Origin of the sequence: Brevundimonas goettingensis (genome assembly GCF_017487405.1) — a bacterium.
In the GTDB taxonomy this organism is placed as follows: domain Bacteria; phylum Pseudomonadota; class Alphaproteobacteria; order Caulobacterales; family Caulobacteraceae; genus Brevundimonas; species Brevundimonas goettingensis.
The window spans coordinates 605,001-662,671 of the sequence record NZ_CP062222.1 but is presented as its reverse complement, the minus strand read 5'-3'; the positions used below and the strand labels follow the sequence as shown (position 1 = coordinate 662,671).

Below are 57,671 nucleotides of genomic sequence, written 5' to 3'. Positions count from 1 at the left end.
ACCGGACCGCGGACGTCGACGGGAAGATTCAGGCCGACCAGATCCAGCGCGGCTTCTCGGCGATCATCGATTACGATTTCGGCTTCGCCACCCTGACCTCGATCTCGGCCTGGCGGGCCTGGGACTGGCGTCCGGCCAATGACCGCGACTACACGGCGCTCGACATCACGCGCCAGTCGGCCAATCCGTCGGATCAGGACCAATGGAGCCAGGAACTGCGGCTGTCCTCCAACGGCCAGAACCGGATCGACTGGACCACCGGCCTGTACGCCTTCCACCAGGCGGTGGAGACGCATGGGATCACCGAGTACGGCCGCGACGCCTCCTACTGGCTGACCACGGTGCGTGATCTCGTCACCAACGCCCTCATCCCCGGCACCAACCCCGGTCTGCTGGATGGCTATACGGTGTTCAACAATTCCCGCATCGAGACAGACTCGGTCGCCGTCTTCGGTCAGCTGACGTGGAACATCACCGACCGCCTGCATCTGACGCCTGGCCTGCGCTATACCCACGAGGAAAAGAACGGCGTCTATGCCTCGACCGTCAGCGGCGGCGGCCCGGGCACTGCCGCCGACATAACGCGCCGCCTCGGCGTCTCGCGGCCGCAGGCCTATTCGGCCGAGATTTCCGACGGCGATCTGTCGGGCCAGGTCGCCCTGTCGTACGACGTGAGCGACAACGTTCTGGCCTACGGCTCCTTCGCGCGCGGCTACAAGTCCGGCGGGATCAACATGGCCGGCATTCCGAACCTGCCGGACGGCACGCCATCCCTGACAAACGCCACTGTCGAGCCCGAGGCTGTCACGACCTGGGAACTCGGCCTCAAGACCCAGTTGTTCGACAAGCGGGTCACCGCCAACCTCGCCGCCTATCGCACCGACGTCGATGACTATCAGGCCAATGTCGTCGACACCGGACCCGGCGCCCTGCGCGGCTATCTGGCCAATGCCAAGAAGGTCGAAATCCAGGGGATCGAGCTGGACGCATTCGCCCGGCCGACGCCCTGGCTGGACGCCTACGCCAACCTCGCCTGGACCGATGCGAAGTATGCCGACTTCACCAACGGCCCCTGCCCGCTGGAACTGATCGGAACGACCACCGTGGCCTGCGACCTATCGGGCAAGGATCTGCCGGGCGTCTCGCCCTGGGCGGCGTCAATCGGCGGCGAACTGCACAGCGACGTGAACGGTCTCGGCTATGCCGGCGAGGCCTATTTCGGCGCCGACGCCAACTATCGCTCGACCTACAATGCCGACGCTTCCGTCTCGAAATATACGGAGATCGAGGGCTATACGGTGCTCAATCTGCGGGCCGGCTTCCGGGCGGACAACGGCTGGGAGGCCTTCGTCTGGGTCCGCAATGCGCTCGACGAGGACTATCTGCAGCTGCTGACCGTTCAGGCCGGCAACTCGGGTCTGGTGCTGGGCACGCCCGGCGATCCCCGGACCTTCGGCCTTACGCTGCGGGCGAAATACTGAGGTCAGGCCCGATGGCGGCGGAGCCCACGAGGTCCTGGAGCGTGCGCCGTTCCAGGACCTCGGCCAGGGCGTCGCGGCCTTCCAGCAGGACGAAGCGGATGCTGCAGGTCGCGACATCGATACAGTTCTCGCAGGCCTCGAACCGGGTGCGCGAGGCGCAGGGCGTCAGGGCCAGGGGTCCGTCCATGACGCGGATGATATCGGCGACCGAAATCTCCGTCGCCGGCCTGGCCAAGGCATAGCCGCCCAGACGACCGCGCGAGCTGACCAGCAGTCCCTCGCGCTTCAGCCGCAGCATCACGGCTTCCAGATATTTTCGGGGCGCGGAGATGGCCTCGGCGACCTCGCCGATGGCGGCGGGCGTCGGGTGGCGTTCGGCGAGCGTCATCATCGCCCGCATGGCATATCGGGCCGTGTCAGACAGCATTGACGCCGTCCCCCATCACGAGAGTGTCGTCACGCCGCGTCCTGCCAGTTCAGCACGACCTTGCCCGACTGGCCCGACTTCATCGCCTCGAAGCCGTCGCGGTACTGCGAATAGCCCATGCGGTGGGTGATCAGGGGCTCCAGATCCAGACCGGCCTTGAGCAGGCCCAGCATCTTGCGCCAGGTCGTGAACATCTCGCGCCCGTAGACGCCCTTGATGGTCAGGGCCTTGAGGATGATCGTGCCCCAGTCCGTTTCCATCGGCTTCGAAGGAATGCCCAGCATGGCCATGCCGCCGCCCATGATCAGGGTGTCGACGCATTGCTTGAAAGCGATGGGCGAGCCGGACATTTCCAGCGCCACGTCGAAGCCGACCTTCAGGCCCAGCTCCTTCATCACATCGCGCAGATCCTCGCGCGAGGTGTTCACGGTGCGCACGCCGGGCGCAACCTTGTTCCCCAGATCGAGGCGATAGTCGTTGATGTCCGTCAGCACGACCGTGCGGGCGCCGGCGTGGCGCGCGACGGCGGCGGCCATGATGCCGATCGGGCCGGCGCCGGTGACCAGCACGTCCTCGCCCAGCAGGTCGAACTGCTGGGCCGTGTGCACGGCGTTGCCGAACGGATCGAGCATGGAGGCGATCTCGTCGGACACGTCGTCGGGCAGTTCGATGACGTTGAAGGCCGGGGCCACCACGAACTCGGCGAAGGCGCCCTGACGGTTCACGCCGATGCCGCGGGTGTGGGGGTCGAGGTGGAAGTGGCCCGCGCGGGCGGCTTCCGAGTTCAGGTCAATGACGTGACCCTCGGCCGAGACGCGCTGGCCGATCTTCAGCGGCCGGTTCACGTCCTTGCCGATGGCGACGATCTCGCCGGAGAACTCATGACCCGTGATCATCGGGGTCGGGACGTTCTTCTGGGACCACTCGTCCCAGTTCCAGATGTGGATGTCGGTGCCGCAGACGGCGGTGCGATGCACCCGGATCAGCACGTCCTCGGGACCCGCCTCGGGAATGGGCGCGTCGATCAGCTCCAGGCCGATCTCGGGCTTCATCTTGGCCAGGGCTTTCATCGTATCGGTCATCAGATCACTCCCAACTCTTTACCGGCCTGTTTGAAGGCTTCGACCGTCTGGTCGATGTGTTCGAACGTATGCGCCGCCGACATCTGCGTCCGGATGCGGGCCGCGCCGCGCGGCACCACCGGGAAGCTGAAGCCGATGACGTAGACGCCCAGCTCCAGCATCCGCGCCGCCAGGGTCTGGGCCAGTTTCGCGTCGCCCAGCATGACCGGGATGATCGGGTGCTCGCCGGGCAGAAGGTCGAAACCGGCGTCGGTCATGGCCATGCGATAGCGGTGGGCGTTGGCGCTGAGGCGGGTGCGCAGGGCGTCGCCTTCTGACCCCTGGGCGATGCGGATCGCCTCCATCGAGGCGCCGCAGACGGCCGGGGCCAGGGCGTTGGAGAAGAGGTAAGGCCGGGCGCGCTGCTTGAGCAGTTGGACCACGGGTGCGCTGGCGCAGATGAATCCGCCCATGGCGCCGCCAAGAGCCTTGCCGAAGGTGCCTGACAGGAAGTCGATCTTCACCCCGTGGTGGGCGAAGGAGCCCCTGCCCTGCGGCCCGAGGAAGCCGGTCGCGTGGCAGTCGTCGACCATGATCAGGGCGTCGTATCTGTCGGCTAGGACGCGGATCTCGTCGAGCTTGGCGATATAGCCGTCCATCGAGAAGGCGCCGTCGGTGGCGATGACGATGTTGCGCGCCCCGGCCTCGCGGGCTTCCTTCAAACGGCTTTCCAGCTCGTCCATATCGGAGTTGGCGAAGCGGTAGCGTTTGGCCTTGCACAGCCGCACGCCGTCGATGATCGAGGCGTGGTTCAGGCTGTCGGAGACGATGGCGTCCTCCTCCCCGAACAGGGGCTCGAACAGGCCGCCGTTGGCGTCGAAGGCGGCGGCGAACAGGATGGCGTCCTCGAAGCCGAGATAGCCCGCGATGGCGGCCTCCAGCTCCTTGTGGATGTCCTGGGTGCCGCAGATGAAACGGACCGAGGCCGTGCCCGCGCCGCGCCGGTCGGCGGCGGCTTTCGCGGCGTCGACGATGCGCTGGTCGCCGGCCAGGCCGAGGTAGTTGTTGGCGCAGAAATTGAGCACCTGACGCCCGCCGACCTCGATCACCGGCCCCTGTCGGGAGGCGATGACCCGCTCGGGCTTGGTCAGCCCCTGGGCGTCGATGTCGGCCAGTTCGGCGGCGATACGGGCGTGAAAGTCTGTCGGCATGGAGCCTCGGCAAGCGACTGCGAAGAGGCCCGCCGGTTACGCCGATTTCACCGTCATGACCAGCCGCGCCCCTCAGACCGTCGGCGCGACGTCCTCCGTCGTCGGCCGGATCGGGCTGACGTCTATGCGGCCGCCGCAGGGGGTGAAGGCCTGGGCGAAGGTGATGAAGTTGCTGTCGCCGGGCGCCGTGAAGCGCACCGTCGACGCGCTGGGGCAGACTCGCTCGCCCGCGCCCTCATTGGGCACGACGGTCCAGGCGATGTCGAAATACCCCTTGGCCTGGGGCGCCAGATTGACAGGACGCGGGGCCATGCCTCCGCTCAGATAGCTGCCCGGATGCTGGTCGACCTTGATCGCGGTCAGGCTGCGGCCACGGCCGTCCAGCAGGGTCACCGTCGGATAGCCGGTCAGGCTGCAGGCCTGGGTTCCGATGTTCTGCACGCCCAGGGTCGCCAGGCGATGGCCCATGCCGGCGTCGCCGCCGTCGGCCGACAGCTTCAGCTGATTGGTCTTGCACGGCAGGGCGGCGGGCAGGACGCCGCCGGGCGCGGGCACGGGCGGCTGGGTCGGGCCGACCGGTGTGTCGACACCCGAGGCCGGACGGCTGCAGCGCTCCAGAATGGCGACCCCGACATCCTGATTGGGCCCGAGGCGGCTGAGGGTCGCGGTCTCCTGACCGTCGCGGGTCGCAGTCCACCACTCGACGCCCGAGCCGGCGTAGCGGGCGCCGCTGGCCGCCTGGACGGTGCGAAGGGTATAGGTCTGGCCATTGTAGCCGAGCTGCGCCGTGGAAGTGTCGGGATACTGGACCACCACCGTCTTGCCGCTCTCGCAGGCATAGCCGATCGGCGGGGCGGGCGGCGCCTGGGGCGTCGTCGGGGCCTGGGCGGTCTGGGGCTGGGCCGGAGGCGCGGCCGCCTCGCGCGAGCAAGCCGCCATCAGGGCGGCGACGGCGACGAGAGCAGTAGCGGTCTTGGCGGCGCGGTGGGTCATGACGGTCCTCGGTTCGGCGAGGTTAACGTCGTTCTCTCTCAAAGGCTCCGCTTGAGGTTCACAGCAGCGTCCGCACCGATATGGGCCACGCCCTGCCCCGACGCGATCCCGACCTGCCGGTGACGCTCGGCATAGGCGGCGCGCTGTTCCTCCGTGCGATCCTGATGACAGGCCTCGCAGGAGACGCCCTCGACATAGAGGGGCGACAGCCGGCCTTCGGGGCTGACCGGCATGCGGCAACCGCGGCACAGGCTGTGGGTCCCCTCCTCCAGCCCGTGACCGACCGCGACCCGCTCGTCGAAGACGAAACACTCGCCGCGCCACAGGCTCTCGGCCTCGGGGATGTCCTCCAGATAACGCAGGATGCCGCCCTCCAGATGGTGGACGTCGTCGATCCCTTCGGCCTTGAGGAAGGCCGTCGCCTTCTCGCAGCGGATGCCGCCGGTGCAGTACATGGCGACCTTCGGCGGCCCCCCGGTCTTGAGTCGGCCCCCCTCGAACAGCGCCCTGCCCTCGCCCCGAACCCAGTCGGGGAAGTCGCGGAAGCTCTTCGTATTGGGCTGGATCGCGCCCTGGAAGGCGCCGACCGCGGCCTCATAGTCGTTGCGGGTGTCGATTACGATCGTCGCCGGATCGGCGATCAGGGCGTTCCAGTCCTGAGCGGAGACATAGGTCCCGGCGTCGGTGGCGGGATCGAGGTCCGGCTCGCCCATGGTCACGATCTCGGCCTTGATCCGCACCTTCAGCCGAAGGAAGGGCGGCTCGCTCGCCGTCGAGTATTTCAGCTCCAGGCGGTCGAAGCCCGGCAGGGCGTGGATGGCGGCAATGACCTCGGCGATCCCGGCCTCGGTGCCCGCGATAGTGCCGTTCAGCCCCTCATGCGCCACCAGCAGCGTGCCGCGCACGCCGTTGGCCGCGCAGACCGCCTCCAGCCCATCGCGCACGGCTTCGCGGTCCTCGATTCTGGCGAAGCGATAGAGGGCGGCGACCTGAAAGGGAGCGGGCGGGGAAATCATCGCGGGCTTATAGTCCGCACCCGCCGCCGGCGCCAAAACATCCCGTCGCCGCTAACGGCCCGCGATCGGGAGCGTGACTTCGAAGGTCGCACCCTCGGTCGTGGGCCTCAACCGGATCGAGGCCCGGCTGGCGGCCAGCAGCGAGACGGCGATGGACAGGCCCAGGCCCGCCCCACCCTCGCTGCGTTTCGAGGTGAAAAAGGGCTCGAACACCCGGTCGGCGTCGCCCGGCGGCACCCCCGGCCCGTCGTCGGCGACGGTCAGGATCAGGTCGCGGTCCTTACCCCGCGCGCTGATGACGACCCGCGTCGCCCCGGCCTGACGGCTGTTTTCGAGCAGGGTCGAGATAACCATCTCCAGCGTCGCGGGCGGCACGGCGACGGGCGGCGGGTCGTTCAGATCGACCGTGATCTCCAGCTCCCCGGCGCGGGCGTCCACCGCCTTGGATACCGCCGGGACCACATCAATGGCCAGATTGGCATCCGGCCGCGCCATATCGGCCCGGGCCAGATCCAGCAGCCGCGTCACCAGCCCGGCCAGCCGGCGCGCATCGGCGGCGATGTTGTCGAGGAAGCGCTTTCGCTGCCCCGTCTCCATGGTCTCGCCGTGGTCCTGCAGCAGTTCAACGGCCCCCTGAATCCCGGCCAGCGGCGTCTTGAACTCGTGACTGACGGCGGCGGCGAAGTCCCTCAGATAGCGGGAGCGCCGGTCCACCGCCTCGGCCATCAGGCTGAAGTCTTCATAGAGGGTGCGGATTTCGACCGCCGAGGTCGCGGGCGCGGGCGGCAGGGTCCCGCCCCCGGTCGTCACCTCGCGCGCCGCCTCGCTGAGCTTCTCGATCGGCCGGGCGATGCCCCGCGCGACCAGCACCGCCAGCACGGCGATCACGCTGAGCGTGCCGAGGATGCCGAGCGCGATCTTGATCCGGTCCTGATAGACTCCCTTGAACAGGGCGCGCGGCGACCGCGAGGTCAGGATCACCCCCCTCACCTGCCCGTCCACGACGATGGGCCGGGCGTGGTGGATGCGCAGGCCCGAGGCCCGGCTCAGCCACTCCATCGAATATCGCGGGTGATAGTCGGCGTTGCGGCGCAGCACAGTGTAAGGCCGCCCCGCCAGGGCGGACCGCACCTCCGGCAAATCGGCCAGGCTTCCGCCCTTGCCGTAGCCGTCGATGACCGTGCCCCGCCCGTCGAGCAGGACGATCGAGGCCAAGGTCGTCCGCGCCGTCTCGTCGGCGATGGGCTGCAGCCGTTCGTTCAGGAGAACCGCGTCCGGGTCGGGCGCCGGGGCCGGCCGCACGTCCGGCCGCGCCGGCAGAACCGGCGTCGAGCCTAGGTCAATCGTGGCCCCCTCAGGCTGATAGTACCCGGGCTCGAGCCTCGCCTCCGGCGTCACCACGCGCGGGACGGCCCCGGGCCACAGGGCCTCCGCCGTCGCCGAAAGCGCCGCCGTCTGGGCGATCAGCTCCGACTCCGTCTGGCGAACCAGCGTGTTCTCATAGACCCGCAGGAACACGCCCACGAGCCCCGGCAGGATGGCCGCGAACATCAGGACCGACAGCAGGATGGTCCGCAGCCTCAGCGCCGGCCAGTGCGACCGGATCCATTGACGTCCCTGCTGGTAGGCTGTCCGGATCACGCCGCTCCGCCCGCGCACGGCCCGATCTGATAGCCGATGCCCGCCCGCGTCTCGATCAAGTCGCCACCCCCGATCGCGTCGAACTTGGCGCGCAGATTGCGGACGTGGCTGTCGATGGTCCGGTCGGTCATGGCGAAGCCCGGTCCATGCACCCGGTCGATGATCGCGTCGCGGCTGAAGACCATCCGCGGCGCCTCTGCCAGAACCCTCAAGATGGCGAACTCGGTCACCGTCAGCGACACCTCCGTCCCGTTCCAGGCCGCACGCCAGCCCTCGCCGTCCAGCGTCAGCCGCCCGTGCGCCACGGCGTTCGTCGGCAGCGGCGGCGGGGTCCGCGAGACCCGGCGCAGGATGGCCGCGACCCGGGCCACGACCTCGCGCGGGCTGAACGGCTTGGTCACATAGTCGTCGGCGCCCAGTTCGATACCCAGGATGCGGTCGATCTCCTCGTCGCGCGAAGACAGGAACAGCACCGGCAGATCGCCCTCCGCCCGGATGCGGCGGCAGGTCTCGATCCCGTCCATGCGCGGCATGTTGATGTCGAGGATGACCAGATCGGACGGATGCGCCTGAAGGTCGACGAGCGCGGCCTCGCCGTCGGCGGCCTGACGCGTGGCCAGACCCGCCTTCTGCAGGGCGAAGACCAGAAGATCGCGGATGTGGGGGTCGTCGTCGACCACCAGGACGGTACGCTGCATGATCCCCATGTTCAGTGTCCTGCGTTCGAGGTCAACGGGGCGGTCGTTGGCGACTGCGTCCGTGCCGGGGTCGTCGTGATGACCGGCGGTGCTTGATAGGCCACCGGCGGCGGGGCGACCGGAGGCGGCGGAAGGATCGGCCGACCGTCGCAATCCCTGGGCAACGGCCCGAGGTCCGGCTTCTCCCATCCGACCAGAGACTGGGCTTTCGCCAGTCGCCGAGCGTCGCGCCAGGTCCAGCCGCGCCAGTGCGACTGCCGCGCCATCGTCGTCTGCTGCGCGCGCCAGCGCACCGCCGCGACGCGGGTCCGGAAGGCCGACGACGGGTTCGCCCGTTCCAGTTCGGCAAGGGACACCAGCGCCGCGGGTCCGAGCCGGTCGAGGTAGCAGAGGTCCAGCGCCGCCCCCTTGCCGTCGACCTCGGCCGCATGGCGCACGTTCCAGACCGCCGTCGCGGGCCCCAGATTGACCACCCCGACCGCCGCCAGCACGCCCAGCGCCGTCGCCAGATTGGCCTTCACCAGCCAGTCGGCGCTGCGGTTCCGTATCAGCCGCCAGCAGATCAGCAGCAGGCCGACCGCGACCAGAACCATCCAGATCATCGCCGCCAGCCGGACCCGGGTCAGGGAGAAGACCTCGACATAGTCAAAGGTCCTGAGCAGACTGGAGGCGACCAGCAGCATGTTCTGGGCGACCCAGACCATGACCAGTCTGCGCACCAGCGGCCGCGTCGCCGTCTCCGACCCCGGCCTCAGCGCCGTCAGGACGAAGGCGCCCGCCAGCAGGGCGGTCAGGATCAGCGGATAGGCGCCGCGATGGGCGTAGTCGGCCAGGGTCACGCCCTCCGGCAACGGCGCCCCGCTCCACAGGAAGGCGAGGTCCAGCCCGTTCTGCAGGGCGAACAGCAGGTTGAACACGATCAGCGACAGGGTCACCGAGGCCGTGCTGATCCCGGGGATGGGGCGCTGGTCCATCGGCAGGGCCGGCAGCAGCTTGCGGCGCCAGCGCGGTCTCAGGCTCGACCAGGCCGCGACGCCGACCAGACTCGAGAACAGGACCCTCACGACGGTTTCGGGCGACAGGGCCGGCGGCCTGAAGCGCGCCAGGGCGTCGGAGATCAGGGGGTTGGCCGCCGCGAACAGGCCGAGAAAGGCAAGACCGCCAAACAGGGGTACCGCGATCAGGGCGACCACGCGCATGAGAGACCCCGCCCGCGCCAGTCTGCGCTTCGCCCGTATCTGCGAGCGCCGCACCAGATCCAGCAGGGGCCCGAACAGCGAAACCGCCCCGTGGACGACCAGCTTCTGAACCCAGCGCCAGGCCGTCTCCCCTCGCGCCACCCGCGCCGACAGAACCGCCACGGTCATTGTGAGTGCGTACAGCCCCCAGAGCAGCAGGCTCGGCCGGTCGATCATGCCGAGCGCCAGCAAGGCCGCTGCGCCCATGGCGAGGACCGCCCGCACCTCCCTGAATAGCCCCGGCCGCGTCAATCCCAGCCCGACCAGCCAGATCAGGGCGAAGACCCCGACCGTCGTCCCGGGTCGATGGGCGAAGAACAGTCTGTCGGCGAGGACGATCAGGGCGCCGGCGAACGCCGCCTTGATGGCCAGTGTGGCGCGAATGGACGTCATCGAAGGCTCTCCGTGTGAGGAGGCCCCAGACTGCGCTCCGGCCGTCAGCCGCCGGTGGCGCGGATCGGGAGATGCCGAGGAAGAGCGGTGCAGAAGCCGTGCAGGCCGCGGCCGATCACCGTCGCGTCAGCGTAGCGATTGCGCCAAGGGCCGTTCAGGGTAATGTCCCACCGCCTCAGGAAAAGGACTGTCTGCCTATGCGTCTTCGCTCCGTCTCCCTCGCCGCCCTTCTCGCCGTGATCGCGCCCGCCGCGCCGGTTTTGGCCCAAACCGCCATCGCCCCCGCCGCCGCGGCCCTGGCCACCGCCGCCCAGGCCCCCGAGCTGCAGGCCGCGCCCGTCTCGGCCCTGGTGTCCGAGGTCAACATCCCGTGGAAGCGCTTCACCCTCGACAACGGCCTGACGGTCATCGTGCATGAGGATCACAAGGCGCCGGTCGTCGCCGTGTCCGTCTGGTACAATGTCGGCTCCAAGGACGAGCCCGCCGGCTCGACCGGCTTCGCCCACCTGTTCGAACACCTGATGTTCGGCGGCTCGGAAAACGCCCCGGGCTCCTACCTCGGCCGGATGCGCAACCTCGGCCCGTCGAACCTGAACGGCACGACCTGGTTCGACCGCACCAACTATTTCGAGACGGTCCCCACGCCGGCGCTGGAACAGGCCCTGTTCCTGGAAAGCGACCGCATGGGCTATCTGCTCGGCGCCCTGGGTCAGGACACGCTCGATCTGCAGCGCGGCGTCGTCCAGAACGAGAAGCGCCAGGGAGACAACCAGCCCTATGGCCTGTTCGAATACGCCCAGCTGGAAGCCCTCTTCCCCGAAGGCCACCCCTATCGCCACTCGACCATCGGCTCGATGGCCGATCTGGACGCCGCCAGCCTCGAGACCGTGCGCAACTGGTTCCGCGACAACTACGGCCCGAACAACGCCATCGTCGTCCTGTCGGGCGACATCGACGAGGCCAAGGCCCGCACCCTGACCCAGAAGTATTTCGGCGCCATTCCGCGCGGTCCGGTCAACACCCCGGCGGAGGCTCCGGTGCCGACCCTGGCCGCCCCGATCGTGGCCACCATGCATGACCGGGTCGCCAACACCCGCCTGACGCGCAGCTGGGCCGTTCCCGGCCTGACCAGCGACGACTCCGTGCCCCTGTCTGTCGCGGCCCAGGTTCTGGGCGGCCTCGCCTCCTCGCGCCTCGACAATCAGCTGGTGCGTGGCGAACAGACCGCCGTCTCGGTCTCGGCCGGCCTGCAGGACTTCCACCGCATCGGCATCTTCGAGATTTCGGTCGATGTGAAGCCGGGTCAGGACGCCGCCGCTGTCGGCCGCCAGCTGGACGCCATCGTCGCCGACTACATCGCCAAGGGCCCGACCGAGGAAGAGGTCGCCCGCGTCGCCACCCAATATGTCTCGCGCGTCGTCCAGAGCCTGGAACAGGTCAACGGCAAGGCCAACGTCCTGGCCGAAGGCCAGCTCTATTCGGGCGATCCGGATCACTACAAGAAGGAGCTGGCCGAGTACGCCTCGGTCACTCCGGCCCAGGTGACCGCGGTCATGCAGCGCTGGCTGACCCGTCCGGTCTTCGACATGACCATCGCCCCCGGCGAGCGTGAGCCTTACGCCGAAGCCTCGGCCGACAAGCCCGCCGCCATCCCGGCCCCCGAAATCCAGCGCGTCGCCCGCGACCCGATGCCGGCCATCGGCCAGGTGCCGGATCTGGTCTTCCCCGCCGTCGAGCGCGCCACCCTGTCGAACGGCATCAAGGTGGTCTACGCCCACGTCGACACCGTGCCGGCGACCAAGGTCGCCATCGATTTCGACGCCGGCTATGCCGCCGACGCCGCCGATCACCTCGGCGCCCAGGCCATGATGCTGGATCTGCTGGACGAGGGCACCACCACCCGCGACGCCAACCAGCTGGCCGAGGAGAAGGAACGGCTGGGCGCGTCGATCAACGTCGGCGCCTCCATGGACCGCACCTCGGCCGACCTGTCGACCGTGACCGCCAATCTGACGCCCTCCCTGACCCTTCTGGCGGACGTGGTGCGCAACCCGGCTTTCGCCCCGGCGGAGATCGAGCGCGTCCGCGCCCAGCGTCTGTCCGGTCTGGCCAGCGAGCGCACCAACCCGGGCTCCATCGCCGCCCGCGCCCTGCCGCCGCTGCTCTACGGCGCCGACAGTCCCTATGGCCGCTCCTTCACCGGCACGGGCGACGACAAGACCATCACGGCGCTCAGCCGCGCCGATCTGGTCGCCACCCACGACGCCTGGATCCGTCCGGACAATGCGACCATCTTCGTGGTGTCCGACCTGCCGCTGGCCCAGGTCACGCCGCAGCTGGAAGCCGCCTTCGGCGACTGGCGCGACCCGGCGGTCGCCAAGGGGACGAAGACCTTCTCCAACACCGTCCCCGCTCCGACCAACCGCATCGTTCTGATCGACCGTCCGCAGTCGCCGCAGTCGCTGATCTACGGCGGTGCGGTCCTGCCGCTGTCGGGCACCGACGACCTGCTGGCCCTGAACGCCGCCAACGTCACCCTGGGCTCGGACTTCCTGTCGCGGATCAACTCGGACCTGCGCGAGACCAAGGGCTGGTCCTATGGCGTGCGCGGCGGGATCAACCAGCTCGAGCACCGCGTGCCCTACATCGTCAACGCCCCGGTCCAGTCGAACCGGACCGGCGAGTCGGTCGCGGCCCTGATCGCCCAGTACGACCGCTTCCTGAAGACCGACGGCGTCACGCCGCAGGAGCTGGAGCGGACCATCAACGGCAACACCCGCCAACTGGCCGGCAGCTATGAGACCTCGGGCCAGATCCTCGGCGCCCTGCGGTCCAACGCCCTGTACGGCCGCCCGGACGACTACCAGACCACCCTGTCCAGCCGCACCCGCGCCCTCACCGCGGCCCAGCTGGACGCCTCGGCCCGGCAGGTCATCCACCCCGACCAGTTCGTCTGGGTCGTGGTTGGTGACGCCTCTGTCGTGAAGCCCCAACTCGACGCCCTGGGCCTGCCGGTCGAGGTCCGTTCGGCGCAGTAACCTGGCGTCCTGCCGTCGTTTCCGGGTCCGCCCGGGAACGGCACGGGGCCTTTCCAAAAGCAAACGGGCCCGGGCGCATCGCACCCGGGCCCGCCTTGTTTGGGAGCAGACCGCCGTCAGAACTTATAGCGGGCCCCGATGAACACCTGACGACCCGTGTGGTGATAGACATAGGTCGAGTTGCGTTCGCCGCCGAGGTCGCCGTGGTACTGGCGGTTCGGCTCGTCGGTCAGGTTGATGGCTTCCAGCGTCACCGTGACGTGGTCGGTCAGGGCATAGGAAGCCGAGCCGTCGATCGACAGGGTCTCGGTCTTGCCGGTGACCGCGATCCCGCGCGTGCCGCCGTTCGCCGCCGGAACCTGCTGGTAGTAGTCGTCCCGGTAGGCGGCCGAGATGCGGGCGTTCAGCGTGCCGTCGTCGTAATAGAGGGTGGCGTTCCAGGCGTTGGGCGACAGGTTCACCAGGTCCTCGGTCACATAGACGGAGCAGGCCGCGGTCGTGCAGTAGTCGATCTCGGACTCGACGTGGGTATAGTTCAGCTGGGTCCCGAGGTTGGAGAACAGGCCCGGCAGGAAGCGGAACGGCTGCTGATAGCTGATCTCGAAGCCCTTCAGCGGCCCGCCGGGCGTATTGGCCTGGGTCGAGAAGACGTGGTTCAGGTTCGGATCGCGCGCCCCGGCCGGGAAGGCCACCGGGTCGATCGCCGTCAGCTGGGAGTAAGGCAGGGTCGTCTGGGTGGTCTGAACGAAGGTCGAGATGTCCTTGTAGAAATAGGCGAAGGACAGCAGGGACTCCGGCGCGAAATACCATTCGACCGACACGTCGTAGGTCTTGGCGCGATAGGGCTCCAGATCGACATTGCCGATCGAGGCCGAAGGGTTCGGCGCGGTGGCGGCGCTGAGCGTATAGACCGGCACCAGGTTGGTGATCGGCGGACGCGCCATCACCTTGGCCGCGGCGAAGCGGATCTGCAGGTTCTCGATCGGCTCGAACGCCACGTTCAGGGACGGCAGGGTGTCGTCATACGCGTTGGAGCCCACCGTCAGCACCGGCAGGTTGTTGATGTTCGAATAGCCTGTGGCTTCCAGCTCGGTCTTGACCTGCCGCACCCCGAGGTTGCCGCGGAAGGGCACGCCGAACAGGGTGGTGTCCCAGTCCGCCTGGACCCAGTAGCCGGTGTCGGTCTCGGTGACCTGGCGGAAGCTGGCGAAGGAGCCGGGATTGTCCAGACCCAGCAGGCGGAAGTCGCCGCCGGCGACGCCGGTGTTGCAGTTGCAGTCCCACTTCCAGAGGTTCCGCAGGGCGTCCAGGTCTGGGATGATCCAGGAGGTCGCCGAACCCGCCGGCAGGTCCAGGTTCCGGCCAAAGCCGGTCAGCAGCTGGGTCACCGAGGCCATGGTCGTGCCCGCGGGCAAGGCCGGGGCGTCGTTGACGTTGTTCAGGCGGCTGTAGCCGGTGCTGATCGAGCTGTACTTCTTGCGGCTGGCCCCCGCCTTGAAGGTCAGGACGTCGGTGGCGTTCCACTCGAACGCGCCCTCGGCGGTGTCATAGATGTTGGTCTGGTAGCTGGTGTTCAGACGCAGTTCCGACTTCAGCAGGCCGGTCGGGCCGGTGACGCTCCAGGCGTTCGGGTCGGTGACGTCAAAGCCATAGTTGATCAGCGGCAGATCGTGGTTCGGGCGGAAGTCCCAGCTGTAGCCCGCGCCATTGATGTGATCGATGATGGCGTCGACCTGAAGCGGATTGCCGAAGTCGGATTTGGACCGACCGATGGTCCCGGTGAACTTCAAGGTGTCGGTGAACGACTGTTCCAGGGCCAGGGTGTTCTGGGTGTAGGACGTCTCCAGGATGTCGAAGCGGTTCTCGGTGCGCATGTCGACGTCGTTGAACCGGGCGTAGATCATCTCGCCGGTGTCCGGATCGATCACGGTATCGACGATGTCGACCTCGGGCTTGCCGCCCTGCGAGGCGTTGCGGCTGAAGGACCAGGCCTCAAGGAAATTTTCGCGCCGGGTCGAATCCAGCTGCGACCACAGACTGTCGAAGGTCAGCAGGGTCTTGCCGTTGTTGGGCCGGAACTGCGCCGAGAAGGTGAAGCCGGTGCGTTCCTGCTCGTGCGTCAGGCGGCCGTACCGCGGGATGCGCGGGTGGTAGAGGCCGCCGGCCGCCGCCGAACCGCCCGGCAGGGCCGTCGGGTTCTGGAAGCCGTTGTCGCCGTTGGCCGGCCCCCAGCGGACCGAGGAGAAGCCTTCCTCGATCGAGTCCTTCTTGCTGTAGGCCAGCGAGGCCAGGGCGCCGAGTTGCCCATCGAACCAGGTGCTGGAGGCCAGGACCGCGTAGCGCGGGCTCCAGGTCTGGGACAGGTCATTGTAGCCGCCCTGGACCGAGGCCGCGGCGGTAAAGCCGGGATAGTCGAACGGATGGCTGGTGCGCAGGTCGACCGTGGCTCCCAGCGAGCCTTCCTCGACCTCGGCCGAGGCGGTCTTGCGCACCGTGATGTTGTTGAAGAGCTCGGAAGCGAAGACGTTGAAATCGAAGCCCCGCCCGCGGTTGGTGCCGCCCGAGGAATCGGTCGCCCCCGTCGTGGCCTGGGCCTCGATGCCGTTGATGCGGGTGCGGGTGAAGTCAGGGCCGAGGCCGCGAACGGTGATGGTGCGCCCCTCCCCGGCGTCGCGGTCGATCGACACGCCCGGGATCCGCTGGATGGATTCGGCCAGGTTGGTGTCAGGGAAGTCGGCGATGTCCTCGGCCGAGATAGCGTCGACGACGCCGGCCTCGCGCCGCTTGATGTTGAGGGCGTTGGCCAGGCTGGCGCGGAAGCCGGTGACGACGATCTCGTCCACCGAGGTGGCGTCATCGTCCGGGGCCTGTGGCGGTGTTTGAGTTTGGGCGCGGGCGTCAACCGCCAGCGCCAGGGTCAGGGCGCCGAGCGAAACGCCGGCCAGGCGTGCGAACTTCCGGGTGGTCATCCTTGGGGTTCCTCTTCCCATGTCCCCGGCGGCGACTCTGTCGGCCCCCGTCCGGAGTTTGCCCGCGTGAACGGGCGTTGCGGCATTGAGAGCTTTCCCTCTGATACCGGTGTCATTGGAGACTACGCCCGACGTTTCATTATGGCAACATTGCGGCTTGGCCGGCCCGGCTCGCCCGGCCATCAGGCTCCGGGTCGGCAGCGCAGTTCCCGCGACACATGGGTTCGCGGCGTGACCGACCAAGCAGGCTGTGGTCTCGCCCGGAGCCCAAATCCCCTGACATTTTACGTGTCAGCTTGACCAGCTCAGTCGCCTGGCTTTCACCGGGTTCACAAACGCCCGATCCTCGCCTCGGCTGGCCAGCCATTCCCGCTTCAACTGAACGTACCACCGCGCCTGTTGATCGGCGTCCCCCACCCACAGGAACGGCGGGCTGTCCTTCAGATCCCTGCTCTGGGCGGTGATCACCACCTCGTCTTCCTGAAGGAAGCGGTGAACCGCAAACCGCACCAGCGGCGCCAGGAAGCGCAAAGCTCCGAAATCCGACCAGACGATCTGGGTCATTCGGGTCTCATGATCCGTCACGGGCGTCATGGCCGACAGGGCGAGGACTGACCGGGCGCCCAGACGCAGATGCTCCCACCGCAGCCCGGGCAGGCGGAAGACGATTTCAGTGACCGGCGAGGCTCCCAGAAGCCGATAGAGCCGCCCGCTTTCGGACGGCGCATGGCCGACCATAGTGAAACCCAGAGGCGAAGCGACGAAGGCTTTCGATTTCACCCGCGCGCGCGTCGGCTTTCGCCACCACCACTGACGATGGACGTAGGGGCCGTGGGCGGGGTCGACGAGGCCCAGGATGGCGTGGTCGACATGGACCGGATAGGCGATCGTCGCCACGGCCAGAGGCTTGCGACCGACGATCCCGGGAATGACCGGCGGCGGATGGTCGGGCTCCGCGCGGTCCTGGGTCATCCAGATCCAGATCAGCCCATGGGTCTCCACGACCCGGAAAGCCGACACGCGGATCGTCTCAACGGTGAAGTCCGGGTCAGCGTTGGCGGGAACCGAGGCGCAGACCCCGTCCGTGCGGAAACGCCACCCATGGTAGGGGCATTCAATCAGGTCTTCGCCTCGTGCGCCACGAACCGTCCGTCCCGCCGACAGGGGAACCGCCCTGTGGGGGCACCGGTCGTTGAGCGCCCAGACCTCGCCGGTCGGGGTCCGCCCCAACAACACCCGAAGGCCCAGAATCTGGCGCGGCAGCAGCTCTCCCGCCGCCAGTTGGCCGCTCACGGCCGCGACATACCAGCTGTTCCACAGAAAGCCCTGGCCGAGCCGTGCGCTTCCTTCCCGTCTGGCGTCGCTTCGGGAGGCCGGAATCTCGATGACGACGGTCAAGGCCGGTTCTCCTCCCGGCCCCAGTTGCCGAAGGGTTCGGCCTCGAGAACAGCCCGGGGACGCCGTGCCGGTCTCAGAGCCGCCGATGACGTCGGCGGGCTCGACGCGTCGAAGACCATCCGGCCGCCGCCGAGGGTCGCCCAGGCCGCGTGGAGCGACGCCTCGCCGGTTCCGTCGACAGCGCCGGAGCCGTCAAAGGCCCTGACCCAGCCGCCTTGATCCCAGATGTCCTGAACCAGCCGGTTCACCGACCGGCGATGGGCGGTGAAGTGGATCACAACCCCGACACCGAGCTCAGCCAGACGCCGGACGATGTCGAGCCCGTGGGCGTCGGCGACGTTGATCACCAGAGCCTGAGGCGCGGCGGTCTGAGGCGCGGCAAGCACCCCGGGCCGGGAAAGAAGCGCGCGCTCCATGTCAGTCCCCTTGAGACGACGACTGCGGATCAGCCGACCCTTGCCCCGCCGCGCTCGGATGGGCCCGGACGCCGGCAACCTCGATTTCCGGGTGATAGAGGCCGGTGACCTGGCCCACGGCGAAGCCGGCGGCCATGCGACCGATGTTGCGGCGCGGACCATAGGCGGCGCAGGGGTCGGGACGCGGAATGTCATGGACCTTGCGCGCCTTGCTGGCGAAGGCGTCGCCGACCGCGTCGCCCATGGGCTCGGCCATCTGCAAGGCGTCGCCGATGCGCGAAAGCGAAGGGGAATCCCGGCCGACATACTGGGCGTTGCGCGCCCAGGAGACGGCGGCAAGCTGGCGCCCCGAACCGGCCTCAAGCAGTTCGGACTCGATGGCCAGGCCGCCGGTGGCGCCCGGGGCGCGCAGATCGATCACGGGCACGAAATAGCCGACGGCGGCGCTGGCCGCGGACCCGATACGCCCGGTCGTCTGAAGGCGGACCACCGCGGTCCGGATAACCGCTGCGTCAGCGGACGCCTGGGGTGCGATGGTAAAGCGCTCGCTGACTTCGAAGCAGATCTGGCGATCGACCTCGTTGAGCACCCGCAGGCGCTCCGTCGGGGTCAGCCGGTCGCCGACGCCCGGGGCGAAGACGGCGGGCTGGAGGAAGACAGAGGCGACGGCGTCCGAGGCGGGGTCGTCGCGGCGCTGGCTGATCGAGGCGCTGCGGCTGCCCGGCCGCTCGAAACCGTCATAGCTGGCGAGGTAGCCCGAGCTGGGGGCGGGGGTGGTGTGGCAGGCCGCGAGGCCGGTGGCGGCCAGGAGCGGAACAAGGACGATATGGGGTCTGAACATCAGGGTCTCCGGGGTTGGAAAACAGGCAAGCGAAAGCGATGCGCCGTCGAGAACGACGCGGGGTGGAAGCTTGTCGGGGGAGGTTTGAGGGCAGAAAGGGGAGCCCGAGCGGCTCGGGCTGACGCCCTCAGGGCAGGGTCAGAAGGGTCGGGATCAAGCCCTCGAAGCGCGCGCCCGACAAGGCCGCCAGCAAGGGGATCGCGGCCAGCATGATGGCGCCGTCCAGGATCGTCGTGACGAAGCGGCAGGGGTCGATCTCGAGCGTGCGATCGTCGCGCCAGAGCGACCAACGCGGCCAGTATCGCGGCGTCGTCGCCCGGTAGCCCTCATAATCGGTCCCGAAGACCCCACAGAGGAAAGCCTCTTCGCGCAGCACGGTCGCCTGCATGACCACGAAGGTCAGGGCCAGGGCGCCGAGTGCGAGGATCAGGCTGCCGGTCTGGGCGCCGACGCCGAACGCCGCCAGGAAGCTGAAGACATAGAGGGGATTGCGGCTGACCGAATAAGGGCCCCGCCTGACGATCTCATGCGTCTTGCGGCCGCCGATATAGAGCGAGCACCAGCCGCGTCCGACGATGGCGGCGAAGATGGCGAACTGGCCGACGCCGACAAGAAGCGCGTGCAAGATGGTCTCTTCCGCGAGTGGGCGGATGACCGCCGCGGCGCCGACGAAGAGCACAAGCACGACCGCGAGCAGCGCCTTGCGTCGCAGCTGGACGCGTCGAAGCGCTGCGCTTTCTTCCGAAGAGGCGGGCGTGGAAAGGTCGTCGGCGCGTTGCGATTGCGGCAGGGGCATGGTCGTCTCGTCTCGATGGATCGCGCTCGCTGATCTGGCGCTCCGTCAATGACGCCGCCGGGCGCGAACCCTCGCAATGGCGAATGGAAATAATCGGAGAGGGGCATTGCGCGACGCGGAAAGCCGTTCGAAACAGGCGGTCTGATCGTCGCGTCACGCATGCACAGGTCCCACAGTTGACGCCAGGTCCCAAAGCCGAACTGCTCTCGGTCTACCTCGACCGCCGCCCAGCACTGGTCCGCTTCTTCACGACGCGCACCGGCTCGCAGGACCGCGCCGAGGACATCGTCCAGGACATCTATGTGCGGCTGCAGTCGATGCCGGACGAAGCGGCGGCCGGGGTCCAGTCGCCCCTGCCCTTCCTCTACCGGATCGGCGGCAATCTGATGCTGGACGCCATCCGGGGCGGCCGGCGGGCGACCGAGCGCGACAAGGCCTGGACCGACGCCTCCGGCGCCGCCGTGGACGGAATCGCCGTCGTCGACGCCCCCTCGCCCGAGGACGCCGCCTGGGCGCGTCTGAAGCTGGATCAGGTCGCCGCCGCCCTGGAAGGCGTGCCCGCCAAGGCGCGCGAGGCTTTCCGTCTGCACAAGATCGACGGCCTGACCCATGCCGAGGTCGCCGCCCGGATGGGGGTGTCCCGAAGCTCGGCCGAGAAGTACGTCAGCACGGTGCTGGCCCGCCTGCTGGAACAGGTCGGATGGCCATGATGTCGAGATTTCGCCATTTTCTCTTGTGGGGCGCCGCCAGTCGCGGCGTCTCTTCATCCGGACGCCCATTCGGACGTCCTGCCCGTCTGATCGAAACCGCATGACCCGCCGCGATGAACCTTCCCCGTCCGTCATGGAACAGGCCTCGGCCTGGGCCGTGCGGCTAGCCGGAGACGAGGCCACGGAAGCGGATTTCCTGGCGCTGGAAGCTTGGCTGGCGGTCTCGCCTGACCATGCGGAGGCCTATACCCGGGCCGAAGGTCTGCTCGCGGCGCTCGACGACGACCGGGCGGCGCTGGACGCGGCCCTGACACGCGCGGCGGCCGCCGCCGCGACGCCGGAAACAGCATCGGCTCGCCGGGTCGCAAGCCGGAAGCCGGCGCAGGGCGCGAGACCCTGGCGCTGGGTCGGCGGCGGGATTTCCATCGCCGCAGCGGTGGCGGTCGCCGTCTTGCTGGCGCCGTCGCTGGGCAGCCATACCGATGTCTACGTCACTGCCCCTGGCGAGCAGCGCACCCTGACGCTGGCCGATGGCTCGACCATCTTCATGAACGGCGGGTCGCGGCTGTCCGTTCGGCTGGACCGGCGCGAGAGGCGGGTGGAGATGGCCTCCGCTGAGGCGGCTTTCGACGTGGCCCACGACCCCCGTCGCCCGTTCCGCGTCACGGTGGGCGAGAGCCGGGTCGAGGTGCTGGGCACAGCCTTCGACATTCGCCAAGGGCAGGACGAGACCCGCGTCGCCGTCACGCGCGGCGTCGTGCGAGTGTCCGATCTCGCCAACCCCGCCCACAATGTCCGGCTGACACGGGGCCAGACCGTCGAGCGCGGTGACGACGACGGTGTCCTTCAGGTCGAGACCGTCGCCCCCGAGACGGCCGGCTGGCGGACCGGGCGTCTGGTCTATGACAACCGCCCCTTGTCCGAGGTCGTCGCCGACCTGAACCGCGCCTGGCCGATGCCGATCCGTGCCGTGGGCACGGCGGCCGATCTGCGGTTTACCGGCGTTCTGGCGCTGGATGGCCAGGCGCCCGAAGGTCAGGCGGCGACCATCCGTCGGCTCGAGGCCTTCCTCCCGGTGACCGCCGTCCAGCGGGACGGGACGATCGAGCTCAGGCCCCGCTGATCTGTTGATGACGGCGGGATTTCGACGACAGGCCTTCGGGGCAGGCCTTCTTTGGCTACTCGGTTGCGGCGCGGCGCAGGCGGACGTCCCGCGGCGCCTGAGCATCCCGGCGCAGCCGATGGCCCGCGCCGTCCTGAACCTGGGCGCACAGACCGGAATCTCGATCGGCGCGGGCGAAGCCGCCGCCTGCGGCTGGTCCCGGCCGGTGCAGGGAATGTTCGAGGTCGAGGCGGCCCTTCGCCTGATGTTGTCGGGCAGCGGCTGCACCTACCGGCGCATCGACGACAGGACCTTTTTGATCGTCCGTCGTCCGGCCGCGCGACCGCCGGTGCGACCCGCGCCGCCTCCCGAGCCCGAGGCCGTCGAACTCGGCGACGTGATCGTCACCGCGACGAAGCGGGACATGGCGCTGGCCGATGCCCCCTATTCCCTCTCGACCGTCGACGGCCTGTCGCTGGAGGCCGCGCCCCGGCTGGACACGGCGGCTCTCTCGACCCGGCTGGCCGGCCTGACGGTCACCAACCTGGGGCCAGGCCGCAACAAGCTTTTCGTCCGCGGCCTGGCCGACAGCGCCCTGACAGGACAGACCCAGGCGATGGTGGGCCTGTATCTGGACGATACACGCCTCACCTATGACGCGCCGGACCCGGACCTGAGACTGGTGGATCTGGATCGGGTCGAACTGCTGCGGGGGCCGCAAGGCACGCTGTACGGCGCGGGGGCCATCGGCGGGGTGCTGAAGCTGGTCAGCCGCGAGCCCCGTCTGGACGCCTGGGAGGGCGAGGTGACGGCAGGGCTGACGTTCGCCGATGACACGGCGCCGGGCCATTCGGGCGATGTGGTGTTCAACGCTCCGCTGCTGCGCGATCGTCTGGGCCTGCGGGTGGTGCTCTATGAAGAGGTGCTGGAAGGGGTGGTCGACGACCCGGGTCTGGATCTGACCAACACCGGCGCCACCAACCGCAGCGGCGGCCGGGTCAGCCTGCTGTGGAGGGTCAACGATCGGTGGGAAGCGCGGCTCGGTTCGGTGTTCCAGGAGCTTCACATCGACGACAGCCAGTATGCGTTCGAACGCCTCCCCTCCTACGAACGCTCGCTGTCGGTGCGCGAGCCGAGCAACAACGACTTCAACGGCGTGTCCCTGGCCCTGACCGGAGACTACGACTGGGGTCGCGTCCGGCTGACCAGCGCCTATCAGGGCCATGACCTCGATCGCCGATATGACGCCACCACCGCCGCCGGGCGTTTCGGCGGGAGCGGCGGCCCCATGGCCTATGACGAAGCCGACAGCATTCGCGCCTTCGCCATCGAAGCCTCTGTCGCGGCGCCCACCTCGGACCCGATCGGCTGGCTGGCGGGGCTTTACGGATCGCACTACAGCCACGACCGCACCGGCGAGGTACTCGACCTGAGCCCCGACGCCCGTCTCTATCAGGCGGAAAAGCAGGACGAGACCAATGAAGGCGCGGTGTTCGGCGAGGTCTCCTGGGCGCCGCTGCGCGATCTCAAGCTCATCCTCGGTGGGCGGTATTTCTACACCGCGACGCAATCCTCCACCCGCGCCCAGCTTCGCGGCGGCGTCGCGGACGCCTTTGACGGCGAGAATACGGATGACGGCGTCGTCTCCAAGGCCGTGGTGGAATACGCTTGGCGGGACAATGTCCTGATCTTCGGGCAGGTCAGCCAAGGCTATCGCATCGGCGGCTTCAACGGCGGCGCATTGCTGGACGGGGCCTATGGCCAGCCTGGTTCGGGTTCGCAGCCCTATCGGTCCTTCCGGCCGGACACCCTGCACAGCTATGAGCTGGGCGTGCGGTGGCGAGCCTTCGACGACCGCATCGCCCTTCGCCTCGCCGCCTTCGTCGTCGACTGGCGGTCGATCCAGTCCGACCGGGTCTCAAGCGATGGCCTGCCGTTCACCGCCAATATCGGCTCCGGCAGCAATGAGGGGATCGAGCTGGAAGGCGTCTGGAAGGACGGTCCCCTTCGGATCGACTTCAACCTGATGGGCAGCAATCCCGTGCTGGATGCATCCGACGACAGCTACCCTCTGGCCATTGATGGCGACCTCCCCGGCGTGCCGCGCATTCTGGGCGCCGTAAGCGCGCGCCGTGGTCTTTCAGTTCGTGGGCACAGGGCCTGGATCAGCGGATCGGTGGGTTATGTCGGTGCCTCGACCCAGCAACTGTCCTTGCAGACCAGGACGGATATGGGCGGCTATCCGACGACGGAGATGGCGGCAGGCGTCGATCTCGGCGCCTGGTCGGCGGTGATGCGCATCGATAATCTGTTCGGCGGCGAAGGCGACACCTTCGGCTATGGCAATCCGTTCCTGGTGGGCGTCGAGACCGTCGCCACGCCGCAGAGGCCTCGAAACCTGTCGCTTTCCCTGTCCCGGCGCTTCTGACCGAAGCGGCCGAACCTCAGTGCGCAGGCGCCGCGATCCCATCTCCCTCGATCACGAAGATCTTGCCGGGATTGAGGATATGGTTCGGATCGAGGGCGGTCTTCAGCCGCGCCATGAGACCCCGCTCCTCCGCCGACCGGGATACATGCAGGAAGTCCCGCTTGTGCAGCCCCACCCCGTGCTCGGCCGAGATCGAGCCCTTCACGCGCGCCAGAGGTTCGTAGACCAGCGCCTCCACATCGTGCCGGACGTCCTCGGCCGGGCCGTGGATATTGATGTTGATGTGCAGGTTTCCGTCGCCCAGATGCCCGAACACCCAGACGTCCGCAGCCTCGCCGAAGCGGTCGGCCAATGAGGCCTTGAGCGCGCGAACATAGGCCTCCATGTCGCCGATCTTCAGGCTGACGTCGAACAGGAAGATGGCGCCGCGACGGGCCGTTTCGGCGGTCCCCTCCTCGCGCACCATCCATATGGCGGCGGTCTCGGCGGTCGACTTGGCCAGGACCGCGTCGGCGACGAGCCCCGCCTCCAAAGCTTCGCCGAGCAGGGTCTCGAAGCGGGCCGCGTCGGCCTCCTGATCGGCGCCCATGGACTCGATCAGGGCGTAGTAGGCGTGGCCATGCGGCAGGATCGGAAGGGCGGGCGCGGGGGCCGTCGTCGCCAGGCGATAGGTGTCGCCCCACATCACCTCGAAAGCGCAGAGCGTGCCGCCCAACCCCCGATGCGCCGCCTCCAGCAGCTTGGGCAGAGCCTCGAAATCTTCGACCGCCACCAGGGCCGTGCACTGGCTCGTCGGCCGGGTCCGCAGGCGCAGCACCGCGCGGGTGACCACCCCGAGCGTGCCTTCCGAGCCGATGAACAGCTGCTTCAGGTCGTAGCCGGCGTTATTCTTGAGCAGACTGTTCAGGCTGCTGATCACCGTCCCGTCGGCCAGCACCGCCTCCAGCCCCAGGACATTGTCGCGCATCATGCCCCAACGCAGCACCCGGTTGCCGCCCGCGTTGGTGGACAGGACACCGCCCAGGGTCGCCGAGCCCCGCGCGCCGATGTCGACGGGGAAGAAGAGATCGACGGCCTCGGCCGCCTCCTGCGCCGTCTGAAGCTTGCAACCGGCCTGAACCGTCATCACCGAGTTGACGGTGTCGATGACCTCGACCTGGGCCATGCGTTCCAGCGTGATCGCGATCATGTCCTGAGCATGGGCGCTTTCGACAAGATTGGTCAGACCGCCGAACGGTACGACCGGCTGGCCTGCGGCGTTGCAAAGGCGCAGCGCCTGCGAGAGCTCGTCGGTCGTGCCGGGCCGCAGCACCGCCAGAGGCGTTCCGACGGGATAGTAGAGGGTGTGCACCTTCTCCCGGGCCGCCTCGCCCCGCAGCACATTGCCGGCGCCCAGCACCGCTTCAAGATCGTCGAACAGGCTCAACTCAGGACTTCCGGGTCGCGCGCCGCAAGCCCGGCGTCGGTTTGAGACTAGCGACCCCAGGCCCTGTTCAGGATGCGATTTGCTCATCTGATCATGCGTCAGATGCATGCCCCTCCCCCGAATGGTTTCATTCAACGCCTCGGCTGGGCCTGCCTTCGCGCGCCGCCTAAGGCTTGGGAACCTGAGACTGAGGAACGGACATGGCGGGACGGCTGGCGCACAAGGTCGCGATTATCACCGGCGCCAGCCGTGGCCTGGGCGCCTGGTGCGCCGAGGGATTTGGAGCCGAGGGCGCGGCGGTCGTCATCGCCGCCCGGTCCAAAGGCGAGGAGCCGCACACCCTCGCCCACACGGCCGGCCGGGTCGAGGCGGCGGGCGGCGTGGCCTTTCCGGTCATCTGCGACGTCGCCGATCCGGCGTCGATCCAGGCCATGGTCGATGCGGTTCTCGATCGCTTCGGGCGCGTCGACATCCTGATGACCAACGCCGTCTACTATGCGCCGGGATCCTTCTCGACGATCAGCGCGGAGGACTGGGAGCGGCAGTTCCGGGTCAATGTGCACGGCGTCTTCCACGCCATTCGCGCCGTCCTGCCGTCGATGATCCAGAACCGGAGCGGAAACATCATCACCGTGTCCTCGGTCGCCGCCGAACGGATCAGCCACTATGGGGCCACCAAACGCGCCGTCGCCGGAATGACCGTGGGATTCGCCGAGGAACAGCGCGAGAACGGCATCGCGGTGAACGCCCTGCGCCCCGTCGCGGCGATCCGGACGCCGGGCTGGGAGGAGTCGCGACCGGCTGAAGTCCTGCAGACCCGGGCCCACCGGGTCTCGCCGCCGGACAGCTATGTCGAAGCGGCCGTTCTGCTGGCCATGCGGACCTCGGCCGAGTGCACCGGCCAGGCGCTCACGGACGCCGAGGTGATCAACCGCTTCGGCGCTCCGGAAAGTCTGGGACATTTCAAGGCGATGAACGCCCCGGTCTGGAGCGAGGGGCTCTGAGCCCCCTCGCCCGCCAAATGAAACGATAGAAAACTCGCATAAAGATCGGTACGGCGACGGTGTAAGCTGGTGGCGTCAGGGCCCGAATGCCGGGACCGCACGGCGATGCGTTCGCATTCGCAAGTATGAATTCCCGCTCGGCGCGAACGCCAAAGAATAGCGGAAGAAACCCTAAACAAAATATCGCCGATCGTTCGGTAACGGCTCGCGCGATGCACTTTCGCTATATTATCATGCCTTGAACAAAGTCGGGGGCGGGATACCGTTTCCGGAACCTCGGATAAACCGGGGACGGGAGGATAGAATGAAAGCTTGGCTCGGCCGCAAGGGCCTTATGCTGGGGGTGTCCGTGGTCGCGCTGGCAAGCGCGCCGGCGGCGGTTTGGGCGCAGAACGCGACGCCCGCCGCGCAGGACGCCCAGGCCACCACCGTCGATGACATCATCGTCTCGGCCCAACGGCGGGATCAGAACAAGCAGGACGTCCCGGTCACCGTTACCGTTCTGGGCGGCGAGCAGATCGACGAGGCCCGCATCCAGACGGTCCAGGACGTCGTGGGCCGGACCCCTGGCCTCCAGTTTGACGCCTATCCCGCCAGCGAACCCCGGCTTTCGGTGCGTGGGGTGTCGTCCTCCGACCGCGGCGCCGCCGGCGACCCCAGTTCTGCGGTCTTCGTCGACGAAGTCTATTACGGCCGCCCGGCCGCCATCAATTTCGACAGCTTCGACCTGCAGCGCATCGAGGTCCTGAAAGGCCCCCAGGGCACCCTGTTCGGCCGCAACGTCGTCGGCGGCGCGGTGAACGTCGTCACCAACCGCCCCGACCTCAACAGCTTCGAAGCCGCCGCCGAGGGTTCGCTGGGCAACTTCAACAGCCGCGACCTGGCCGGGATGATCAACCTCCCCTTCGCCGACGGCAAGGCGGCGGTGCGCATCGGCGTCAGCATCCACCAGCATGACGGCTATGTCGACCGCATTGTCGACGGCGGCAAAGAAGGCGAGGTCGACGATCAGGACTCGCAAAGCGCGCGCATCCAGCTGCGCGCCGAGCCTGTCGAGACCTTCCGCCTGAACCTGACCGTCGACTATGCCCGCGACCGCGCCAACGGCCCGTCCAACCGCGCCCTCTATGACGACGGCAGCGGTGCGCTGAGCGGCCTTTATGTCATCAACTGGGATCGCGACTTCAACAACTCGACCTTCGACGGACAACAGGACCGCGACACCTGGGGCGTTCGCGCCAAGGCCGAATGGGACCTGCCCTTCGCGACCCTGAGCTACCTCGGCGCCTATCGCGATCTCGACTACTTCGCCCTCTATGATTTCGACGGCTCGGCGACCCCGACCGGCCTGCCCGAAGGGCTCGGAGGCATCTCGGGCGGCACCGACGAGCAGAGCAAGATCGACAGCCATGAGCTGCAGTTGAAGTCCCTGCCCGACAGCACCCTGACCTGGGTTCTGGGCCTGTACCGCTACCACGGCGAGACCCGGCGGACCGCCTCGTCCCTGCTCGACTTCGAAGATCTTTTCGGCCTTGTCATCGACGAATACATCACCCAGGACAACGAAACCGTCTCGACCGCTGTCTATGGCGACATCACCTGGCCGGTCACAGAAAAGCTGAACGTCTTCGGCGGCGCCCGCTACACCCGCGACGAGAAGGACATCGTCTCGACGGGCCTCAGCAATGTGCCCGGCACCTTCAACGTCAACGACGAGTACACGAACGTGGCGGCAGGCGACGACTGGGGCGCGGCCACCTGGCGGATCGGCGCCGACTACCACTTCTCGCCGGACGTGATGGGCTACGGCTCGGTCTCGCGCGGCTTCAAGAGCGGCGGCTTCCAGGAAAGCCCGGGCGATTCGGCCGAGGCCGTGGTGCCCTACGATCCCGAGTTCATCACCAACTATGAGCTGGGGATCCGCACCCAGTTCCTCGACCGCACGGTGACCCTGAACGCCTCGGTCTATCTGGCCAACTACACCGATCTGCAGGTCCGGATTCCCTCGGGCACCGGCCTGAAGACCGCCAACGCCGGCGAGGCGCGCATCGAGGGTCTGGAAACCGAGTTCGGCTGGAACCCGGGCAACGGCTTCTCGGTCAATGCGACCTACGCCTACACCCACGCCCGCTTCACCGACTACACCACGATCGAGAGCGGCGTTTCGGTGGACTATTCCGGCAATCACCTGACCCGAATTCCGGATCACAAGTTCACCCTGTCGCCGGCCTATGCCTTCAACCTGGCCTCGGGCGCCGAGATCAAGGTGGCGGCCGACTACGTCTACGAAAGCAAGATCTACGACGACCAGAGCAATCTGCCGCCGGAGATCCGCGACCCCACGAGCTTCCTCGACGCCCGGGTCATCTACACCGATCCGATGGACCGCTGGTCCTTCTCGGTCTGGGGCAAGAACCTGACCGACGAGCAGACCAAGACCTATGAGGGCACCTTCGCCGGCGTGACCTTCGGGTCGTTCAACCCGCCGCCGACCTATGGGGTCACGCTGCGGTACAACTACTGAGCCGGCCCGAACCTGGCGTCTCCCCAGGGCCTTGCGCCGATGGAGACGGGACGTGCGTTTTCTTGTGACCACCGACCTCAAAATCCCGGACGACGCCCGTCGTCCGGGATTTCTCTTTGCCGCCTCAGTCGCGGTAGCCGGGGCTGACGCGGTCCAGACGGCGCAGCAGGGCCGGCCAGGCGATGCGGTCGGCCAAGGCGCCCATCGGACCCTTGGTCTGGCGCTCGACCGTTTCCGGAATCCCTTCAGGCGGCGGGTTGAGCCCGTCCCGGCCTGCGGCCAGCATCATCACCTGGGCCTCGCAGGCCCGCTCCAGGATGTACATGCGCAGGAAGGCCTGACCCACGGTCTCGCCGACCGTCAGGGTGCCGTGGTTTCTCAGGATCAGGGCGCTCTTGTCCCCCATGTCGGCGACGATGCGCTCGCGCTCCCCAAGGGCTTCGGCGATGCCTTCATGGTCGTGATAGGCGACGTCGTGGTGAGCGATCATGGCCGTCTGGGTGTGGGGCAGCAGCCCCTCCTTCATCGCCGAGACCGCCTGGCCGTGCGGGGTGTGGAGATGGATCACCGCATTGGCGTCCTCGCGCGCCATGTGGATGGCCGAATGGATGATGAAGCCCGCCGGATTGACCACCCCGCCCGGCGCGTCATCGACGATGTTCCCCTCGACGTCGATCTTGATCAGGTTCGAGGCGGTGATCTCGTCGAACATGTTGCGATAGTCGTTGATCAGGAAATGGTGCTCCGGCCCCGGAACCCGCGCCGACAGATGGGTGAAGATCAGATCGTCCCAGCCATAGAGGGCCACCAGCCGATAGGCGGCGGCGAGGTCGACACGTTGGGCCCACTCCTCGGGCGAGACGCGATCGCGAAGCGTGGGAACCGGTTTCAGCTGGGCCGTCATGTTTGTTTCTCCCTTGAGTTTCGCCGACGGTATCTCCAGACCGGAACCGAGATTGTCGCGTTCGCGACAATTGAGGGAGGCGCGCCATGTCTCTGACGGACGAACAGAGGGCCGCAATGGCGACGGACGGCTGGTTCGGCGCCCTGCCCGCGCCTCGCCGGGCGCTGCTGCTCGACCAGGCCACGCCCCTGCGCCTGGCCGACGGCGCGCGTCTGTATGGGGCCGGCGATCCGCCCAATGGCCTGTGGGCCGTGGTCGAGGGGCAGGTCCGGCTCATGGCCTATCCCACCAGCGGGTCCGAGGTGGTCATCCGGCGTCTGGGTCCTGGCAGTTGGTGCGGCGAACTCTCCACCCTGGACGACGGGCCCAGACCCCAGGATGCGATCGCCTTTGGCCCCACCCTGGCGCTCAACATCCCGCAATCCAGGTTTGTGCGGCTGGCGGAGGCCGAACCCGCGCTCTGGCGGAATCTCGCTCTGCTCGGTTGCGCCCATCAGCGCGAGTCCCTGAACTTCATCGGCCAGCGCGTGGTGCAGCCGCCGCCCGTGCGTCTCGCTAAGGCCCTGCTGAACGCGGCGGCGAACACCGGCTCTGGGGCCCCGGCGCTGCGGCAGGCTGAGCTGGCGGTTCTGGTCGGGGTCAGCCGGCAGACGCTGAACCGCTATCTCAAGGCTCTGGAGCGCGACGGCCTGGTACGCGCGGAATACGGCCGCGTCGCTATTCTGGACGCCGAACGCCTGACCCTTTTGAGCCGCCGGAACGAGCCTCAGGCCCTGCCCGTTGGCCTATGATTCCATTTGGCCTTTGCATGCAGCAGCCCCGCTTCGTCCGCTAACTTCGGACGGCTCCTGATCGGGGGAGCGACAAGGACGCTCCGGTTGCGGCAGTCACGAACGCTCTACGACAAACTCGTCGACGACCACCGCGTTCGCAGTTTCGACGCGGCCGACAGCGCTCTGCTGCTCTATGTCGACCGGACGGTGCTCAACGAATACACCAGCCCCCAGGCCTTCACCGGTCTGCGCGAGGCCGGGCGATCGGTCTGGCGGCCCGAAGCGGCGCTCGGCGTGGTCGATCACGTCAACCCCACCGCCGCCCGCCGCGTCCGCGCCATGCCCGACCCGGGCGGGCAGAAGCAGACGGACTATTTTCACGAGAACTGCCGCGACTTCGGCATCGAGCTCTACGACATCCTGCATCCGCTGCAGGGGATCGAACACGTCGTCATGACAGAGACGGGCCGCGTCCTCCCGGGGATGGTGATCGCGGCGGGCGATTCCCACACCACGACCTATGGCGCGCTCGGAGCGCTCGGCTTCGGCATCGGAACCTCGGACATCGAGCATTATCTGGCGACCCAGACCGTGACCTACAGCCGGCTTCAGACCCTCAGGGTCGAGGTGACCGGCGCCCTCGGTCCCGGCGTCGCGCCCAAGGACGTCGTCATGGCCCTGATCCGCGAAATCGGAGCGGCGGGCGCGACGGGGTTCGCGATCGAGTTCTGCGGCGCGGTGATCGAGGCCATGAGCGTCGAAGGCCGTATGACCATCTGCAACATGGCCGTCGAATGCGGCGCGCGCGGCGCCCTGGTCGCGCCCGACGACAAGGTGTTCGCCTATCTGAAGGACAAGACGGGCCTCACGGCTGAGGCCTGGCGGGATGCGGTCGCGGTCTGGCGAACCCTGAGGAGCGATCCCGACGCCCTGTTCGACCGTACAGTGATCCTGGACGGCGCCCGGATCGAGCCCATGGTGACCTGGGGGACCAGTCCGGATCAGGCCCTGCCCATCGGCGCCGTGGTTCCGGACCCCGAAGCCGAGCCCGATGACGCCGTTCGCCGCGATCTGAAGCGGGCGCTGGACTATATGGGCCTGACGGCGGGCATGCCGCTGGAAGCCGTCGCCATCGACCGCGCCTTCATCGGCTCGTGCACCAACGCCCGCATAGAAGACCTGCGTGAGGCGGCTGACGTCCTGCGCGGCCGACGCATCGCCGAGGGCGTCCGGGGCATGGTCGTGCCCGGGTCGAGCGCGGTGAAGCGCCAGGCGGAAAGCGAAGGTCTGGACAAGATCTTCAGCGAGGCCGGCTTCGAGTGGCGCCAGTCGGGGTGCTCCATGTGTCTGGCCATGAACGACGACGTCCTGGCTCCCGGCGAACGCTGCGCCTCCAGCACCAATCGCAATTTCGAGGGGCGGCAGGGCCTCGGCGGCCGCACCCATCTGATGAGCCCGGCCATGGTGGCGGCGGCGGCGATTGCGGGGCGGCTGACTGACAGCCGACGACTGGACCGGTGACCATGGAGTCCTTTTCGATCGTCTCCGGGACGGCGGCGCCCCTGCCCGCCGCCAACCTCGACACCGACGTCATCATGCCCAAGCGTTATCTGAAGGGCGTGGATCGCGAAGGCCTGGCGATCGGCGTCCTGCATGAGCTGCGGTTCGACGCGGATGGCCGCCCCGACCCGGCCTTCATCCTGAACCAGCCCGGCTGGACCGATGCCGCCTTCCTCGTCGTCGGCCCGAATTTCGGCTGTGGCTCGAGCCGCGAGCATGCCGTCTGGGGCCTGCGTCAGCTTGGGATCCGCGCCCTGATCGGCACCACCTACGCCGGCATTTTCTACGACAACTGCGCCCGCAACGGGCTGCTGGCCGTGACCCTGTCGCCCGAGGAGATCGCGAGCCTTCTGGTCCTGGTCTCGGACGCCGCCCGCAACCGCCTGACCATCGACCTCCCCGCCCAGACCCTGACCACCGCCGACGGCGAAATTCACTTCAACATCGACGCGAATCTCAAGCTCAGGCTCATTGAGGATCTGGACGGGGTCGGGGCGACTCTGAAAGACGCCGACCGGATCCGCGCCTTCGAAGCCGCCTATCACGCCGAGCGCCCCTGGTTGGCCAGCGGGCGTCGCTCCAGCTATTGACTGTCACCGGCCAAACAGAGAGCCCGAATGTCCGCTTCCCGCCATCGCGTCGTCGTCACGCAGCGCTTCTTCGACGAGGCCACGATCGCCTATCTGGAAGACAACGGCTGCGAGGTGGCGATCGTCGATCTCGCGCCCGGGACGGCGGACGGGGACCTGAGTCACGACCAGCTGGTCCATCTGCTGGCGGACGCGGACGGCTGGATCGTCGGTCATGCCCGGGTCACCCGCGCCCTGCTCGAGGCCCTGCCCCGCCTGCAGATCATCTCGCGTCGAGGCGTGGGCTATGAGCGGGTCGATCTGGACGCCGCCCGGGACCTCGGCCGGGTCGTGGCCATCGGCGCGGGCGGCAATGACGCCTCCGTCGCGGACCACACCATCGGGATGATGCTGGCCATCGCCAAGCGGTTGCGGGAATCCCAGGCCAATATGCAGGCCGGCAAATGGAGCATCCTCACCGGCTCGGATCTCTATGAGAAGACCGTCGGGGTCATCGGCCTGGGGCGGATCGGCAAGAGCCTGGTCAAACGTTTGGGCGGGTTTGACGCCCGCGTCCTGGCCGTCACGGCCGATCCCGATCCGGCCTATGCCGCGGCGACGGGCGTCGAATATGTCGATCTGGACCGGCTGCTGGCCGAGAGCGACTACATCTCCCTTCACGCCCCGCTGACGGCCGAGACCCGCTATCTGATCAACGCCGAAGCCCTGGCCCGGATGAAGCCGGGCGCCATCCTGATCAACGCCGCGCGCGGCGGCCTGGTCCAGGACGCCGATCTTCTGGAGGCCCTGCGGTCCGGACATCTGGCCGGGGCCGGCCTTGACGTCTTCGTCAGCGAGAGCGATCCGGCCTTCATGGAGGTCACCAACGCCTTGCTCGCCCTGCCCAATGTCGTGGCCACGCCGCACGCCGCCGCGTCCTCGCGCGAAGGGCTGAACCGGACGAACCGGATCGCGGCCGAGTCCGTGGTTGCGGTCTTGTCAGGGGGCGAGCCCGCCCCGGGCTGTGTGGTGGCCGATGGCCGAACGGGAAGGTGACGACGTGGCGGATGACGCGACGGATTGGGCGGGCCTGACAGTCTGGATCACCGGCGCCTCGTCCGGTATCGGCGAGGCCTTGGCGCGGGAGGCGGCGGCGCGCGGCGCGGCCCTGATCCTGTCCGGGCGTCGGGTCGAGGCCCTGGACAGGGTCGCGCGCGACATCGCCGGGGATGCGCTGGTTCTGCCGTTCGAAGCCACCGACTACGACGCCCTGCCCTACGTGGTCGAGGCCGCCCTCGCCTGGCGCGGCGGCGTCGACCTCTTGATCAACAACGCCGGCGTCAGCCAGCGCAGCCTGGCCGTCGACACTCGATTCGAGGTCTATCGCGACCTGATGGAGATCGACTTCTTCGCTCCGCTGCGTCTGACCCAGCTGGTGCTGCCGGACATGATCGCCAAGGGGCGTGGCCATGTGGCGGTGATCAGTTCCGTCGCCGGCAAGGTCGGGACGCCGCTGCGCACCGGCTACAGCGCCGCCAAACACGCCTGCATCGGCTATTTCGACGCCCTGCGCGCCGAGCTGGAGGCCTCCTGCGGCGTTCGGGTCACCACTATCATGCCGGGCTATGTCCAGACGAATGTCTCGGCGAACGCCCTGACCGGCGACGGTTCGCCCCTGGGGACCACCGACGGCAATATCGCGGCGGGCATCGACCCCGCCGTCGCGGCCAAGGTCATTGTGGACGGTCTGGCCGCCGGTGCGCGGGAAATCGTGATCGCCGGCGAGCAGGAATCCCAGGCCCTGACCCTTCGCGCCAATGCGCCGGAGCTGCTGTTCGACATCCTGTCCGGCGAGGGCGCACGCCTGATGGCCGCGCGCGGGAGCGACGGCCCGAACGCCACCCTGTCGGCGGATCTGGTGACCAAAGCCTAGACCTTTGGCAGCCGTCGCCATGCAAAACCCGAATGGATAGATCAGGGCCGTAAGGGGCGCTTAGAACGCCGCCATGGCCTAGGTTGAGGGATCGGCGCGAGCGAAACGAAACTCGTTCAGACGCGCCCGAACAACGAAAAGACCATACCGAGGGACGGAAGACATGCTGGCGCTACTGGGCTTTGCCACCATCGGGCTGTTCATCGCCCTGGTCATGACCAACCGCCTGTCGGCGGTGGCGGCCCTGATCCTGATCCCCGTGGTGTTCGGCCTGCTGGGCGGCTTCGGCTTCGGCCTGGGCGAGATGATGGTCAAGGGCATCATCCAGACCGCACCGACCGCAGTGATGCTGGTCTTTGCCCTGCTCTACTTCCTTATCATGTATGAGGCCGGCCTGTTCGAGCCCTTCATCAACGGCATTCTGAAGCTGGTCGGCGACGATCCGGTCAAGATCGTGGTGGGGACGGCGGTGCTGGTCATGATCGTCGGCTTCGACGGCGACGGCGCCACGGCGGTCCTGATCACCATCAGCTCGATGTATCCAATCTATCGCCGGGTCGGCATCAACCCCCTGATCATCGCCCTGATGCTGGGGCTCATCAATCCGCTGATGAACTGGCTGCCCTGGGGCGGACCGGCGGCGCGCGCCGCGATCTCGCTGAAGGTCGATGTCGCCGATATCGTGGGGCCGATGATCCCGGCCCTGATCATCTCGCTCGTGGCGACCCTGATCTTCGCCTACTACCTCGGCCTGTCGGAGCGTCGTCGCCTCGCCGGACTGGCCGTGGCGTCGGGGCCGGAGCTGGAGGAACACGACCTCCTCCCGCGCGAGCGCAAGGTCATCACGCCGCGGAACTTCTGGTTCAACCTGCTGCTGACCGTCGGGATGATGGGCAGTCTGGCGGCCGGGCTGGCGCCCCTGCCCGCCCTCGTGATGGTCGGCTTCGCGATCGCCGTGACGGTCAATCTGCCCAACATCAAGGAACAGCAGGAACGGCTGAAGCCGCACGGCGCGACCGTGATGATGCTGGTCACCCTCGTGCTGGCCGCAGGCGCCTTTACGGGCATTCTGGACGAGACCGGCATGGTCAAGGCCATGGCCGACAGCCTGATCTCCGTCGTGCCCGAAAGCTGGGGGCCCTTCTTCGGCTATATCTCGGCCCTGCTCAGCATGCCCTTGCTGATCATCCTGTCGACCGACGCCTTCTACTTCGGCGTCCTGCCGATCCTGGGCCACACCGGCGCGGCCCATGGCGTGGCGCCGGAGGTCATCGCCCGCGCCGGCCTGATCGGCATGCCGATGCATTCGCTGAGCCCGCTGATCGCGCCGATCTATTTCGTGGCCAGTCTGCTGAGGACGGATGTCGGGTCGCTGCAACGGTTCGCCTGGCCCTGGACCATCGCCCTGTCCTTCGTCGCCCTGATCGCCGCCGCGCTGACCGGGGCCATCCCCTTCCCCTGAGACCTCAGAGGACGGCGTCGACGTCGTCGGCCAGTTTCGCGGCGGGATCCTGCGGCCGGTCGACCGTCTTCTGGTGGTGGCCGGAAGCGAGGCGGCCCAGCCCCGGGGCGACGCCGATGACCAGGACCAGCCGCGTCAGCTGCATCGCCAGGATCAGCGGCAGGTCCACGGCGATATTGGCCGCCATGGCCAGCACCACATCCGTGCCGCCGGGGTTCAACGCCATATAGGCGGTCAGGAAGCTGACATCTCCCACCCAGGCCAGAACTAGGCCCAGCACCGCGCACAGGGCCAGGATGGCGACGCTGCAGGCCAGGATGCGCGGCGCGAGGCGCGCTGTGTGCATCAGGGAGGCGCGGGTGAAGCTGAGCCCCACATGCCAGCCGATCAGGGCGAAGGCGATGGCCGAGAGAATGGGCGGAACGGCCGGCGCCGGCCAGTGGGCCACCTGCACCGCGATGCCCCCGAAGACCGGGATCAGCAGCACCAGAGCGGGCTTGCCCCAGCGCAGCGAGGCCCCGACGGCGGCGGCCGACAGGGCGACGGTCATACCCAGTCCCGCCCAGTCGATCGGGGCGAGCCAAGGCGTGGATGGACCTCCCGGCAAGGCAATGGCCGGGGGACCGAAGTGGGGCTGGCCCAGCAGGGACCCGATCGCCACCACCGCCAGGGCGGCACAGAGCAGCCGGACATACTGCATCACCGCCACGATCCGCTTGTCGGCGCCATAGGCCTCGGACAGCAGCACCATCGCCCCGGCGCCGCCCGGGGACATGCCCCAGATTCCGGCGGTGCCCGGCAGCCACCCGAACCGCGCCGTCAGCAGGCCGAGCCCGGCGATCGCGAGAATCATCAGAAGGTTCATGCCCAGCATCAGCGGCCAGCGCGGGGCCAGATCCGCGAGCAGAGGGGGCGACAGGGCGTGGGCGATGAGACAGCCCAGCACGGCCTGGGCGAGGACGGTCGCGCCCTTCGGCAGCCGCGCGCCCGGCTTCAGGATCGCGACAGCTATGGCCGAGATCATCGGCCCCAGCATCAGGGCGGCGGGCAGATGCAGGAGCCGCATCGCTCCGGTCAGGAAAAGGGTCAGGCCGACGAGGGCCGCCCAGGACAGACCGAGGCTACGGGTCATTCACGTCATCTCCATCGGGTCCGGCTTCGGCTCGGGTCGTCAGTGCTGGTTCGCCGGGGGTTCGCTGCCGGACTTGCCGACCAGGAAGTCCAGATCCGCCCCGTCGTGCGCCTGGTTGACGGTGTCGGTGTAGAGTTTGACCCAGCCCCGGGGGCTGTGCGGTGCGGGTCTGGCCCATTCGGCCAGACGCTGCTCGATCTCCTCGGCCGGAACCTTGAGTTCAAGGCGGCGCGCGGCGACGTCCAGCTCGACCAGATCGCCGTCCTGCACCACCGCCAGCACCCCGCCCACGGCCGATTCCGGCGAGACGTGAAGCACCACCGTACCGAAGGAGGTGCCGCTCATGCGCGCGTCGGACACGCGCACGATATCGCTGACGCCCTCTCGCAGCAGCTTGGCCGGCACGCGCATGATCCCGACCTCGGGCATGCCGGGAAAGCCCTTCGGCCCGCTGTTCTTGAGCACGAGGACAGAGGCGGCCGTGACCTTCAGCGACGGATCGTCGACGCGGGCCTCGAAATCCTCCTGGTTCTCGAACACCAAGGCGGGGCCGGTGTGGGTCAGCAGGTGCGGCGAGGCGGCCGACGGCTTGATGACTGCGCCCGAGGCCGCGAGGTTGCCCTTCAGCACGGCGATGCCGGTGTTAGGCTTGAAAGGTTGGGCCACGCTGAAGATGACCTCGGGATTGAAGCAGCGCGCCTCGGCGTTGTTCTCGGCCAGGGTCTTGCCGGTGCAGGTCAGGGCGTCACCGTGCAGCAGGCCGGACTCGCACAGGTCGCGGATGATCACCGGCAGGCCGCCGGCCTCGTGGAAGTCCTGCATCAGATAGTCGCCGGACGGCTGGATGTTCAGCAGGTTCGGGATGTTGCGGCTCTGGACGTCCCAGTCGTCGATGTCCAGCGGCACTTCAAGGCGACGAGCCACGGCGGTCAGATGGATGACGGCGTTGGTCGACCCGCCAACGGCGGCATTGACGCGCACGGCGTTCTCGATCGCCTCGCGGGTAACGATCTTTGTCATCGTCAGATCCTCGCGGACCATGTCGACGATGCGGCGGCCGACCATTCGGGCCATGACCTTGCGACGCGCATCCACCGCCGGAATTGTGGCGTTGTCAGGCAGCGACAGGCCCATCGCCTCGACGATAGAAGCCATGGTCGAGGCCGTGCCCATGACGTTGCAGACGCCGTGCGACCGGTTCAGGCAGCTTTCGGCGTCCTCGACGTCGCCGATGGTCGCGCGGCCCTCGCGCACGTCGTCGCCCAGTTTCCATGCGTCCTTGATGCCGAACGGCTTGCCGCGCCATGAGCCGTTCAGCATCGGGCCGGAGTTCAGGCCGATGGTCGGCAGGTCGACGCTGGCGGCCCCCATCAGAAGCGCCGGGGTGGTCTTGTCGCAGCCCATCAGCAGGACAACGCCGTCGATGGGATTGGCGCGCAGGGTCTCCTCGACATCCATACTGGTCAGGTTGCGCAGCAGCATGGCGGTCGGTCGGGTCAGGGTCTCGCCGGGCGAGGTGACCGGGAACTCCATCGGCACGCCGCCGGCCTCCAGGACGCCCTCGCGGACATACTGGGCCAGATCCCGGAAGTGGGAGTTGCAGGGCGTCAGCTCGGACCAGGTGTTGCAGATGCCGATGACGGGACGGCCGTCAAAATGATCGCCCGGGACGCCCCGGCTGCGCACCCAGGCGCGGTGGACGAAGCCCTTGGGGCCCCGGCCGCCGAACCAGTCCTGCGAACGGAGTCCGGGTTTCTTGCTGTCCGACATAGTACGCTTCCTCGATGATCTTCTTGTCTTGAGGGCGTTCATATCGAGGGCCGTCGGCCCGATGAACGCTTGAAACCATGCGTCAAACGTTGGGAGGCGCTCCCCTCGGCGAGGCCGTTTTCAGGCGCGGATTTCCTGCACGACCCGGTTGACCAGGGTCCCCAGACCCTCGATCTCGACCACCGCCTCATCGCCGGGCTTGAGCCAGAGATAGGGCTTGCGAGAGGCCCCTACCCCGCCAGGGGTGCCGGAGATGATGATATCGCCCGGCTCCAGGGTCATGGCTTCCGACAGGACGGAGACCAGGGTGGCGATGTCGAAGATCATGTCGTCGATCGAGGCGCTCTGCAGCAGCTCGCCGTTGACCTTCATGGTCAGGGTCATGCCCTTGCAGCCCTCGGGCAGTTCGTCGGCGGTGACCAGGGCGGGACCCACGGCGCCGGTGCCGTCCCAGACCTTGCCCATGGTCCATTGCGGCGACTTGATCTGATAGTCCCGCACCGAGGCGTCGTTGCACAGGGTATAGCCCACGACGTGATCCAGGGCCTCAGCCTTCGAGATATGCCGCCCGCCCTTGCCGATGACGGCGACCAGTTCGGCCTCATAGTCGAACATGTCCGAGGCGTCCGGCCGCACCAGAGGCGCGCCGTGCCCGATCAGGCTGTTGGCGAACCGGGCGAAGACCGTCGGATAGGTCGGGGCCTCGAAGCCGCTCTCGGCGCTGTGGTCGAGATAATTCAGGCCGATGCAGATGGTCTTGTTCGGCCGGGGCACGGGCGGAAGCAGATCGACCGTCTCCAGATCCACCAAAGGGGCCTGCGCCAGCCGCAGGGCCAGTCCGGCAAGGGCCTTGGTGTCGCCGAGGAAAGCCTTCAGCTCGCCGCCGAGATCAGCGGTGGACAGGCCGCGATAGCCGCCGTCCGTCCAGAGCCCCACGCCTTCGCCCGCCGCGCTGCTGTAGCTGATGAACCGCATGAACCGTCCTCCCGTCCTGGCCGTATCGCCGACCATCACGACGGCGGCCTCGCAGCTTTGGGAGGGCGCGGCCAATAGCATGATCGAATGAAATCATGCCCCCTGACCGGCGGGTCTTGGCTTGTGGAGCGGCATGGAGAAGAACCGTCGAACGACACCGGCGGACGCAGAGCCGCGGATCCCCACGGAGGAAACGATGGCCCACTACGGAGACTTTCAGCTCGAGATCTATTTCGGCGGCCTGCACGGGGTCTTGCCGAAGTATCCGGTCGATTTCGCGGGGCTGGAGCGGCGCGCCGAGGCGGCCATGGCGCCGTCCCTGCTGAAGTACGTCCAGGGCGGCTGCGGCGACGAGCTGACCCAGCGCCGAAATGCCGAGGCCTTCGGCCATTGGGGCCTGGTCCCTCGCATGATGGTCGATTGCTCCGCGCGCGACCTGTCGGTCGATCTGTTCGGGATGAAGCTTCCCAGCCCGTTGTTCATGGCCCCGATCGGAGTGACCGGCCTGTGCACCCAGGACGGCCACGGCGACCTGGCCGCCGCCCGCGCCGCAGCCCAGACCGGTGTGCCGCTCGTGGTCTCGACCCTGACCAACGACCCGCTGGAGGACGTCGCCGCCGCCATGGGCGACACCCCGGGCCTGTTCCAGCTCTACACGCCCAAGGATCCCGAACTCGCCGCCAGCCTGGTCGGGCGCGCCGAGGCCGCCGGCTACAAGGCCATCGTCGTCACCCTGGACACCTGGGTCACCGGCTGGCGGCCGCGCGACCTGAACGAGTCCAACTTTCCGCAACTGCGCGGACACGTGCTGTCGAACTACTGGTCCGATCCGCGCTTCCGTCAGATGACCGCCAAGCCGCCGGAGGAGGACGTCGCGGGTGCCGTCATGACCTGGGCCGGGACCTTCGGAAAGGTCCTGACCTGGGACGACATGCCCTGGCTGAGGTCGCTGACCAAACTGCCCATCATCCTCAAGGGCATCTGCCATCCGGACGACGTCCGCCGCGCCGCCGATGCGGGCGCGGACGGGATCTATTGTTCGAACCACGGCGGGCGTCAGGCCAACGGCGGCATGGCCGCGATCGACCTTCTGCCCGATGTCGTGGCGGCCGCCGGCGACATGCCGGTGCTGTTCGATTCCGGCATCCGGTCCGGCAGCGACGTCGCCAAGGCCCTGGCTCTCGGCGCGACGGCCGTCGGGGTCGGTCGTCCCTATTCCTACGGTCTGGCGCTCGGCGGGACCGAGGGCGCGGTCCACGTCCTGCGCTCACTGCTGGCCGAGGCCGACCTCCTGATGGCCGTGGACGGCTTCCCCGACATCGCGGCCCTGCGCGCCGCCGGCGCCGTCCGCATGGGCTGAGGCCTGAAACGCAAAAGCCGCACGACCGGGGTCGTGCGGCTTTCAACGGCAGCCTGGCGGTTCAGCGCTGCTGATTGACCCGCAGCGGCTCCAGCTCGGGCAGGAAGCCGAGGGTATTGGCCTCCAGGGTCGTGCCGAAATTCCGGGCGACGCAGGACTGCAGGATGTAGAGCCCATAGACCAGGATCAGGTCGGTCATGCCTTCGGGTCCGAACTGGTCGAACTGGCCCCAGGTCTCGTCCGACAGGCGATCCGAGAAATAGAGCTCGTCGACGGCCTTCACCACGACACGATCAAAGCCCTGCAGACGGGTGCTGTCCGGCCCCTCCGCGACCCCGTGAAGGTCCTCGTCCGTGACGCCCAGCTGCAGGATCGCCTTGCGATGCTGGGACCACAGATACTCGCTGTCGCACAGCCAGACCGTCCGCATACAGGCCAACTGCCAGTACCGCGGCGGCAGGGAGGTCTTGTCGATCGACCGGATGCCGAAGGGCGAGATCGCCTTCAGGAACTCCGGATAGTTGATCATCGCCTTTTGCAGCTTCGAGGTTGTCGGCAGGCCCCGACGGCCCATCCGGCGCGTCTGCTCGATCTGGGCCGGTGACAGGGCCGTATAGTCCGCCTCCATGACCCGCTTGGGATAGGGGCTGGGAGCGACGCCCGACCAGCCGCCGATCTCGCCCGAGGCCTGGACGGCCTGCAGCTCTCCGGAATAGCCGGTCAGGCCCTCGTCCAGCTGGACCCCGGTCGTGTTCGCGAAGGCGCTCAGGGTCACATAGAAGGAATAGGTGGTCATCAGGTCCATCGCGGCGTTGGGGCCGAGATGGTCGAAGCCAGTCCAGGCCTCGTCGGACAGGTAGTGGGTCGTGTGCATCTGATCGATCGCCTCGACCGCCAGCCGATCCAGCCCCTCCAGCCCCGCTCCGCCGAGCGCGATCCGTTGAATTTCGTCTTCCGTGACTCCGAGAACGAGCGCCTCGTCGCGATGCGTCGCCCACAGGTACTCGCAGTCGCACAGCCAGACGGTCCTCAGACAAGCCAGCTGATAGAGGCGCGGCGTCAGATCGCCGGTCAGCGTCACCCGGGTCGACATCCGCCCGATCGCCCGCGCGAACTCCGGATAGTTCAGCATGGTCCGCATCAGGTTCGGGGCTTCGGCGGTGCCGAATGGGCCCATCTTCAGGCTGATGTGGGCTTGGCGCGGCGAAAGGGCCGCGTGGTCTGCCGGGGCAACCCGCATCGGATGGGGCATCGAAATCTCCTGGTCTGGGCGCCGTCGCACACGGCCGCGCCCGTGATTGGCGCAGGTCGAGCGGCGGGGCCAATGCAGGCTTCACATGGTTGGATGCACGCCCTGTATCGTGGGCAGGACCGCGTCTCGCCTCAGGTCGCCATCGATTTCAGGACCCGTGACCACAGCTGCTCCGCAGCCGGCGCCTGCCGGGCCTTGGGCCGCCACAGGCGGATTTCGATCGGCACATCGTCTTCGGCCGTGCCGGCCCGCACCAGCTTGCCCGAGGCCAGATCGTCCTCGACCAGGCTCAGGGCCGTCCAGGCGATGCCCCGGTCGTCCTTGGCCATGGCGGTCAGCACACTGGCCAGATGCGAGGCGAAGATCGGCTGGACCGGCGCGGGCCGCCCGCCCGCCGCCCAAGCCGCGGTCAGGATGCGTCCCATCCCGGAATCCGCTGTGAAGCAGAGCTGGGGTGCATTGGCCAGGTCGGTCGTCCGGGCCAGCCGCGGAGACATGACCGGCAGCAGCACGTCGTCGCCCAGCTTCACCGAGCGGAAGTCGGCGCCCAGACGGGTGCTCGCCGCCTCGTGGTGATGGCACAGCAGGAACTGCACCCGCCCCTCGACCATCAGCCGTTCGCAGGCGACCATATTGTCCGCCGTCAGGGTGACCGTGACGCTGGCGGGCTCCCCGGCCTCAAGCTCGCGCAGCCAGGCGGGAAAGAAGGTCAGGGACAGGACGTGAGTGGCGGCGAAACGCAGGGTCTCCGACGCGGTCTTGGCGACCGACCGGGCTTCCTCGCGTCCGAATTGCAGCCGACGCAGCGCCTCTTCGGCGAAGACCCTGAACCGTTCGCCGGCCGGAGTGAGCCGCATCGTATGGGTGCTGCGGTCGACCAGAGTGGCCCCGACCCAGTCCTCGAGCGAGCGTATCCGGCGGCTGAAACTGGGCTGACTGACGTTCCGCTGCTCCGCCGCGCGCGAGAAACCGCCGCAATCGACAAGGGCCAGAAAGTCCTCAAGCCAGTCAGTATCCATACCGCTCGTCTGTCCCGAACCGCCGCCGTTTGCAACTGAAACCTGAGCCCGCGGACGTCGGTCAGGCACGCAGATCGGCCGGCCCGCGATGCGGACCGGCCGAGGTCGATATCGTCCTGAAAGGGCCGCCCGGAACGGGCTAGAGCTCCTTGTCGATCAGATAGGTGTATTGCTGGCCCGAGTGCAGATCGCGCTCCTCGACCCCGCCCTGGGAACCCCTTCGCGGATAGGAGATCTTGAGCACCTGCAGGGCCGGAACCGGATAGTGCTGCACCGTCGCCGGATCGACGTCGTAGATCTCCCCGATCGAGGCCGCGCTCAGGGTCGGGCTCTGGCTGTACCGGTCGTAGTTTTCCTGACTGTCGAACATCAGGTCGATGGTGACCCAGAAAGGTCCCGCGACCTTGGACCGAACGTGCCGGCAGACTTCCTTGACCTTAGGCAACGGCCTTCTCCTCGGTCGGGGCTTTCGCGACATCCAGGATTTCCATCCGGACGAGTTCGAGCGGATCGTCGATGTGGACCACATGGTTCAGGACGAACTGGTAGACCGGACCCCGGTCCACCTCGGCCGGGGTGAACGGCCAGCCATAGCTCGGCAGCTCCTCGCCCAGCCGGATCGGCATGTGGAAGAAATAGGGATTGCAGGCGTTGGCGATGGCGTGGGCCAGCTCCTGCGTCCCGGCGGTGAAGACGCCCATCAGCCCGATCTCCAGTGGCCGCGATCCCGGCGGCGGCGTCATGCCGCTGAGGGCGTTGTAGCCATACATCCGCAAGGAGATGTCGAACTCGTCCTCCGCCAGGCCGAGCGACGTCTTCACCCGCTCCTTCAGCCGCATCAGCATATGGTCGTGGAAGACCTCGGGTTCGGCCAGCACCTTGGGGTCGGCGATGCCGACGATGAGCAGCGACTGGTAGAGGTCGCCCGTCGCCCCTTCGAGCTTCATCGTATAGGGCTTGGGATCCCAGACAGAGCCCGTGACCCGCACCGTATTGTCGGTCAGCTGGATGTATTCGGACTTGGTGACATCCAGTTCGCCGCCCGGCTCCGTCAGCCGCCAGGGGCTCTTGTTCTCATACAGCAGGTGGGCCGAAATGCCGGTGACCAAGGCCTTGGTCTTCGGGTCCGCCGGTTGGACGTCGAAGCCGTCCTTGTGGATTTCGATCAGGACGCCGCGCTGGCCGGTGTTGGCGGTCGTCGACTGGGCGCCGCATTCGGCGATCTTGCCCGCATGCCACGACGGCCCGGCCGGAGCGCCCTTCCAAAGGGCGAAGGCGGCGATCACCGCCGGGTCCGACGTCCGCCCGCCGATGATGATGTCAGCGCCGGCTTCCAGCGCCTTGTGATAGGGCTCGGGGCCCATCAGAGCGACGATGTGCAGGCAATTGTCCAGGGTCGCGGCGTCCAGATCGCCGAGCGGCGGCAGATTGGTGATCTTCCCGTCGGTCAGCTTGGCCTTCATCGTCTCGGCTGTCTGTTCCGAATAGAGGACGGCGATCTTGGGCGACCATCCCTTCTCGCGGGCGATCTCCAGGGCGATGTCGCGGGTCCAGTCGACGTTCATGTCACCACCGGCCTGGGCTGCGGTGCCGATCAGCAGCGGGATGCCCGCCTTCTGCTGGGCGTCCATGAGAAAGCCCAGGTCCCGCTTGACCGATCCCCGGTCGTTCTTGGAAACGCCCTTGGCCAGATAGGCGGCCCCGGCGTCGGTCGAACCGGCGTCCAGGGCCATGGCGTGAGCCCCCCAGGCCAGGGCGTACTCCACCTCTTCAGGGAAGATGCCCACGCCCAGAGAGCCCTGGGGAACATAGATCTTCACCGACGAAAACTCGGCCTCGGTCGCCATCTGCATTTCCTCCTGACCGCCCGCCTTGGCCCGGCGGTCGGCCGGTGGCGAGGGGCTTTCAGTCCGGACTAGAAGCCCCCCGGTCGCGGCGCCAATCGAAAATCCGACTGGAACCATGCATCAGACCTTTGGGTCGGCTCATCTCCCGTATCTTATGATGCGCATTCGGCATTTCAGCCTCCCGGCACGCGGCCTTAGGCGAGGACGACACGCTCGCTGAAGGACCCGTCGATGACCTATCCCCGCCGCCTGCCCTACCCCGACATGGACAATCTGACGCCTGAGCAGATCGAACTGCGGCGCATCATGGGTCCTCGCCGGGGTGGGCCGAACGCGACCAGGCTGATGAAGATGCTGGTCAACTTCCCGATCTACGGCCAGGCGATCCGCTCGCTCGGCGCCCGCACCGCCGACAACAACTCCTTGCCGCCGCGCCTCTACCAGATCGCCTGCATGCGGGCCTCCTGGCTCTGCGACGCCGAATATCTGTGGTCCCAGCACCGCACGGCCTCCCTCGCCCTGGGGATCACGGATGAAGAACTCTACGCCGTCGCGGCCGGCCCGACGAACACGGTGCTCAAGGGGCTGGACCAGCAGATCGTCGTCGCGATCGACGAACTGCACTTCGATCACCGCTATTCCGACGCCTCCTGGACCGGGTTCGACGAACCTCTGGGCCCCGACGCGAAGCTGGATATCCTGATGACACACGCGATCTTCGTCATGCAGGCCAACCTCGCCAACTCGACGGGCGTTGATCTCGAGGACGGCGTCCCGGGCTTTTCCGAGGATCTGCTGGCGCTGCGGGCTGAGCAGCGTCAGGCCGGACAGGTCTGAACGACCTCTCGCGGCCCTCCGGCGAAGAGGTCGGCGATCTACAGGCTAACCTGACGTTCGTTCATGAAACCGAAGGTCGCGCATGCGAGGGTGGTGGCTTGAAACGAGGTCGCCATAATGAGCAAGGCCGGGGCATTGCGGCTTCTGGATACGACTGTGGGGGCCGGACCGGGCCTGTATTCGCGAATCGTCGAACGGCCCGGCCTGGGGCTTGCGCCCGCCGATCTTGAAGGCCTGATCGCCGATGTCCGCTCGGTCGCGCACAGCGTACTGGGCGACCGCGACCTGAACTATGGCGTCTTTTCCGGCGATCCGGAGACCCTGTCCCGCACGGTCCTGACGGTGGTCTATGAAAAGCGGAGCCGCCGTCCCGTCGCCTTCAACGCCTTGGCCATTCTGAACGCCGATTTGGGCGGGCGGGCGGTGGAGGTCCTGCATCTGGGACTAGTCATGGTGCGTCCGGACGTGCGCGGCAGCGGCCTGTCGGCGACCCTCTACGGCCTGACCTGCGTCCTGCTGTTCGTGCGCCGGCAGTGCCGCGCCGTCTGGGTGTCCAGCGTCACCCAGGTGCCCGCCGTGGTCGGCATGGTGGCGGAGACCTTCTCCGACGTCTGGCCCGGCCGCCCCGCCGCGCGGCGGTCGTTCCAGCACGAACGGCTGGCCCGGCAGATCATGGGCCGGTGGCGCCATGCCTTCGGCGTCGGCGACGAGGCGGGATTCGACGCCGACCGGTTCGTGATCACCGACGCCTATACCGGCGGCTCCGACGAGTTGAAGAAGACATATGAGGCCGCGGCCAAACATCGGGACGCCGTCTACAACGAACTCTGCGCGACCGAACTGGACTATGACCGGGGCGACGACCTGCTGCAGATCGGCCAGATCGATATGCGGGCCGCTGGCCGCTACCTCGGCAAGGTCGCGCCGCCGGACACCGTGCCCGGTCTGATCGGCGGCTTCGCCCTTCTGACGATCCAGACGGCCCTTCTGCCGCTGGTGCACTGGCTCGATCACAAACAGCCCTGGGGAAGCTTGCGCGCATGGAAGACGTGACGGCCTTCGATTACGCCGAGTTCACCACCCGCAACCTCGGTTTCGTCTCGGCGGCGGAACAGGCCGCCCTGAAGGCCGGCGCCGTGTTCGTCGCGGGGGTCGGCGGCATGGGCGGCGCCTGTTTCCTCGCGCTGGTCCGCGCGGGGGTGGGGCGGTTCGCGGTCTGCGACATCGACGTCTTCGAGACCTCGAACCTGAACCGCCAGGTCTTCGCCTTCACCGACACCTTGGGCCGCGACAAGGCCGAGGCCGCCTGCGCGGCGGCGCGCCGGATCAATCCGGAAGTCGAGATCGAACGGCTGGGCGCGGAGTGGGTCGATCGGATCCCGGACCTCGCAAGCCGCTATCCGGTCATCGTCAACGGCACGGACGACATCGCGGCGGGGGTGGCCCTCTACCGGGCGGCGCAGGCGGCGGGTGCGACGGTGATCGACGCCTACGCTTCTCCCCTGCCCTCGGTCATCGTGGTGCGGCCGACCGATCCGCGCCCCGAGGTGCGGCTGGGCTACCCCACGCACGGCAAGGCGCTGGACGCGATCACCCCCGAGGATCTGAGGGCGAGCTTCATGAAGGAGCTCGAATACGTGATGACCCATTCGTCATCGGCCGAGCACGTCGATCTGGAGGCCGCGGCGGCTCTGGCGGCCGGCGCCGCCCGGCGCATGTCCCTGGCGCCCATGGTGATCTCGACCGGCTGTCTGATGGCCTATGAGGCCCTGTGGCTGCTGATGGGGCGGCGCTCGAAGACGGACTGCCGGGGCTGGTTTCTCAACCCGTTCGCGGGTCGGACCGAACGGCCGCTGTGGCCCCCCGTCGCGGCGGTGAAGGGGCTGGTCGTTCGCGCCTTCATGGCCCGGTTGCTGAAGGGCGCCGCATGATCCGGCTGGAGACCCAGGCCCTGCTGGACGGCTTCGCGGCGGCGGGCCTCGCGGCCTATGTCGTGGCCCTGCTGGTGCGCCGGGCCGGAGGTCCCCTGACGCCGCGACTGGTCTTCCTGTTCGGGGTCATGGCCCTGTTCTACGGGGTGCGCAGCCTGGCGGTCAGGACCGGCTGGCCGGTCTTCGAGGTCGCCACCTTCGCGGTCATCTCCCTCGCCCCCCTCGCGGCCCTGCTGCTGGCCGAGGGACTGCTGCGCCGACATGCCCCCCGGTCGATGAAGATCGCGATCTTCGCCGCCTCCGCCGTCGGGCTGGGCTTCGCCCTGTTCACCACCGGCCATGTCGCTTTTGGATCGCGCATCACCCTGGCCGGGATCATCCTGCTGTCGCTGATCTCTGTCCTGATCCTGCTGTGGACGCGCGACCGGCGGTCGCTGTCGCGGGCCGAGAACGGCGCCGTCCGCCGCCTCGCCATCGGCCTCGCCGTGGTCATTCCCCTGATCGCCACGGATTTCACCGAGCTCGTGGCCTCTCCGATCGGCTTCAGCCCGATCGCCGCCCTGGTCATCGTCCTTCTGGCCCTGTCCAACGGGATCAGCGACGGCCGCGACGTCTGGATCGACGCCGTGGTGATCGTCGCCGCCACCCTGGCCCTGACCTGCGGCCTGATCGAGCAGCTGGACGTGGCGGCCTTCGACGACCGGGCCCGTCTGTTCGCCCTCGTCGGCGCGGTCCTGATCACCATGACCCTGATCGTGCGCATCCAGCCCTTCGGCGCCGCGGCGCGTCGCACCCATCTGCGGCGCAGCCTCGCCTCGGCGGACGCCCGCTCGCTGGACGCCTTCCTCGGCGACCTGTCCGAAGAGCCCATGCTGAAAGACCTCTCGATCGTCACCGGTCCCGGCCTGGCCGATTATCATCCTGAACAGCTGCTCGAGACCCTGGAGCGCCGGCCCCTGTGGAGCGTCGCCGCGCTCGGGGCCGGCGAAGGCGTCGTCGACGACGGCGCGCGCGAGCCGCTGCTCGACCTGCTGGCCAGCGCGGATGCGACCCACGTCGGCCTGCTGAGCCGGTCGCCGCTCCGGATCGGACTGGTCCGCCTGCCCGACCTGTTGCGCAACACCGAGGCGGAGATCGATCTGGCCCTGGCCTTCCGAATGGCCCGGCTGACGGCGGAGAAAAACGCGTGACGACGATCGGCCTGGACCTGCGCGAAGGCGATCTCGATGGCTTCTTCCGGGTCCCGTTCGAGATCTATGCGGCGGACAGCCCCTATGTGACACCGATGCGCGCCGACCTGAAGCGCTATCTGGATCCGGCCCGCAACCCGCTGATGCGCGATGACGGCGGCCGGCTGACCTTCTTTACCGCCTGGCGCGACGGCCGGCCGGTCGGGCGGCTGACGGCCCACACCCATCCGTCCTCCAATGCGCGGCACAGCCTGCGACGCTGCCAGTTCGGCTATTTCGACTGCGAGGACGACGTCGCGACCGCACGACTGCTGTTCGAGGCCGCGGAGGCCTTCGCCCGCGATCAGGGCTGCGACGAACTGGTCGGCGCCTTCAACCTGACGGCCATGCAGCAGGCCGGCGTGCTGACCGAGGGGTTCGACAACCAGACCTATACCGACATGGTCTGGGGCGCGCCGCACCTGCCCCGGCTGCTGGACGCCTGCGGTTATGCGCCCATGTTTCCGATGTCGACCTTCGAGTTCGATGTCGGGCCGGACACGGCCGACGCCCTGCTCGGCGAGCGGCAACGCGCCGTTTTGGCGGCCCCCGACTGGACCTGGATGCCGATCACCCGAAGCGCGTTCAAGGCCCGGTTCGAGGAGGCGCGGCAATGCCTCAACGACGGGTTCAGCGACAACCCGATGTTCGTTCCCCTGACCCCGGCGGAGTTCGACTTCCAGGCCGGGGAGATGATGTGGATCGTCGATCCCAGGATCGCCTGCGTGGCCCACTACAGGGGCGAGCCGGCGGGGGTGGTGATCTGCATTCCCGACCTCAATCCCTTCCAGAAGGCGACGCGCGGGCGGATGGGGCCCCTGACCCTGTTCCACTTCATCCGCGAGCGGCTGCGCCGGCGGCGGGCGGTGATCATCTTCTATTCGGTGAAGCGTGACCTGCACGGCCAGGGACTGAACGGCGCCATGCTGCACCGGGTGGTCAAGGCCCTGTTCGCGGGCGGCTACAGACAGTGCGGCGTGACCTGGATCGCGGATGAGAACACCGCCTCGCTGCGTCAGATGGAGAAGCTGAACGCCCGGCGGCTGCAGCGGCTGAACCTGTTCCGGAAAGGGCTGTGATGGGGCTCGACAGGGATATGTTCCGGAAGCTGGTGGCCGAGGCGGCTCTTTCGCCCAGCGTGCACAACACCCAGCCGACGCGCTGGCGCCTGACGCCCGACGGCCAGGTCGAGGTGCTGCAGGATGACAGCCGCCGACTGGCGATCGGCGATCCGGAAGGCCGCGACCTGAACGTCAGCCACGGTTCGGCGGTGGAGGGCTTCTGTCTGGTCTCCGGGCTCCGGGGATTGGCGGTGGAGGTGCGGCCGGGCGGCGGCGTCGTGACGCGGCTCGACGTCGGGCCGGGCGGCTTCGCCGATCCGCTGGCGGCTTTCCTTGCACAGCGCCGAACCTGGCGGGGCAAGTTCGAGCAGGGCGCGGCGGCGACGGCGGCCCTGGCGCGGCTTGAGCGCTCCGATGATGTGACTGTCGTCCAGACGCCGGATGAGGTCGCGCGACTGGCCGACCTCTATGACGCGGCCAGTCTGCGCTGGTTCCGCAACGCCCCCTATCGCGCCGAGCTGGTGTCCTGGATGCGGCTGTCGCGACGGCATCCGTCATGGTCGCTCGACGGGCTGAACGCCGAGGCGATGCAGATGTCCGCGATCGAGGCCGCCGGGGCCGGACTGGTGCTGCGCCCGGGGGTCTTCGAAGGCCTCGACCGGATCGGCCTGGCCGGCGCCCTGGTCGCCGAGGCGGCCGTGGTGCGCAGCGCCTCCGCCATCGCTCTGTTCCACCGCCCAGCCGGCGAAGCGCCGTTCGAGACCGGCCGCCGGTTTCATCGTGTCTGGCTGGGCTTCACACAGGTCGGGCTGTCGGCCTCGCCCATGGCCGTGCTGGCCGACGACGTCGAGGCGCGGGCGCGGGTCCAGGCGGACTTCGGCATCGGCGACGACCGTCGTCTGATCACCGCCTTCCGGCTGGGCGTCGCCCCTGCCCGCGACCTGACGCCGAAGCCCCGGCTGCCGCTCGACACCCTGATCGTCTGAGCTAGAGCCCTTTCAGATATTCGATCAGGTCCCACCGCTCGGCGACCGTCAGGCCCTCGACCTGGGCCTCATGCCCCCGATTGGAGCGGCCGGGCAGCCGGGTGTCGAACAGGGCCGGCGTCGACCACGGCTTGTAGCCGACTGGATAGACGCGCAGACCGTCCCGGTCCTCCCCGGCGATGCCGACCGTCCTGAAGTCCAGCCGATGCCCGCCGACGAGGAAGCGTTCGGCGCGAGGCTCCAGCAGCAGGAACTGAGCCAGGGTCGGCACCGAGCCGTTGTGCATATAGGGGGTGGTCGCCCAGAGACCGGACAGAAGGGGCGCGGCGTATTCCCCCGTCGGCCGGGCGTCCATGACCGCATCATAGCCGCCCGTCGAGGCATAGCGCGTCAGATCGGTGGTGAAGGCCGCGGCGCGGGCCGGATCGGACCCCACGCGGCCATGCCAGTTCGGGAAGCGCTCAAGACGCGGATTCAGCGCCGGACCGTCATAGGTCCCGTGGCAGGAGGAACAGCGGCTCGCATAGACGGCCGCCCCTCGCGCCGCCTTCTCCGGGTCGATCGCTCCGGGGAAGGCCTGCGGACGGCGCGTCTCCAGCCAGGCGAAGGCGCGCTCCGCCACCGGGATCTGGCGATGGGCGGCGCGCGGCGACTGACCCATGCTGGGCACGGTGAAGAAGCTGATGATGGCCGCCAGTCGGTCGCGGTGCTCCGGGGTCAGATCCTCGCGCCCGATGGGCCGCCAGCGCGGCTGGCCCTCTGGCGCATAGGCGCCGTCATAAAGCAGGGCCGAACGGAAGCCGCGGTCGGCCAGATCGGGGATGGAGGTATAGCCCGCCTCCGCGTCGCCGAGAACCACGTGGCCCTGCAGCTTCAGGGCGGCGACGCCGTTGGTCACCCCGGGCGAGCCGTTGACGAACGGCAAGGGTCCGGCCCCGTCGGGAATGGCGGCCAGCCGGCGCCGGGCCAGCGGCAGGACCGCCCAGCGCAGGCTGGCCCTCTCCCAGACGCCGGTGTCCGGGAACAGGGTCTGCACCGCCTGAAGGAGCTTGGGGGTATCCTGCGTCTGCCGCTTCAGGCCATGGTCACCGCCCGGGTATAGGCCTCCAGATCCAGGCTGGTGTTGGGCGAGCCCAGCCAGGCCGTCGCCGGCTGCGGCGTTCCGTCCGGCGCATAGACGGGTCCGGCATGGCAGGAGGCGCACGCGAGGTTGGCCACCGTCACCTTGACCGGCGGCAGGCCCGGCGTGACCTCGCCGACGCTGATCCCCAGCGGATGATCCCGGGCGGGCATGATCGGGCGATCCGCCCCCTCGATCCGTTCCGGCCAGAGGAAGCCGAAGGTCTGGAGCCGGGCCCGCAGATGCGCATGATCGACCCCGCCGCCCTCCGGATCGTCCAGAATCAGGGCCGCCGCCACCAGCTTCCACGGCAAGGCGACCGTGTTCAGCGCCCTGAAGTTGACCGCGCCGAAGTCGTGTCGGGCGAAGGCCTCCGCCCCGTCGCCCGGGGCGTGGGCGAGCGGCGCGGATGCGGTCAGCAGCAGGAGAGACAGCCACAGGGCGACGCGCGTCTTCATGTCCCGGCCTCCTCAAGCAGAAAGCGTTCGACGGCGGCCGCGAAGGCATCGGGCTGCTCCCAATGCGGATAGTGACCGCAGTGATCCAACAGGATTCGCTCGCACATGGGCAATAGAGTGACGGCGCGGTCGCTGTGGCGCACGGGGAAGACGCGGTCCTGCCGACCCCAGACGACCAGGGCCGGCCGCTCAAACCGGCGCGCCAGCGCTTCAAAACTGTCGCGCTCCCGCACCCCGGACAGGCCGACGCCGGTCTGAAGCGTACGCACGAACGAGCGTTCGCTGCCCGGGATCCGGGCGTATCGATTGGTCCATTCGACCAGTTCCGGCGTCACATGGCGCTGGTCGTGGATGGCCAGCCCGAGGGTCAGCCGATTGTTGGCGGGCGTCGGCCGCCCCAGCCAGTCGCCGACGACCGGCAGGGCCGGAAACCGCATCAGGGGGTGGGTCTCCCTGCCGAACCCGCCCGGCGCCGCCAGAACCGCCCTGTCGATCCGGTCGAGGTTCCGCTCCGAGAACCGGACAATGACGCCGGCGCCGAGAGAACTGCCGACCAGATGCGCGCGTCGGATCGCCATGGTGTCCAGCAGGGCCTTCAAATGCTCGACGAAGAAAGCGGAATCATAGGCGGCGACCGGCCGGTCCGCCTCTCCAAAGCCGGGCAGGTCGAAGGCCACAACGCGGAATCGCCGCGCCAGCCTTGGCAGGACCCGGCTCCAGATCTCGATCGAATTGGCCAGGCCGTGAACCAGCACCAGCGTCCGCCGGTCGCCGCCGGTGTCCAGCACCCGCGTCGTCAGTCCATTGGTCAGCGGGATTCTGACGGCTGTCATCTGCTCGTTCTAACGGAGCGAGACTGACGGAGTGTGAAATGTGGGCTTTGATCCTGCCGGCCCGGAAGCGGAGGTTCCGAACGACCGACACCAGCCCACGGCCGACATCCGCGCCTCGGACGATCGCAAGGGTCCGACATCTTGCCCTGATCGACTGCGTAGTGCTCACGCCTCTACCCGGCCGCGGGAACTACGACCTTGGAGTAACGGGCAAAATAAAAGCCCTGTTGCAGAACAACAGGGCTTCTAGAAGTGCGGTATTAGTGGGTGCGGGAGCAGGATTTGAACCTGCGACCTTCAGGTTATGAGCCTGACGAGCTACCGGGCTGCTCCATCCCGCGGCGAACGGTCGAGTGAAGGAAGATGTTCGAGAAGATTACAGAGGATATCCGCTTGGTAGACCCGGCGGCGACCTACTCTCCCACGCCTTGAGACGGAGTACCATTGGCTCTGGAGGGCTTAACGACCGAGTTCGGGATGGGATCGGGTGGGGAACCTCCGACATAGCCACCAGGTCAACCAAGCGGATATCGTACTGTAATGAGAAGACATTGTCGTATTCGAAAATCGAATGAGTTTTGCTGAGAAACGATCAAGCCGATCGGATTATTAGTACCAGTAAGCTTCACACGTCACCGCGCTTCCACACCTGGCCTATCAACGTGGTAGTCTTCCACGATCCTCAGCGAAGCCTTGTTTTGAGGTTAGTTTCCCGCTTAGATGCTTTCAGCGGTTATCTATTCCATACTTAGCTACCCTGCTGCACAGCTGGCGCCATGACAGGTACACCAGAGGTATGTCCATCCCGGTCCTCTCGTACTAGGGACAGATCCTCTCAAGCTTCGAACACCCACGGCAGATAGGGACCAAACTGTCTCACGACGTTCTGAACCCAGCTCACGTACCACTTTAATCGGCGAACAGCCGAACCCTTGGGACCTGCTCCAGCCCCAGGATGTGATGAGCCGACATCGAGGTGCCAAACTTTGCCGTCGATATGGACTCTTGGGCAAAATCAGCCTGTTATCCCTAGAGTACCTTTTATCCGTTGAGCGATGGCCCTTCCACTCGGGACCACCGGATCACTATGGCCGACTTTCGTCTCTGCTCGACTTGTCAGTCTCGCAGTCAGGCGGGCTTATGCCATTGCACTCGACGACCGATTTCCGACCGGTCTGAGCCCACCATCGCGCGCCTCCGTTACACTTTAGGAGGCGACCGCCCCAGTCAAACTACCCACCACGCCATGTCCCGGGACCGGATAACGGCCCTCGGTTAGACGTCAACGACAGTAAGGGTGGTATTTCAAGGATGGCTCCACCGGTGCTGGCGCCCCGGCTTCATAGCCTCCCACCTATCCTACACATACGGTCGCTAACGCCAAGGCGAAGCTATAGTAAAGGTTCATAGGGTCTTTCCGTCTGACCGCGGGAACCCCGCATCTTCACGGGGAATTCAATTTCACTGAGCCTATGCTGGAGACAGTGGGGAAGTCGTTACGCCATTCGTGCAGGTCGGAACTTACCCGACAAGGAATTTCGCTACCTTAGGACCGTTATAGTTACGGCCGCCGTTTACCTGGGCTTCAGTTCGACGCTTTCACATCTCCCTTTAACCTTCAGGCACCGGGCAGGCGTCAGACCCTATACGTCGCATTGCTGCTTCGCAGAGCCCTGTGTTTTTGCTAAACAGTCGCTACCCCCTGGCTTGTGCCACTCTGCAGAGGTTGCCCTTAGCAGAGTCACGCTTATTCCGAAGTTACGCGTGCAATTTGCCGAGTTCCTTCAGCATAGTTCTCTCAAACGCCTTGGTATGCTCTACCTGACCACCTGTGTCGGTTTCGGGTACGGTCTCTGCCAGAGTTATTTCCAGGGACAACTTCCCTGCCAGGACAATCCAATAAGCCCTGACAAGTTGCGCCATCCGTCACTTCTGGCTGGTGCAGGAATATTTACCTGCTTCCCATCGACTACGCTTTTCAGCCTCGCCTTAGGGGCCGACTAACCCTGCGCAGATTAGCTTTACGCAGGAACCCTTGGTCTTTCGGCGGGAGTGTCTCTCACACTCCTATCGTTACTCATGTCAGCATTCTCACTTCCGATACCTCCAGCCAGGCTCACGCCTGACCTTCACCGGCTTACGGAACGCTCCGCTACCGCGCACATAAGTGCACCCATATCTTCGGCGACTGGCTTGAGCCCCGTTACATTTTCCGCGCAGGATCGCTTGATCAGTGAGCTGTTACGCTTTCTTTAAAGGATGGCTGCTTCTAAGCCAACCTCCTGATTGTCAAAGCAATCCCACATCGTTTCCCACTTAGCCAGTACTTGGGGGCCTTAGATGATGGTTAGGGTTGTTTCCCTTTTCACGACGGACGTTAGCACCCGCCGTGTGTCTGCCCGATAGTTCTCTTAGGTATTCGGAGTTTGGTTAGTATTGGTACCGCTCGCGCAGCCCGCAACCATCCAGTGCTCTACCCCCTAAGGAATTCGTCGGACGCTCTACCTAAATAGATTTCGCGGAGAACCAGCTATGTCTAGGTTTGATTGGCCTTTCACCCCTATCCACAAGTCATCCGAGAATTTTTCAACATTCACCGGTTCGGTCCTCCAGTAAGTGTTACCTTACCTTCAACCTGCTCATGGATAGATCACCTAGTTTCGGGTCGTCATACGTCGAACTTAGCGCCCTATTCAGACTCGCTTTCGCTGCGCCTACACCTAACGGCTTAAGCTTGCTCGACACATGAAGTCGCTGACCCATTATACAAAAGGTACGCCGTCACCTCGCTTGGAGGCTCCGACTGCTTGTAGGCTTCCGATTTCAGGATCTGTTTCACTCCCCTTGTCGGGGTGCTTTTCACCTTTCCCTCACGGTACTTGTTCACTATCGGTCGTAGAGGAGTACTTAGGCTTGGAGGGTGGTCCCCCCATGTTCAGACAGGATTTCACGTGTCCCGCCCTACTCGAGTCTCTTGCTGTTTGACGCCTACGGGGCTTTCACCCGCTATGGCCGACCTTTCCAGATCGTTCGGCTTTATTTCACAAGAGCACTGGCCTGGTCCCGGTTCGCTCGCCACTACTACGGGAGTCTCGGTTGATGTCCTTTCCTCCGGGTACTGAGATGTTTCAGTTCCCCGGGTTTGCTTAATGAACCCTATGTATTCAGGTCATTATACCTTTGAACAATCCGCCAATCCGTACTCACCGAAGTGAGCAAAGTTGGAAGACTGTAAAGGTGGGTTTCCCCATTCGGAAATAACCGGATCAAAGGGTGCTAGCGCCTCCCCGGTTCTTATCGCAGCTTGCCACGTCCTTCATCGCCTCTCTACGCCAAGGCATCCGTCAGAAGCCCTTCAACGCTTGATCGTTTCTCAGCAAAACTCATGCAGGGATGATCCAGCCGACTGGAAAGAAATGCCGGCGGGTCCCTGCCTGATTTTTGTCAGACAATGTCTTCTCTCGAACAGGTCCTGAAAGCCTATGAGGGGCCGGTACCTATTCTTCCTTCACAATATCAATGCCGTCGGCCGCATAAGCAGCCGGGGCAATCTCTGTACGATCTAACGAGTTCCTGGTGGAGCCGGACGGAGTCGAACCGACGACATCCTGCTTGCAAAGCAGGCGCTCTACCAACTGAGCTACGGCCCCGTTCCATCAGGAACAGTGCGAAGCCCAGGAGAGCTGTCGGCGACCTGTCGGTAAGTCCAGCCTCAGGCTGGTAGGCCCGGGCAGACTCGAACTGCCGACCTTACGCTTATCAGGCGTACGCTCTAACCACCTGAGCTACGGGCCTATGGCAGCGACAGCCGGATCAGAAGACCCAGGCTCGCGATCGCACGCTTCTCAA

General features: G+C 67.2%; 45 protein-coding genes, 3 tRNA genes and 2 rRNA genes (1 of these 50 only partly in view). 20 read left to right on the top strand and 30 right to left on the bottom strand.

The genetic code is table 11. From position 1 onward, the window contains the following. Positions 1-1,481 carry the 3' portion of a TonB-dependent receptor gene (locus IFJ75_RS03335; protein ID WP_207871243.1) on the top strand. It extends 964 nt beyond the left edge of the window, so only the last 1,481 of its 2,445 coding nucleotides appear in the window; its start codon lies off the left edge, out of view; it ends in the stop codon at positions 1,479-1,481. Here IFJ75_RS03335 and IFJ75_RS03330 read toward each other — a convergent pair. The 8 genes from IFJ75_RS03330 to IFJ75_RS03295 form a co-directional block, all read right to left on the bottom strand. After that, a complete protein-coding gene (locus IFJ75_RS03330) occupies positions 1,459-1,908 on the bottom strand; it encodes an RrF2 family transcriptional regulator (RefSeq protein WP_207871241.1) in 450 nt (149 codons plus the stop codon). The genes IFJ75_RS03335 and IFJ75_RS03330 overlap by 23 nt on opposite strands. Positions 1,909-1,937: 29 nt before the next feature. Next, positions 1,938-2,990 (bottom strand): L-threonine 3-dehydrogenase, encoded by a 1,053-nt coding sequence (gene tdh / locus IFJ75_RS03325; protein ID WP_207871239.1) that lies wholly within the window; start codon positions 2,988-2,990, stop codon positions 1,938-1,940. After that, on the bottom strand, positions 2,990-4,180 hold the full coding sequence (locus IFJ75_RS03320) for a glycine C-acetyltransferase (RefSeq protein ID WP_207871238.1): 1,191 nt from the start codon (positions 4,178-4,180) through the stop codon (positions 2,990-2,992). The genes tdh and IFJ75_RS03320 overlap by 1 nt, the downstream gene beginning before the upstream one ends. 72 nt (positions 4,181-4,252) lie before the next feature. Further along, a complete protein-coding gene (locus tag IFJ75_RS03315; RefSeq protein WP_207871236.1) occupies positions 4,253-5,173 on the bottom strand; it encodes a DUF4232 domain-containing protein in 921 nt (306 codons plus the stop codon). A 38-nt stretch (positions 5,174-5,211) separates the two neighbouring features. Continuing rightward, entirely contained in the window at positions 5,212-6,189 is a 978-nt protein-coding gene (trhO, locus tag IFJ75_RS03310; protein WP_207871235.1) for an oxygen-dependent tRNA uridine(34) hydroxylase TrhO, read from the bottom strand. A gap of 51 nt (positions 6,190-6,240) precedes the next feature. After that, a complete protein-coding gene (locus tag IFJ75_RS03305; protein ID WP_225896968.1) occupies positions 6,241-7,830 on the bottom strand; it encodes a sensor histidine kinase in 1,590 nt (529 codons plus the stop codon). Beyond that, positions 7,827-8,528 (bottom strand): response regulator, encoded by a 702-nt coding sequence (locus IFJ75_RS03300; RefSeq protein WP_225896967.1) that lies wholly within the window; start codon positions 8,526-8,528, stop codon positions 7,827-7,829. The genes IFJ75_RS03305 and IFJ75_RS03300 overlap by 4 nt, the downstream gene beginning before the upstream one ends. Positions 8,529-8,539: 11 nt before the next feature. Next, a complete protein-coding gene (locus IFJ75_RS03295; RefSeq protein WP_207871232.1) occupies positions 8,540-10,159 on the bottom strand; it encodes a DUF4153 domain-containing protein in 1,620 nt (539 codons plus the stop codon). Positions 10,160-10,356: 197 nt separating this feature from the next. Between IFJ75_RS03295 and IFJ75_RS03290 the strand changes: the two genes are divergently transcribed. Next, entirely contained in the window at positions 10,357-13,197 is a 2,841-nt protein-coding gene (locus IFJ75_RS03290; protein WP_207871230.1) for a M16 family metallopeptidase, read from the top strand. A gap of 116 nt (positions 13,198-13,313) precedes the next feature. On the opposite strand, the gene IFJ75_RS03285 is transcribed toward IFJ75_RS03290, so the two are convergent. From IFJ75_RS03285 to IFJ75_RS03265, 5 genes are all read right to left on the bottom strand, one after another. Then, complete coding sequence (locus IFJ75_RS03285) at positions 13,314-16,166, bottom strand: TonB-dependent receptor (RefSeq protein ID WP_207871228.1); 2,853 nt, start codon at positions 16,164-16,166, stop codon at positions 13,314-13,316. A gap of 291 nt (positions 16,167-16,457) precedes the next feature. Next, positions 16,458-17,564, bottom strand: a complete 1,107-nt coding sequence (locus IFJ75_RS03280; protein ID WP_225896966.1) for an aromatic ring-hydroxylating oxygenase subunit alpha — start codon at positions 17,562-17,564, stop codon at positions 16,458-16,460. Then, positions 17,561-17,980: a hypothetical protein gene (locus IFJ75_RS03275; protein WP_207871226.1), complete on the bottom strand. Its 420-nt coding sequence runs from the start codon at positions 17,978-17,980 to the stop codon at positions 17,561-17,563. The genes IFJ75_RS03280 and IFJ75_RS03275 overlap by 4 nt, the downstream gene beginning before the upstream one ends. A 1-nt stretch (position 17,981) precedes the next feature. Continuing rightward, positions 17,982-18,821 (bottom strand): DUF3313 family protein, encoded by an 840-nt coding sequence (locus IFJ75_RS03270; protein WP_207871225.1) that lies wholly within the window; start codon positions 18,819-18,821, stop codon positions 17,982-17,984. 127 nt (positions 18,822-18,948) lie between these two features. Then, positions 18,949-19,617: a methyltransferase family protein gene (locus IFJ75_RS03265; protein WP_207871223.1), complete on the bottom strand. Its 669-nt coding sequence runs from the start codon at positions 19,615-19,617 to the stop codon at positions 18,949-18,951. A 176-nt stretch (positions 19,618-19,793) separates the two neighbouring features. Between IFJ75_RS03265 and IFJ75_RS03260 the strand changes: the two genes are divergently transcribed. The 3 genes from IFJ75_RS03260 (at position 19,794) to IFJ75_RS03250 (ending at position 23,857) form a co-directional block, all read left to right on the top strand. After that, positions 19,794-20,327, top strand: a complete 534-nt coding sequence (locus tag IFJ75_RS03260) for an RNA polymerase sigma factor (protein WP_225896965.1) — start codon at positions 19,794-19,796, stop codon at positions 20,325-20,327. A 100-nt stretch (positions 20,328-20,427) separates the two neighbouring features. Beyond that, complete coding sequence (locus tag IFJ75_RS03255; RefSeq protein ID WP_207871219.1) at positions 20,428-21,450, top strand: FecR family protein; 1,023 nt, start codon at positions 20,428-20,430, stop codon at positions 21,448-21,450. A 118-nt stretch (positions 21,451-21,568) separates the two neighbouring features. Then, a complete protein-coding gene (locus tag IFJ75_RS03250) occupies positions 21,569-23,857 on the top strand; it encodes a TonB-dependent receptor domain-containing protein (protein ID WP_207871217.1) in 2,289 nt (762 codons plus the stop codon). 16 nt (positions 23,858-23,873) lie between these two features. Here IFJ75_RS03250 and IFJ75_RS03245 read toward each other — a convergent pair whose 3' ends face one another. Continuing rightward, a complete protein-coding gene (locus tag IFJ75_RS03245) occupies positions 23,874-25,283 on the bottom strand; it encodes an FAD-binding oxidoreductase (RefSeq protein ID WP_225896964.1) in 1,410 nt (469 codons plus the stop codon). Between the two features lie 200 nt (positions 25,284-25,483). Here IFJ75_RS03245 and IFJ75_RS03240 point away from each other — a divergent pair, with 200 nt between their 5' ends. Continuing rightward, positions 25,484-26,287 carry an SDR family NAD(P)-dependent oxidoreductase gene (locus tag IFJ75_RS03240; protein ID WP_207871213.1) on the top strand — a complete coding sequence of 268 codons (804 nt, stop codon included), beginning with the start codon at positions 25,484-25,486 and terminating at the stop codon, positions 26,285-26,287. A 304-nt stretch (positions 26,288-26,591) separates the two neighbouring features. Beyond that, the gene (locus tag IFJ75_RS03235) at positions 26,592-28,811 is read left to right on the top strand and encodes a TonB-dependent receptor (protein WP_207871212.1); all 2,220 of its coding nucleotides are present in this window, start codon (positions 26,592-26,594) and stop codon (positions 28,809-28,811) included. A gap of 124 nt (positions 28,812-28,935) precedes the next feature. Here the strand turns inward: IFJ75_RS03235 and IFJ75_RS03230 are convergent, their stop codons facing one another. After that, positions 28,936-29,715, bottom strand: coding sequence for a class II aldolase/adducin family protein (locus IFJ75_RS03230; protein WP_207871210.1), 780 nt, complete (start codon positions 29,713-29,715; stop codon positions 28,936-28,938). Positions 29,716-29,801: 86 nt separating this feature from the next. Here IFJ75_RS03230 and IFJ75_RS03225 point away from each other — a divergent pair, with 86 nt between their 5' ends. The 6 genes from IFJ75_RS03225 to IFJ75_RS03200 all read left to right on the top strand — a co-directional run bounded on the left by IFJ75_RS03225 (position 29,802) and on the right by IFJ75_RS03200 (position 36,012). Next, complete coding sequence (locus IFJ75_RS03225; protein WP_207871209.1) at positions 29,802-30,506, top strand: Crp/Fnr family transcriptional regulator; 705 nt, start codon at positions 29,802-29,804, stop codon at positions 30,504-30,506. A gap of 87 nt (positions 30,507-30,593) precedes the next feature. Continuing rightward, positions 30,594-32,009: a 3-isopropylmalate dehydratase large subunit gene (gene leuC / locus IFJ75_RS03220; RefSeq protein WP_207871207.1), complete on the top strand. Its 1,416-nt coding sequence runs from the start codon at positions 30,594-30,596 to the stop codon at positions 32,007-32,009. A gap of 2 nt (positions 32,010-32,011) precedes the next feature. Continuing rightward, positions 32,012-32,638 (top strand): 3-isopropylmalate dehydratase small subunit, encoded by a 627-nt coding sequence (leuD, locus tag IFJ75_RS03215; protein WP_207871205.1) that lies wholly within the window; start codon positions 32,012-32,014, stop codon positions 32,636-32,638. Between the two features lie 27 nt (positions 32,639-32,665). Next, positions 32,666-33,673: a phosphoglycerate dehydrogenase gene (locus IFJ75_RS03210; protein WP_207871203.1), complete on the top strand. Its 1,008-nt coding sequence runs from the start codon at positions 32,666-32,668 to the stop codon at positions 33,671-33,673. After that, positions 33,654-34,550, top strand: a complete 897-nt coding sequence (locus tag IFJ75_RS03205; RefSeq protein ID WP_207871201.1) for an SDR family NAD(P)-dependent oxidoreductase — start codon at positions 33,654-33,656, stop codon at positions 34,548-34,550. Before IFJ75_RS03210 ends, IFJ75_RS03205 begins: the two co-directional genes overlap by 20 nt. Before the next feature lie 163 nt (positions 34,551-34,713). After that, positions 34,714-36,012 (top strand): CitMHS family transporter, encoded by a 1,299-nt coding sequence (locus tag IFJ75_RS03200; RefSeq protein WP_207871198.1) that lies wholly within the window; start codon positions 34,714-34,716, stop codon positions 36,010-36,012. A gap of 4 nt (positions 36,013-36,016) precedes the next feature. Here IFJ75_RS03200 and IFJ75_RS03195 read toward each other — a convergent pair whose 3' ends face one another. From IFJ75_RS03195 to IFJ75_RS03185, 3 genes are all read right to left on the bottom strand, one after another. Next, entirely contained in the window at positions 36,017-37,144 is a 1,128-nt protein-coding gene (locus tag IFJ75_RS03195) for an AbrB family transcriptional regulator (protein ID WP_207871196.1), read from the bottom strand. A gap of 39 nt (positions 37,145-37,183) precedes the next feature. After that, positions 37,184-38,914, bottom strand: coding sequence for an IlvD/Edd family dehydratase (locus IFJ75_RS03190; RefSeq protein ID WP_207871194.1), 1,731 nt, complete (start codon positions 38,912-38,914; stop codon positions 37,184-37,186). Positions 38,915-39,034: 120 nt separating this feature from the next. Then, complete coding sequence (locus IFJ75_RS03185; RefSeq protein WP_207871192.1) at positions 39,035-39,889, bottom strand: fumarylacetoacetate hydrolase family protein; 855 nt, start codon at positions 39,887-39,889, stop codon at positions 39,035-39,037. A gap of 196 nt (positions 39,890-40,085) precedes the next feature. On the opposite strand from IFJ75_RS03185, the gene IFJ75_RS03180 reads away from it, so the two are divergent. Then, positions 40,086-41,249 (top strand): alpha-hydroxy-acid oxidizing protein, encoded by a 1,164-nt coding sequence (locus IFJ75_RS03180; protein ID WP_207871190.1) that lies wholly within the window; start codon positions 40,086-40,088, stop codon positions 41,247-41,249. Between the two features lie 61 nt (positions 41,250-41,310). Here the strand turns inward: IFJ75_RS03180 and IFJ75_RS03175 are convergent, their stop codons facing one another. The 4 genes from IFJ75_RS03175 to IFJ75_RS03160 all read right to left on the bottom strand — a co-directional run bounded on the left by IFJ75_RS03175 (position 41,311) and on the right by IFJ75_RS03160 (position 45,367). Beyond that, the gene (locus IFJ75_RS03175; protein ID WP_207871188.1) at positions 41,311-42,501 is read right to left on the bottom strand and encodes a carboxymuconolactone decarboxylase family protein; all 1,191 of its coding nucleotides are present in this window, start codon (positions 42,499-42,501) and stop codon (positions 41,311-41,313) included. A gap of 131 nt (positions 42,502-42,632) precedes the next feature. Further along, complete coding sequence (locus IFJ75_RS03170; RefSeq protein WP_207871185.1) at positions 42,633-43,520, bottom strand: LysR family transcriptional regulator; 888 nt, start codon at positions 43,518-43,520, stop codon at positions 42,633-42,635. 139 nt (positions 43,521-43,659) lie between these two features. Then, positions 43,660-43,965 (bottom strand): DUF4387 domain-containing protein, encoded by a 306-nt coding sequence (locus IFJ75_RS03165; RefSeq protein WP_207871183.1) that lies wholly within the window; start codon positions 43,963-43,965, stop codon positions 43,660-43,662. Beyond that, positions 43,958-45,367 carry an acyclic terpene utilization AtuA family protein gene (locus tag IFJ75_RS03160; protein ID WP_207871181.1) on the bottom strand — a complete coding sequence of 470 codons (1,410 nt, stop codon included), beginning with the start codon at positions 45,365-45,367 and terminating at the stop codon, positions 43,958-43,960. Before IFJ75_RS03160 ends, IFJ75_RS03165 begins: the two co-directional genes overlap by 8 nt. Before the next feature lie 231 nt (positions 45,368-45,598). Here IFJ75_RS03160 and IFJ75_RS03155 point away from each other — a divergent pair, with 231 nt between their 5' ends. From IFJ75_RS03155 to IFJ75_RS03130, 6 genes are all read left to right on the top strand, one after another. Further along, on the top strand, positions 45,599-46,204 hold the full coding sequence (locus IFJ75_RS03155) for a carboxymuconolactone decarboxylase family protein (protein WP_207871179.1): 606 nt from the start codon (positions 45,599-45,601) through the stop codon (positions 46,202-46,204). A 117-nt stretch (positions 46,205-46,321) separates the two neighbouring features. Next, positions 46,322-47,257 (top strand): hypothetical protein, encoded by a 936-nt coding sequence (locus IFJ75_RS03150; RefSeq protein WP_207871177.1) that lies wholly within the window; start codon positions 46,322-46,324, stop codon positions 47,255-47,257. Beyond that, positions 47,245-48,135, top strand: a complete 891-nt coding sequence (locus IFJ75_RS03145; RefSeq protein WP_207871175.1) for a ThiF family adenylyltransferase — start codon at positions 47,245-47,247, stop codon at positions 48,133-48,135. Before IFJ75_RS03150 ends, IFJ75_RS03145 begins: the two co-directional genes overlap by 13 nt. After that, positions 48,132-49,325, top strand: a complete 1,194-nt coding sequence (locus tag IFJ75_RS03140) for a hypothetical protein (RefSeq protein WP_207871173.1) — start codon at positions 48,132-48,134, stop codon at positions 49,323-49,325. Before IFJ75_RS03145 ends, IFJ75_RS03140 begins: the two co-directional genes overlap by 4 nt. Next, positions 49,322-50,443: a GNAT family N-acetyltransferase gene (locus tag IFJ75_RS03135; RefSeq protein ID WP_225896963.1), complete on the top strand. Its 1,122-nt coding sequence runs from the start codon at positions 49,322-49,324 to the stop codon at positions 50,441-50,443. The genes IFJ75_RS03140 and IFJ75_RS03135 overlap by 4 nt, the downstream gene beginning before the upstream one ends. A gap of 17 nt (positions 50,444-50,460) precedes the next feature. Next, complete coding sequence (locus IFJ75_RS03130) at positions 50,461-51,411, top strand: nitroreductase family protein (RefSeq protein WP_207871171.1); 951 nt, start codon at positions 50,461-50,463, stop codon at positions 51,409-51,411. A 1-nt stretch (position 51,412) separates the two neighbouring features. Here IFJ75_RS03130 and IFJ75_RS03125 read toward each other — a convergent pair whose 3' ends face one another. The 8 genes from IFJ75_RS03125 to IFJ75_RS03090 all read right to left on the bottom strand — a co-directional run bounded on the left by IFJ75_RS03125 (position 51,413) and on the right by IFJ75_RS03090 (position 57,617). Continuing rightward, entirely contained in the window at positions 51,413-52,447 is a 1,035-nt protein-coding gene (locus IFJ75_RS03125; RefSeq protein WP_207871169.1) for a c-type cytochrome, read from the bottom strand. Positions 52,448-52,485: 38 nt separating this feature from the next. Then, a complete protein-coding gene (locus IFJ75_RS03120) occupies positions 52,486-52,989 on the bottom strand; it encodes a hypothetical protein (RefSeq protein WP_207871167.1) in 504 nt (167 codons plus the stop codon). Further along, positions 52,986-53,822 (bottom strand): alpha/beta fold hydrolase, encoded by an 837-nt coding sequence (locus tag IFJ75_RS03115; protein WP_207871165.1) that lies wholly within the window; start codon positions 53,820-53,822, stop codon positions 52,986-52,988. Before IFJ75_RS03115 ends, IFJ75_RS03120 begins: the two co-directional genes overlap by 4 nt. A 264-nt stretch (positions 53,823-54,086) precedes the next feature. Then, positions 54,087-54,163 (bottom strand) — tRNA-Met (locus tag IFJ75_RS03110). Between the two features lie 59 nt (positions 54,164-54,222). Beyond that, positions 54,223-54,337: ribosomal RNA gene (gene rrf, locus IFJ75_RS03105) — 5S ribosomal RNA — on the bottom strand. Between the two features lie 73 nt (positions 54,338-54,410). Beyond that, a 23S ribosomal RNA gene (locus IFJ75_RS03100) occupies positions 54,411-57,190 on the bottom strand. Positions 57,191-57,396: 206 nt separating this feature from the next. Continuing rightward, positions 57,397-57,472: transfer RNA gene (locus IFJ75_RS03095), tRNA-Ala, on the bottom strand. 68 nt (positions 57,473-57,540) lie between these two features. Further along, a tRNA-Ile gene (locus IFJ75_RS03090) sits at positions 57,541-57,617 on the bottom strand. Between the last annotated feature and the right edge of the window lie 54 nt (positions 57,618-57,671).

Coding starts and splice junctions, on each gene's coding strand:
- IFJ75_RS03330 (WP_207871241.1), bottom strand. CDS start 1,908: ATGCTGTCTGACACGGCCCGATATGCCATGCGGGCGATGATGACGCTC.
- tdh (WP_207871239.1), bottom strand. CDS start 2,990: ATGACCGATACGATGAAAGCCCTGGCCAAGATGAAGCCCGAGATCGGC.
- IFJ75_RS03320 (WP_207871238.1), bottom strand. CDS start 4,180: ATGCCGACAGACTTTCACGCCCGTATCGCCGCCGAACTGGCCGACATC.
- IFJ75_RS03315 (WP_207871236.1), bottom strand. CDS start 5,173: ATGACCCACCGCGCCGCCAAGACCGCTACTGCTCTCGTCGCCGTCGCC.
- trhO (WP_207871235.1), bottom strand. CDS start 6,189: ATGATTTCCCCGCCCGCTCCCTTTCAGGTCGCCGCCCTCTATCGCTTC.
- IFJ75_RS03300 (WP_225896967.1), bottom strand. CDS start 8,528: ATGCAGCGTACCGTCCTGGTGGTCGACGACGACCCCCACATCCGCGAT.
- IFJ75_RS03295 (WP_207871232.1), bottom strand. CDS start 10,159: ATGACGTCCATTCGCGCCACACTGGCCATCAAGGCGGCGTTCGCCGGC.
- IFJ75_RS03290 (WP_207871230.1), top strand. CDS start 10,357: ATGCGTCTTCGCTCCGTCTCCCTCGCCGCCCTTCTCGCCGTGATCGCG.
- IFJ75_RS03285 (WP_207871228.1), bottom strand. CDS start 16,166: ATGACCACCCGGAAGTTCGCACGCCTGGCCGGCGTTTCGCTCGGCGCC.
- IFJ75_RS03275 (WP_207871226.1), bottom strand. CDS start 17,980: ATGGAGCGCGCGCTTCTTTCCCGGCCCGGGGTGCTTGCCGCGCCTCAG.
- IFJ75_RS03270 (WP_207871225.1), bottom strand. CDS start 18,821: ATGTTCAGACCCCATATCGTCCTTGTTCCGCTCCTGGCCGCCACCGGC.
- IFJ75_RS03265 (WP_207871223.1), bottom strand. CDS start 19,617: ATGCCCCTGCCGCAATCGCAACGCGCCGACGACCTTTCCACGCCCGCC.
- IFJ75_RS03255 (WP_207871219.1), top strand. CDS start 20,428: ATGACCCGCCGCGATGAACCTTCCCCGTCCGTCATGGAACAGGCCTCG.
- IFJ75_RS03250 (WP_207871217.1), top strand. CDS start 21,569: ATGGCCCGCGCCGTCCTGAACCTGGGCGCACAGACCGGAATCTCGATC.
- IFJ75_RS03240 (WP_207871213.1), top strand. CDS start 25,484: ATGGCGGGACGGCTGGCGCACAAGGTCGCGATTATCACCGGCGCCAGC.
- IFJ75_RS03235 (WP_207871212.1), top strand. CDS start 26,592: ATGAAAGCTTGGCTCGGCCGCAAGGGCCTTATGCTGGGGGTGTCCGTG.
- IFJ75_RS03230 (WP_207871210.1), bottom strand. CDS start 29,715: ATGACGGCCCAGCTGAAACCGGTTCCCACGCTTCGCGATCGCGTCTCG.
- IFJ75_RS03225 (WP_207871209.1), top strand. CDS start 29,802: ATGTCTCTGACGGACGAACAGAGGGCCGCAATGGCGACGGACGGCTGG.
- leuD (WP_207871205.1), top strand. CDS start 32,012: ATGGAGTCCTTTTCGATCGTCTCCGGGACGGCGGCGCCCCTGCCCGCC.
- IFJ75_RS03210 (WP_207871203.1), top strand. CDS start 32,666: ATGTCCGCTTCCCGCCATCGCGTCGTCGTCACGCAGCGCTTCTTCGAC.
- IFJ75_RS03205 (WP_207871201.1), top strand. CDS start 33,654: ATGGCCGAACGGGAAGGTGACGACGTGGCGGATGACGCGACGGATTGG.
- IFJ75_RS03200 (WP_207871198.1), top strand. CDS start 34,714: ATGCTGGCGCTACTGGGCTTTGCCACCATCGGGCTGTTCATCGCCCTG.
- IFJ75_RS03195 (WP_207871196.1), bottom strand. CDS start 37,144: ATGACCCGTAGCCTCGGTCTGTCCTGGGCGGCCCTCGTCGGCCTGACC.
- IFJ75_RS03190 (WP_207871194.1), bottom strand. CDS start 38,914: ATGTCGGACAGCAAGAAACCCGGACTCCGTTCGCAGGACTGGTTCGGC.
- IFJ75_RS03185 (WP_207871192.1), bottom strand. CDS start 39,889: ATGCGGTTCATCAGCTACAGCAGCGCGGCGGGCGAAGGCGTGGGGCTC.
- IFJ75_RS03180 (WP_207871190.1), top strand. CDS start 40,086: ATGGCCCACTACGGAGACTTTCAGCTCGAGATCTATTTCGGCGGCCTG.
- IFJ75_RS03175 (WP_207871188.1), bottom strand. CDS start 42,501: ATGCCCCATCCGATGCGGGTTGCCCCGGCAGACCACGCGGCCCTTTCG.
- IFJ75_RS03170 (WP_207871185.1), bottom strand. CDS start 43,520: ATGGATACTGACTGGCTTGAGGACTTTCTGGCCCTTGTCGATTGCGGC.
- IFJ75_RS03160 (WP_207871181.1), bottom strand. CDS start 45,367: ATGGCGACCGAGGCCGAGTTTTCGTCGGTGAAGATCTATGTTCCCCAG.
- IFJ75_RS03155 (WP_207871179.1), top strand. CDS start 45,599: ATGACCTATCCCCGCCGCCTGCCCTACCCCGACATGGACAATCTGACG.
- IFJ75_RS03150 (WP_207871177.1), top strand. CDS start 46,322: ATGAGCAAGGCCGGGGCATTGCGGCTTCTGGATACGACTGTGGGGGCC.
- IFJ75_RS03145 (WP_207871175.1), top strand. CDS start 47,245: ATGGAAGACGTGACGGCCTTCGATTACGCCGAGTTCACCACCCGCAAC.
- IFJ75_RS03140 (WP_207871173.1), top strand. CDS start 48,132: ATGATCCGGCTGGAGACCCAGGCCCTGCTGGACGGCTTCGCGGCGGCG.
- IFJ75_RS03130 (WP_207871171.1), top strand. CDS start 50,461: ATGTTCCGGAAGCTGGTGGCCGAGGCGGCTCTTTCGCCCAGCGTGCAC.
- IFJ75_RS03120 (WP_207871167.1), bottom strand. CDS start 52,989: ATGAAGACGCGCGTCGCCCTGTGGCTGTCTCTCCTGCTGCTGACCGCA.
- IFJ75_RS03115 (WP_207871165.1), bottom strand. CDS start 53,822: ATGACAGCCGTCAGAATCCCGCTGACCAATGGACTGACGACGCGGGTG.